The organism is Myxococcus llanfairpwllgwyngyllgogerychwyrndrobwllllantysiliogogogochensis (assembly GCF_006636215.1).
GTDB classification, from domain to species: domain Bacteria; phylum Myxococcota; class Myxococcia; order Myxococcales; family Myxococcaceae; genus Myxococcus; species Myxococcus llanfairpwllgwyngyllgogerychwyrndrobwllllantysiliogogogochensis.
In genome coordinates this window covers 1-57,064 of sequence record NZ_VIFM01000037.1, presented here as the reverse complement: position 1 = coordinate 57,064, position 57,064 = coordinate 1, and the positions used below count along the sequence as shown (strand labels likewise).

General features: G+C 70.2%; 50 protein-coding genes (1 of these 50 cut by a window edge). 19 read left to right on the top strand and 31 right to left on the bottom strand.

Annotated elements, in window-relative coordinates; genetic code table 11:
* Window positions 1–11, top strand: the final stretch of a protein-coding gene (locus FJV41_RS12180; RefSeq protein ID WP_181790583.1) for a P-loop NTPase fold protein. The gene continues 2,470 nt to the left of window position 1, outside the view; the window shows 11 of its 2,481 coding nt (coding positions 2,471–2,481); the start codon falls outside the window, past its left edge; its stop codon occupies window positions 9–11.
* 9 nt (window positions 12–20) lie between these two features.
* On the opposite strand, the gene FJV41_RS12175 is transcribed toward FJV41_RS12180, so the two are convergent.
* Window positions 21–605, bottom strand: coding sequence for a Crp/Fnr family transcriptional regulator (locus FJV41_RS12175; RefSeq protein ID WP_217439508.1), 585 nt, complete (start codon window positions 603–605; stop codon window positions 21–23).
* A gap of 87 nt (window positions 606–692) precedes the next feature.
* Between FJV41_RS12175 and FJV41_RS12170 the strand changes: the two genes are divergently transcribed.
* Entirely contained in the window at window positions 693–1,139 is a 447-nt protein-coding gene (locus tag FJV41_RS12170; protein WP_141642624.1) for a methyltransferase family protein, read from the top strand.
* Between the two features lie 223 nt (window positions 1,140–1,362).
* Window positions 1,363–1,887, top strand: a complete 525-nt coding sequence (locus tag FJV41_RS12165) for a hypothetical protein (protein WP_141642623.1) — start codon at window positions 1,363–1,365, stop codon at window positions 1,885–1,887.
* A 36-nt stretch (window positions 1,888–1,923) separates the two neighbouring features.
* Here the strand turns inward: FJV41_RS12165 and FJV41_RS54575 are convergent, their stop codons facing one another.
* From FJV41_RS54575 to FJV41_RS12115, 10 genes are all read right to left on the bottom strand, one after another.
* A complete protein-coding gene (locus tag FJV41_RS54575) occupies window positions 1,924–3,258 on the bottom strand; it encodes a sensor histidine kinase (RefSeq protein WP_438616739.1) in 1,335 nt (444 codons plus the stop codon).
* A 35-nt stretch (window positions 3,259–3,293) separates the two neighbouring features.
* Complete coding sequence (locus FJV41_RS12155; protein WP_141642621.1) at window positions 3,294–4,733, bottom strand: sigma-54-dependent transcriptional regulator; 1,440 nt, start codon at window positions 4,731–4,733, stop codon at window positions 3,294–3,296.
* A 32-nt stretch (window positions 4,734–4,765) separates the two neighbouring features.
* The gene (locus FJV41_RS12150; protein WP_141642620.1) at window positions 4,766–7,171 is read right to left on the bottom strand and encodes an ABC transporter permease; all 2,406 of its coding nucleotides are present in this window, start codon (window positions 7,169–7,171) and stop codon (window positions 4,766–4,768) included.
* An 18-nt stretch (window positions 7,172–7,189) separates the two neighbouring features.
* Window positions 7,190–7,867, bottom strand: coding sequence for an ABC transporter ATP-binding protein (locus tag FJV41_RS12145; RefSeq protein ID WP_141642619.1), 678 nt, complete (start codon window positions 7,865–7,867; stop codon window positions 7,190–7,192).
* A gap of 17 nt (window positions 7,868–7,884) precedes the next feature.
* On the bottom strand, window positions 7,885–10,236 hold the full coding sequence (locus FJV41_RS12140) for an ABC transporter permease (RefSeq protein ID WP_141642618.1): 2,352 nt from the start codon (window positions 10,234–10,236) through the stop codon (window positions 7,885–7,887).
* 12 nt (window positions 10,237–10,248) lie between these two features.
* A complete protein-coding gene (locus tag FJV41_RS12135) occupies window positions 10,249–12,669 on the bottom strand; it encodes an ABC transporter permease (RefSeq protein ID WP_141642617.1) in 2,421 nt (806 codons plus the stop codon).
* Window positions 12,670–12,681: 12 nt separating this feature from the next.
* Window positions 12,682–15,102 carry an ABC transporter permease gene (locus FJV41_RS12130; protein WP_141642616.1) on the bottom strand — a complete coding sequence of 807 codons (2,421 nt, stop codon included), beginning with the start codon at window positions 15,100–15,102 and terminating at the stop codon, window positions 12,682–12,684.
* A gap of 87 nt (window positions 15,103–15,189) precedes the next feature.
* Window positions 15,190–15,960, bottom strand: coding sequence for an ABC transporter ATP-binding protein (locus FJV41_RS12125; RefSeq protein ID WP_141642615.1), 771 nt, complete (start codon window positions 15,958–15,960; stop codon window positions 15,190–15,192).
* Window positions 15,957–17,201, bottom strand: a complete 1,245-nt coding sequence (locus FJV41_RS12120; RefSeq protein ID WP_141642614.1) for an HlyD family secretion protein — start codon at window positions 17,199–17,201, stop codon at window positions 15,957–15,959. Before FJV41_RS12120 ends, FJV41_RS12125 begins: the two co-directional genes overlap by 4 nt.
* Window positions 17,202–17,367: 166 nt before the next feature.
* A complete protein-coding gene (locus tag FJV41_RS12115; protein WP_246137164.1) occupies window positions 17,368–18,936 on the bottom strand; it encodes a DUF5722 domain-containing protein in 1,569 nt (522 codons plus the stop codon).
* Between the two features lie 168 nt (window positions 18,937–19,104).
* Here FJV41_RS12115 and FJV41_RS12110 point away from each other — a divergent pair, with 168 nt between their 5' ends.
* Both FJV41_RS12110 and FJV41_RS12105 read left to right on the top strand, forming a co-directional pair.
* Window positions 19,105–20,649 (top strand): AMP-binding protein, encoded by a 1,545-nt coding sequence (locus FJV41_RS12110; RefSeq protein WP_141642613.1) that lies wholly within the window; start codon window positions 19,105–19,107, stop codon window positions 20,647–20,649.
* A 157-nt stretch (window positions 20,650–20,806) separates the two neighbouring features.
* A complete protein-coding gene (locus tag FJV41_RS12105; protein ID WP_141642612.1) occupies window positions 20,807–21,199 on the top strand; it encodes a response regulator in 393 nt (130 codons plus the stop codon).
* Window positions 21,200–21,220: 21 nt separating this feature from the next.
* Here the strand turns inward: FJV41_RS12105 and orn are convergent, their stop codons facing one another.
* The 4 genes from orn to FJV41_RS12085 form a co-directional block, all read right to left on the bottom strand.
* Window positions 21,221–21,772, bottom strand: coding sequence for an oligoribonuclease (orn, locus tag FJV41_RS12100; protein WP_141642611.1), 552 nt, complete (start codon window positions 21,770–21,772; stop codon window positions 21,221–21,223).
* A gap of 51 nt (window positions 21,773–21,823) precedes the next feature.
* Window positions 21,824–22,276 carry an archease gene (locus FJV41_RS12095; protein ID WP_141642610.1) on the bottom strand — a complete coding sequence of 151 codons (453 nt, stop codon included), beginning with the start codon at window positions 22,274–22,276 and terminating at the stop codon, window positions 21,824–21,826.
* Window positions 22,273–22,965 carry a dienelactone hydrolase family protein gene (locus FJV41_RS12090; RefSeq protein WP_141642609.1) on the bottom strand — a complete coding sequence of 231 codons (693 nt, stop codon included), beginning with the start codon at window positions 22,963–22,965 and terminating at the stop codon, window positions 22,273–22,275. Before FJV41_RS12090 ends, FJV41_RS12095 begins: the two co-directional genes overlap by 4 nt.
* Before the next feature lie 71 nt (window positions 22,966–23,036).
* Window positions 23,037–23,726, bottom strand: a complete 690-nt coding sequence (locus FJV41_RS12085; RefSeq protein WP_246137163.1) for a phosphoribosyltransferase — start codon at window positions 23,724–23,726, stop codon at window positions 23,037–23,039.
* A gap of 139 nt (window positions 23,727–23,865) precedes the next feature.
* Here FJV41_RS12085 and FJV41_RS12080 point away from each other — a divergent pair, with 139 nt between their 5' ends.
* Window positions 23,866–24,762 carry a ribose-phosphate diphosphokinase gene (locus FJV41_RS12080; protein ID WP_141642608.1) on the top strand — a complete coding sequence of 299 codons (897 nt, stop codon included), beginning with the start codon at window positions 23,866–23,868 and terminating at the stop codon, window positions 24,760–24,762.
* Between the two features lie 119 nt (window positions 24,763–24,881).
* Window positions 24,882–25,637 carry an enoyl-CoA hydratase gene (locus FJV41_RS12075; protein WP_141642607.1) on the top strand — a complete coding sequence of 252 codons (756 nt, stop codon included), beginning with the start codon at window positions 24,882–24,884 and terminating at the stop codon, window positions 25,635–25,637.
* 65 nt (window positions 25,638–25,702) lie between these two features.
* Here the strand turns inward: FJV41_RS12075 and FJV41_RS12070 are convergent, their stop codons facing one another.
* The gene (locus tag FJV41_RS12070) at window positions 25,703–28,459 is read right to left on the bottom strand and encodes a M1 family metallopeptidase (protein WP_141642606.1); all 2,757 of its coding nucleotides are present in this window, start codon (window positions 28,457–28,459) and stop codon (window positions 25,703–25,705) included.
* A 92-nt stretch (window positions 28,460–28,551) separates the two neighbouring features.
* Here FJV41_RS12070 and FJV41_RS12065 point away from each other — a divergent pair, with 92 nt between their 5' ends.
* Window positions 28,552–29,550: a lysophospholipid acyltransferase family protein gene (locus FJV41_RS12065; protein WP_246137162.1), complete on the top strand. Its 999-nt coding sequence runs from the start codon at window positions 28,552–28,554 to the stop codon at window positions 29,548–29,550.
* A 6-nt stretch (window positions 29,551–29,556) separates the two neighbouring features.
* On the opposite strand, the gene alr is transcribed toward FJV41_RS12065, so the two are convergent.
* Window positions 29,557–30,777, bottom strand: a complete 1,221-nt coding sequence (gene alr / locus FJV41_RS12060; protein ID WP_141642604.1) for an alanine racemase — start codon at window positions 30,775–30,777, stop codon at window positions 29,557–29,559.
* Between the two features lie 226 nt (window positions 30,778–31,003).
* Here alr and FJV41_RS12055 point away from each other — a divergent pair, with 226 nt between their 5' ends.
* Window positions 31,004–31,903, top strand: coding sequence for a transcriptional regulator (locus FJV41_RS12055; RefSeq protein WP_246137161.1), 900 nt, complete (start codon window positions 31,004–31,006; stop codon window positions 31,901–31,903).
* 67 nt (window positions 31,904–31,970) lie between these two features.
* Window positions 31,971–32,639 carry a metallophosphoesterase gene (locus tag FJV41_RS12050; RefSeq protein WP_141642603.1) on the top strand — a complete coding sequence of 223 codons (669 nt, stop codon included), beginning with the start codon at window positions 31,971–31,973 and terminating at the stop codon, window positions 32,637–32,639.
* A 15-nt stretch (window positions 32,640–32,654) separates the two neighbouring features.
* Here the strand turns inward: FJV41_RS12050 and FJV41_RS12045 are convergent, their stop codons facing one another.
* The 6 genes from FJV41_RS12045 to FJV41_RS12020 all read right to left on the bottom strand — a co-directional run bounded on the left by FJV41_RS12045 (window position 32,655) and on the right by FJV41_RS12020 (window position 38,634).
* A complete protein-coding gene (locus tag FJV41_RS12045) occupies window positions 32,655–33,395 on the bottom strand; it encodes an SDR family oxidoreductase (protein WP_141642602.1) in 741 nt (246 codons plus the stop codon).
* A gap of 174 nt (window positions 33,396–33,569) precedes the next feature.
* Complete coding sequence (locus FJV41_RS12040) at window positions 33,570–34,643, bottom strand: hypothetical protein (protein ID WP_141642601.1); 1,074 nt, start codon at window positions 34,641–34,643, stop codon at window positions 33,570–33,572.
* Window positions 34,644–34,860: 217 nt separating this feature from the next.
* Window positions 34,861–36,462 carry an LVIVD repeat-containing protein gene (locus FJV41_RS12035; RefSeq protein ID WP_141642600.1) on the bottom strand — a complete coding sequence of 534 codons (1,602 nt, stop codon included), beginning with the start codon at window positions 36,460–36,462 and terminating at the stop codon, window positions 34,861–34,863.
* Window positions 36,463–36,498: 36 nt separating this feature from the next.
* On the bottom strand, window positions 36,499–36,972 hold the full coding sequence (locus tag FJV41_RS12030; protein ID WP_217439505.1) for a ribosomal maturation YjgA family protein: 474 nt from the start codon (window positions 36,970–36,972) through the stop codon (window positions 36,499–36,501).
* A gap of 33 nt (window positions 36,973–37,005) precedes the next feature.
* Window positions 37,006–37,641, bottom strand: a complete 636-nt coding sequence (locus FJV41_RS12025; protein ID WP_141642599.1) for a CHRD domain-containing protein — start codon at window positions 37,639–37,641, stop codon at window positions 37,006–37,008.
* A 108-nt stretch (window positions 37,642–37,749) separates the two neighbouring features.
* The gene (locus FJV41_RS12020) at window positions 37,750–38,634 is read right to left on the bottom strand and encodes a LysR family transcriptional regulator (protein ID WP_141642598.1); all 885 of its coding nucleotides are present in this window, start codon (window positions 38,632–38,634) and stop codon (window positions 37,750–37,752) included.
* Window positions 38,635–38,925: 291 nt separating this feature from the next.
* Here FJV41_RS12020 and FJV41_RS12015 point away from each other — a divergent pair, with 291 nt between their 5' ends.
* Both FJV41_RS12015 and FJV41_RS12010 read left to right on the top strand, forming a co-directional pair.
* Window positions 38,926–39,921, top strand: coding sequence for a hypothetical protein (locus FJV41_RS12015; RefSeq protein ID WP_141642597.1), 996 nt, complete (start codon window positions 38,926–38,928; stop codon window positions 39,919–39,921).
* 97 nt (window positions 39,922–40,018) lie between these two features.
* Window positions 40,019–40,408, top strand: a complete 390-nt coding sequence (locus FJV41_RS12010) for a hypothetical protein (RefSeq protein WP_141642596.1) — start codon at window positions 40,019–40,021, stop codon at window positions 40,406–40,408.
* Between the two features lie 66 nt (window positions 40,409–40,474).
* Here FJV41_RS12010 and FJV41_RS12005 read toward each other — a convergent pair whose 3' ends face one another.
* Window positions 40,475–41,074 carry a hypothetical protein gene (locus FJV41_RS12005; protein WP_141642595.1) on the bottom strand — a complete coding sequence of 200 codons (600 nt, stop codon included), beginning with the start codon at window positions 41,072–41,074 and terminating at the stop codon, window positions 40,475–40,477.
* Between the two features lie 461 nt (window positions 41,075–41,535).
* Here FJV41_RS12005 and FJV41_RS12000 point away from each other — a divergent pair, with 461 nt between their 5' ends.
* The 4 genes from FJV41_RS12000 (at window position 41,536) to FJV41_RS11985 (ending at window position 47,385) form a co-directional block, all read left to right on the top strand.
* Window positions 41,536–44,574: a sensor histidine kinase gene (locus FJV41_RS12000; RefSeq protein WP_141642594.1), complete on the top strand. Its 3,039-nt coding sequence runs from the start codon at window positions 41,536–41,538 to the stop codon at window positions 44,572–44,574.
* Window positions 44,575–44,691: 117 nt separating this feature from the next.
* Window positions 44,692–45,489: an alpha/beta hydrolase gene (locus tag FJV41_RS11995; protein WP_141642593.1), complete on the top strand. Its 798-nt coding sequence runs from the start codon at window positions 44,692–44,694 to the stop codon at window positions 45,487–45,489.
* 54 nt (window positions 45,490–45,543) lie between these two features.
* Window positions 45,544–46,599: an SMP-30/gluconolactonase/LRE family protein gene (locus tag FJV41_RS11990; RefSeq protein ID WP_141642592.1), complete on the top strand. Its 1,056-nt coding sequence runs from the start codon at window positions 45,544–45,546 to the stop codon at window positions 46,597–46,599.
* A gap of 129 nt (window positions 46,600–46,728) precedes the next feature.
* The gene (locus FJV41_RS11985) at window positions 46,729–47,385 is read left to right on the top strand and encodes a hypothetical protein (protein WP_141642591.1); all 657 of its coding nucleotides are present in this window, start codon (window positions 46,729–46,731) and stop codon (window positions 47,383–47,385) included.
* An 18-nt stretch (window positions 47,386–47,403) separates the two neighbouring features.
* On the opposite strand, the gene FJV41_RS11980 is transcribed toward FJV41_RS11985, so the two are convergent.
* The 5 genes from FJV41_RS11980 to FJV41_RS11960 all read right to left on the bottom strand — a co-directional run bounded on the left by FJV41_RS11980 (window position 47,404) and on the right by FJV41_RS11960 (window position 51,716).
* Entirely contained in the window at window positions 47,404–47,685 is a 282-nt protein-coding gene (locus FJV41_RS11980) for a hypothetical protein (RefSeq protein WP_141642590.1), read from the bottom strand.
* Window positions 47,686–47,786: 101 nt separating this feature from the next.
* A complete protein-coding gene (locus FJV41_RS11975; RefSeq protein WP_141642589.1) occupies window positions 47,787–48,371 on the bottom strand; it encodes a superoxide dismutase in 585 nt (194 codons plus the stop codon).
* Window positions 48,372–48,564: 193 nt separating this feature from the next.
* Window positions 48,565–49,134: an imm11 family protein gene (locus FJV41_RS11970; protein ID WP_141642588.1), complete on the bottom strand. Its 570-nt coding sequence runs from the start codon at window positions 49,132–49,134 to the stop codon at window positions 48,565–48,567.
* A 174-nt stretch (window positions 49,135–49,308) separates the two neighbouring features.
* Entirely contained in the window at window positions 49,309–50,598 is a 1,290-nt protein-coding gene (locus FJV41_RS11965) for a universal stress protein (protein WP_141642587.1), read from the bottom strand.
* Between the two features lie 104 nt (window positions 50,599–50,702).
* Window positions 50,703–51,716: a 2-hydroxyacid dehydrogenase gene (locus FJV41_RS11960; protein ID WP_141642586.1), complete on the bottom strand. Its 1,014-nt coding sequence runs from the start codon at window positions 51,714–51,716 to the stop codon at window positions 50,703–50,705.
* Window positions 51,717–51,973: 257 nt separating this feature from the next.
* On the opposite strand from FJV41_RS11960, the gene FJV41_RS11955 reads away from it, so the two are divergent.
* Window positions 51,974–52,426 carry a thioredoxin family protein gene (locus FJV41_RS11955; protein ID WP_141642585.1) on the top strand — a complete coding sequence of 151 codons (453 nt, stop codon included), beginning with the start codon at window positions 51,974–51,976 and terminating at the stop codon, window positions 52,424–52,426.
* A gap of 40 nt (window positions 52,427–52,466) precedes the next feature.
* A complete protein-coding gene (locus tag FJV41_RS11950; RefSeq protein ID WP_141642584.1) occupies window positions 52,467–53,807 on the top strand; it encodes a nicotinate phosphoribosyltransferase in 1,341 nt (446 codons plus the stop codon).
* Here FJV41_RS11950 and FJV41_RS11945 read toward each other — a convergent pair.
* Window positions 53,774–54,229 (bottom strand): DoxX family protein, encoded by a 456-nt coding sequence (locus tag FJV41_RS11945; protein ID WP_141642583.1) that lies wholly within the window; start codon window positions 54,227–54,229, stop codon window positions 53,774–53,776. The genes FJV41_RS11950 and FJV41_RS11945 overlap by 34 nt on opposite strands.
* A gap of 377 nt (window positions 54,230–54,606) precedes the next feature.
* Window positions 54,607–55,515, bottom strand: coding sequence for a LysR family transcriptional regulator (locus FJV41_RS11940; protein ID WP_141642582.1), 909 nt, complete (start codon window positions 55,513–55,515; stop codon window positions 54,607–54,609).
* Window positions 55,516–55,722: 207 nt separating this feature from the next.
* Between FJV41_RS11940 and FJV41_RS11935 the strand changes: the two genes are divergently transcribed.
* A complete protein-coding gene (locus FJV41_RS11935) occupies window positions 55,723–56,835 on the top strand; it encodes a Kelch repeat-containing protein (protein WP_181790579.1) in 1,113 nt (370 codons plus the stop codon).
* Window positions 56,836–57,064: the final 229 nt, after the last annotated feature.

The window sequence follows — 57,064 nt, the reverse complement described above, 5'->3', positions numbered from 1 at the left end:
GCTTCCGGTAGGCTCGCGCCTCACGACGCCCGTCGCCTTCGCAGCCGTGAACGGATGCGGCTCAGCGCCACGGGCGTGACGCGGATGTAGCTCGCGATATCCCGCTGCGACAGCAGCGGCGCCAGGTCCGGGTGCTCGTCCAGGAACCGCTGGTAGCGCTCCTCCGCGGACAGCGTGAGCAGCTCCATCTCCCGCTTCTCCTTGCGCAGCCCATAGACCTCGAAGGCCCGGCTCACCGCCCGCTGCCACTCCAGGTGGCGCGACGCCAGCCTCCGCACCTCGCCATAGTCGAGCTGCTCCACCCGCGACTCCACCACCGCCTGCGTGGAGAAGCTCGTGACTCCTCCCGGCGCCAGCGCCACCAGACTCGCGAAACACGTCCCCTCCCCCGCGAACGCCTTCACCCAGGCGCCACCCTCGCTCGTCTCGTAGACCATCTTCACCAGCCCGCGCGTGACGATGAAGATGCTCGGCCGCGCCTCGCCCACGTGGAAGAGGTACTCGCCCTTGCGCAGCGTCTTCGCGCGCAGCAGCGGCGCCACCGCGTCCCACCCTGGCAGCGCGCTCCCCGCCAGACCCCGCAGCACCTCCCTCGCCGTCGTCACGGACACCTCTCAACGTAAACCCGGGTTAACGACGCCGCTCCCCCGCACCGGAAGACTGCGCGCCACCAACGCACGGAGACATCCACGATGCGAGCCCTCTTCCTTCCCCCCGTGGTCCTGCTGGCGTCCATGGGCGTCATGGTCCTCCTGAACAAGACCGCCCCGCTGCACGAGCTTTGGGGGCGCCCCTGGAGCTGGCTCGGAGGCGCCTTGCTGCTCGCGGGAATCGCCGTCGCCCAATGGCACGCCCGACTCTTCAAGAAGCTGGGCACCAACATCAACACCTTCGGGGACCCCGGCACCCTCACGCGCGAGGGCCTGTTCCGCTTCACCCGCAACCCCATGTACCTGGGCTTCGTCGCGAGCCTCGTCGGCCTGGGCATCACCCTGGGGTCGGTCTCACCCTTCGTCGTGCCGCTCGCCTTCGGCCTGCTCACCCACTTCTGGTACATCCGCGTCGAGGAACAGGCCCTGCTCCAGAAATTCGGCGGCCAGTACGTCGAATATCAACGCGCCGTCCGCCGGTGGCTTTGACGCCCGGCGTCGCCCGCATCGAGAGGCATCAACTCCCGGAGTCTCCTCGGGTTTCCACCCCCGGCCCTTCGCCGACGGCTGAATCCGCGTTCAGCCCGGCGCAACCCCCGTGGCGTCAGGACACAAGCGGTTGTCGCCCACGATGTTTCAAGACATGGGACTCATCACGTTCTGTCAGATGAACAGCCCTCGGTCGCCCAGGCCGAAGCACGGGGGGGAACACATGGTTTCGCTCGACGGGTCCACGCTGAGACTCTGGAAGACGCTGAGTTGCTTCCTCCGAGTCCTCATGACGCAGGTGCTCTACGTCGCACCGCTCTTCTGGTTCATGGAGCTGTCCCAGAACGTGGCCTGGCGCTGGATGAACAAGGACTGGGGCTGGTACTACCCCGAGTCCCCGTACCACTGGTTCTCCTTCGGCAGCATGATGCTCTGGGCTGGATGCGTCGGCCTGCTGTGGACCCTGCACTACTTCTGGTTCTACCCGCAGCGCGTCAAGGTCTGGACGCGCGTCGCCATCGGAGCCCTGGTCTGCTGGATGGGCGAGTGGTTCGGCGGCTACATGGCGGCCAACGTCTTCAACCACCCGCTGCAAGTGTGGCCCGGCTCGCCGCTCGTCTACGTCCACTACGCCGCCATCTTCTTCTGGGTGAGCAACGTCATCGTCTACCACCTCGTCACGGTGAACGTGGTGGACCTCACGCCCACGTATGACGCGCCGCCAGACACCGGCGCCCAGGTGGCCTGAAGTCTCCAAGGCCCGGGAGCTCGAGGGCCCGACGTCTCAGCCCACGGCCTGCGCCGCGGTGCTCGCACCGTGAGCTTCCAGCGGCAACTTCAACCGCGCCCGGCACCCACGTCCCTCGGGACGGTTCTCCAGGCGCAGCGTTCCGCCGTGCGCCTCTGCAATCTGCCGACACAGCGCGAGGCCAATGCCGCTGCCCTGCGGCTTCGTGGTGAAGAAGGGCACGAAGAGGTTGCCCGTGTCCGCGAGGCCCGGGCCCTCGTCCTCCACCCAGACCTCCACCGCGCCCGGCGTCAGCACCGCCCATGACACCCAGACCTGTGCGCCCGGGGCCTCGCCCAGCACCGCGTCCACCGCGTTGCGCACCAGGTTGATGAGCAACTGCTCCAACTGGTCGGAGTCCCCGCGCACCGCCAACGTCGGCCCCGCCCGCACCGACACCGGCCGCCGCTTCTCCAGCGCCGCCACCCGCCGCACCCAGCCGTCCACCTCCACCCCCGCCAGCACCGGGGGCGGCAGCCGCGCCAGTCGCGCATACGCGGACATGAAGCGCGCCAGCGCCTCCGAGCGCCTCGCGACGATGCCCAGGCCGCTCTTCGCGTCGTCTTCCCAATCCGAGGGACGCGGCTCCATCAACAGCGTGTCGCGCAGCGCCTCGGCAATCGATTGGATGGGCGCCAGCGAGTTGTTGATTTCATGGCTCAGCACCCGCACCAGCCGCCGCCACGCCTCGCGCTCCTGCTCACGCAACGCCAGCCGCAGATCCGCCAGCACCACCAGGTGATGCGGCAGGCCGCCCTGGCGGAAACCACCGCGCCGCAGCTCGTATGGCCCGCCCTCCTCCACGAAGGAGCGCGACAGCCTCCGAGGCGCCGGGCCGTCCAACAGGTCCGCCAGCCCCAGCGAGCCGGCCCCCTTGCCCATCAACTGTGAGCGCGACTGGCCCAACAGCTTCTCACCCGCGCGATTCACCAGCCGCAGCGTGCCCGCGACATCGAAGGCGAGCACCGCGACGTCAATCTCCTCCATCACCTGCTCGAGCAGCGCTCCGGCCTCCAGCGCCCCCAACCGCTGCTCGCGCAAGGTGTCGCCCAGGGCGTTCACCTCCAGCAGCACCTCGCCCAGCGCATCACCCACCCGCGCGCCGCGACCGCGCGTCGAGTAGTCCCCCTCGCGCAGCGCCGCCAACAGGTTCGCCAGCGCGTGCAGGGGCCGCATCACCCGCTCGCGGACCAGGAGCCCCACGCCCAGGAAGACGCCCACGACCAGCGTGGACAGCGTCCAACGGACCTTGGATGAAAAGTCTCCCGTCCACACCAGCGCGAGCGAGACCACCCCTCCCGGCAGACCCGCCAGCCACGTCAGGGCGAGCATCTGCAGGTCATGTGGCCAGGGCTCGCGCTTGCGTCTCACCGGGCTCCCTTGATTCCGTAGTACTGGAGCCGACGGTACAGCGCGCTGCGCGACAGGCCCAGTCCCTTCGCCGCCTCGCTCACGTTGCCCTCATGCCGCGCCAACGCGCGCTCGATGAGGTAGCGCTCCACCTCTTCCAGCGTCATCTCCTCCAGCCGCGACAGGCCCTCGCGACCCGCCCGGCGCAAGAGCAGGTCCTCCGCGGACACATCGTCCCCCACCGCCATCAGCAGCGAGCGCTCCACCGCGTGCTCCAGCTCGCGCACGTTGCCCGGCCACGGGTAGGCCAGGAGCGCCTCCAGCGCCCCAGGCGTCAGCCGCGCCGCGTTGCGCCCGTAGCGCTTGCCGTGCTCGGCCAGGAAGTGCGACGCCAACAGCGGGATGTCCTCGCGGCGCTCACGCAGCGGCGGCAACGGCACCTCCACCGTGTTGAGGCGGTACAGCAGGTCCTCGCGGAAGCGGCCCTCGGCCACCGCCTTGGCCAGGTCCACGTTGGTGGCGCTCACCACCCGCACATCCACGCGCCGCGTCTTCGACGAGCCCACCGGGTGCAACTCCCCTGTCTGGAGCACGCGCAAGAGCTTCGCCTGCTGCGACAACGGCATGTTCCCAATCTCATCCAGGAACAGCGTGCCGCCATCCGCCAGCTCGAAGCAGCCGATGCGGTCCGCCTTCGCGTCGGTGAAGGCGCCCTTCACATGGCCGAAGAGCTCGCTCTCGAAGACACCCTCGGAGAGTCCTCCCGAGTTGACGGCCACGAAGGCCCGGTCCGCGCGCGTGGAGGACGCGTGCAGCAGCCTGGCCACCACTTCCTTGCCCGTGCCGTGCTCACCCGTCACCAGCACGTTGGCCCCAGACGGCGCCACGCGCTCAATCATCCGGCGCACCGGCAACATGGCGCGCGACTCGGACACCATGGTGGGCAGGCCGCCCTGGCCGCGCCGCAGGTGCTGGTTCTCCTCTTCCAGCCGGCGGCTGCGCTTGAGCGCCCGGCCCAGCTCCAACTGCGTGCGCAGCGTGGCGAGCAGGCGCGTGTTGTCCCACGGCTTCTGCACGTAGTCGCGCGCGCCACCACGCATCGCCTCCACCGCGCCCTCCACGCTGCTCCACGCCGTCATCACCACGACGGGCAACGCCGCGTCCTGCGCGCGGATGCGGCCAAGCAGGTCCATGCCCTCTCGCCCGGACGTGGTGTCCCGCGCGTAGTTCAGGTCCATCAGCACCAGGTCCACGTCCTCGGCTTCCAGCGTGGCGAGCGCTCCAGCGGGCGACTGCGCGGTGACGATGGTGTGCCCGTCCCGCTTCAACAGCAGGCGCAGGGCCTCCAGCACGTCGGCCTGGTCATCCGCGATGAGGATGCGCGAGGGACGCGTGGCGATGGGAGCGGAGACAGGGGTGACGACGGAGACAGGGAGGGGTTCGGACACGGGGAACATCCAGGAAGAAAGAGTGCCAGAAACAAAGAGGCTCAGCCGCGACGCAAGACGGCGGCGGGGTCCGCGTTGGCGGCCTTGCGCGCCGGCAGCCAGCTCGCCAGCCAGGCCGTGCCCAATAGCAGCAGCGAGACAGAAGCCAAGACCGAAACATCCAGCGCCCCCATCCCGTAGAGCAGACCTTCCATGATGCGGTGGGCCGCCAGCGCCCCGAGCAGGCCCAGCACCAACCCCAGCCCCACTCGCCGCAGCGCCTGTCCCACCACCAGTCTCAGGACATCCGCCGCGCGTGCGCCCAGCGCCATGCGCACGCTCATCTCGTGTTCGCGCTGTGACACCGAGTAGGACATCACGCCGTAGATGCCCACCGCGGCCAGCACCAGCGCCAGCAAACCAAAGGCCCCCAGCAACACCGCCCGGAAGCGCGGCTGCCCCAGGTCCGAGGACAGCCGGTCCTCCAGCGTGCCCACACGCGCGAGCGCCACCATGGAGTCCACCGCGCGCAGCTCCTCGCGCACCACCGACTCCAGCTTCCTCGGGTCCAGGCCCGGCGCCGCCCGCACCGCGAGCTGCCCGTCCGTCGTCGGCTCCTGCGCCATGGGGACGTACGCGGTGGGCTCGTGCCCCACTTCCACGCCCGCGTACGCCACGTCCGCCACCACGCCCACCACCGTCGTCCACAGCGGGTTGCCCTCCGCGTCGTCGCCACCGAAGGAGACGCGGCGGCCCAGCGCGTCCTCGCCGGCGAAGACCTCGCGCGCGAAGCGCTCGCTCACCACCATGACCCGTGGCGCGTTCGCTCCGTCCGACTCCGTGAGCAGGCGTCCCGCGAGCAGCGGCACGCGCAGCGCCTCCAGGAAGCCCGGCGTGGTGACGTTGATGAGCGCGTCGGGCCGCACCGGCGGGTCCTCGGTTCCCTCCTTCCAGTAGCCCGAGCGCGAGAGGGAACCGCCCGCCGGGAGGCTGCCGCCCACGCCCACGCCAGCGACCTCCGGACGCGCGGCGAGCCGCGCCGTCAGCTCCCGGTGGAAGGCTTCCGTCCGCTCCGGCGTGTCATAGCGGCTCTGCGGCAGCGCCAGTCGGGCCACGAAGACGCCCACGGGGTCCAGGCCCGGGTCGGCCTGGTACATCCGCCAGAAGCTCTTCAGCATCAGCCCCGCCCCGGTGACGAGCATCAGCGCGAGCGCCACCTCCGCCACCACCAGCACCGCGTGCGTGCGGCCTCGTGACTTCTCCGTCGCCCCGCGCCCCAGCACCGTCGCTGGCGAGAGCTGCGAGCGCTGGAGCGCCGGCACCAGCCCCACGCCCACCCCCGTCGTCAGCGTCACCGCCAACGCGAAGAGCAACACGCGGCCATGCACCACCACCTCGCCCGCCCGGGGCAGTGTGTTGGCCCCCAGCATCATCAACAAATCGGTGGCCCACAGCGCCAGCAGCACGCCGCCCACGCCGCCCAGCAGCGCCAGCAGCACGCTCTCCGTGAGGAGCTGGCGCACCAGCCGGCCGCGCCTGGCACCGAGCGCCACGCGAATGCCCAGCTCACGCTGCCGCGCCGCCGCCCGCGCGAGCTGCAGGTGCGCCACGTTGGCCGCCGCCAGCAGCAACACCAGGGACACCGCGCCCAGCAGCACCCACAGGAGCAGGCTGACGTCCTGGGTGAGGGAGTCGGCGTAGCGGGCCACCCCCAGCTTCAGGGTGGCGTCGTCCCGTGAGAGGAGCTCCTCGTTCAGGCTCTTCAGCTCGTGGCGGACCGACTCGAGCGTCGCGCCTGGAACAAGCCTCGCCGCGACGGCGAAGGAGCGGAAGCCCCGCTCGGTGCGCTCCTCCGACGTGGCCGCGCCGGGAAGGCTGTCGAAGGGCACCCAGACCTCGGTGGTGTGGGCGGGCACGTCGAAGGACGGCGGCATCACCCCAATCACCGTGTAGGGCTGACCGCCCAGGGTCAGCGTGCGGCCCAGCACGCCCTCGCCGCCGCCCTCCTTCATCCAGCGCGAGTGCGAGATGACGGCCAGCCGCGCGTCGCGCTCCTCGGGCGCGAAGGTCCTCCCCAGCATCGGCTTCATGCCGAACGCCCCGAAGAAGTCCCCCACCACCACCGCGCCGCGAAGCTGCTCGGCGTCCCCTTCGCCGGTGAGGTTCATCAACCGTTGGCCGTACGCGGTCATCGAGCGCAGCCGCGTGGAGAGCCGCGCGACGTCCTCGTAGTTGGGCAGGCTGTAGCGCGCCAGCAGCTTCCCGGGCTTATCGGTGGACATCACCACCAGCCGGTCCGGCTCCGGAAACGGCAGCGGACGCAGCAGCACCGCGTCCACCACGCTGAACAGCGCCGTCGTCACCCCGATGCCCAGCGTCAGCACCAGCACCGCCGCCAGGGTGAAGACAGGCGACTGGCGCATCGTCCGCAGGGTGTACCGCACATCCATCGACACATCGCTCAGCATGGTGGCCTCGTGCCCTGCTCAGGTCTTCTGGAGCCAGCCGTCCGCCAACTGGATGATGCGGTGGCCGAAGGCCGCGTTGGCCTCCGAGTGCGTCACCTGGATGATGGTGGTGCCCGCCTTGTTGAGCGTCTGGAACACCTCCATGATGTGCTTCGCCTGCTGCGAGTGGAGGTTGCCCGTCGGCTCGTCCGCCAGCAGGATTTTCGGCGTGGCGATGAGCGCCCGGGCGATTCCCACCAACTGCTGCTGTCCGCCGGAGAGCTGCGCGGGGAACAGGTCCTTCTTCCCCACCAGTTGGAAGCGGTCCAGCATGTCGCCCACCAGCGCCTCGCGCTCACCGCGCTTGAGGTTGCGGTAGGACAGCGGCACCTCCAGGTTCTCCGCCACCGTCAGGTTGTCCAGCAGGTGGTACTGCTGGAAGACGAAGCCGATGGTGCGCCGGGACAACTCGCCCCGCTCCTTCGGCTTCATCGCGTGCACGGCCTGCCCGTCCAGGACGTACTCGCCCTTCCACTCGGCATCGAGCATGCCGAGCACGGCCAGCAGCGTGGACTTGCCCGCGCCGGACGGGCCCATCAGGGTGACGAACTCGCCGGGCTGGATGTCCAGGTCGATGTTGCGCAGCACCCAGGTGCGGCCCCCCGCCAACGGGTAGGACTTTTCGACCTGACGCAGTGAGATGAGAGGTGAGGACATGAGAGGTGCTTTCGTGCTCACTCGGAGCGCAAGGAAACGATGGGGTCCACGCGAGAAGCCCGCCGCGCCGGCAGCCACGTCGCCAGGAGCGTCACGCCGCCCAGGAGCGCCGCCACCGCGGTGAAGGTCCACGGGTCATACGCCGTCACGCCGTACAGCATGCTGCCCAAGAGGTGGGCCAGGCCCAGCGACATCACCAACACGTCGGAGCTGGCCGCGCCCAGCGCCATGCGGATGCCCATCTCCCGCGTGCGCCGCGCCACCGAGTAGCCCACGACGCCAGCGATGCCCAGCGCCGCCAGCAACAGCGCCGTGCCGGCGAACAGTCCCATCAACAGGGCGGACAGGCTGCTGGAGCTGATGGACTCATCCACCAGTCGCGCCAGCGGCGCCACGCCGAACAGCGGCACGTCCGCGTCCACCGCGCGCAGCTCCGCCTCGATGGACGCGCGCAGCGCCTCCGGCTCCCCCGCCTTCACCCGGACCACGAGGCCCAGGTACGACGCGGGCGACGTCGGCAGCGACCAGTAGGCCGCGGGCCGCGCGGGCGAGGACAGCCCCCACTCGCGCAGGTCGTCCACGATGCCCACCACCGTCGCCCACTGCTTCCTCGGCTCGATTGACAGCCGCTGTCCCAGCGCGTTGCCCTGGGGCCAGTACACGTCCGCGAAGCGCTTGTTGATGACGACCTCCGGCACCGCGCCCACCTCGCCGATGCCCTGGTGCAGGCGGCCCTGAAGCAGCTTCACCCCCAGCGTGCTCAGGTATCCCGGGCTCGCCAGCCGGAAATCCACCGCGGGCAGCAGCTCGCCCTGCACCTCCGGCCGGCTCTCGAACTCGAGGCCGCTCGTGGAGATGCCACCCAGGGGCAGCATGTTGGTGAGCCCCACGGACTCCACGCCCGGCAAGGCCTCCAGGCGCTCCAGCAGCTCGCGCTGGAAGGCCAGCTTGCGGGCGGGCTCCGCGAAGCGCGCCTCAGGCAGCGCGAGCCTACCGGTGAGCACACCCTCGGGCTTGAAGCCCGCGTCGACGCCGCGCAACGCGAGCAGGCTCTTCACGAACAGGCCCGCCCCCACCAGCAGCACCAGCGCGAAGGCCACCTGCGCCACCACCAGCCCCGAGCGCAGCCGGCCCGAACGACCACTCTCCGAGCCTCGCGAGCCCTCGCGCATCGTCGCATTCAGGTCCGCGCGACTCGCCTGGAGCGCCGGCACCAGTCCGAACACCAGGCCCGTGAGGACGGAGACGCCCATCGTGAAGCACACCGACGTCACATCCAGCTTCACGTGCGCCATGCGCGGCAGTCCGTCTCCCATGAAGGCCAGGAGCGCATCCGTGCCCCACATCGCCAGGAGCAACCCCAGCGCGCCACCCGCCAGGGACAACACGAGGCTCTCCGTGAGGAACTGCGTCACCAGCCGGCCACGGCTCGCGCCCAGCGCCGCGCGGATGGACACCTCGCGCTCACGCGCCGCCGCACGAGCCAGGAGCAGATTCGCCACGCTGCTGCACGCCACCAGCAGCACGCAGCCCACCGCGCCCAGCAACAGCCACAGCGTGCCGCGCACGTCGCCCACCAGCTTGTCCTCCAACGAGGTGACGCGGATGGACCAGCCAATCCCCTGGTAGCGGGACTCCACCGCCTGCATGTCGAGGGCGACCCGAGCCATGTCCGCGCGCGCCTGCTCCAGCGTCACGCCCGGCTTCATCCGCGCCAGGCAGAAGAGGTAGCGCGTGGTGCGCTCCGAGACATGCTCCGGCAGCGGCACGAAGGGCACGTAGAGGTCGGCGCGCTCCGGGTGCACCACGCCGCGGGGCAGCACGCCCACCACCGTGTAGGGCTTGCCGTCGAGCTGCATCGTCTTGCCCAGCACGCCGGGGTCCTCCGCGAAGTGCGCGCGCCACACCTTGTGCGTCAACACCACGACCTTCTCCCCACCCAGAGAGGCTTCCGCCTCGGTGAAGTTCCGGCCGAGCATCGGCGTCACGCCGAGCGTGGGGAGCAACGTGGCGGTGCCCTGCACCACGGCGAAGCGCTGCGCGGCGCCGCCTCCGGTCAGCGTCATGTCCCGCCAGTTGTAGGCGGCCACCGAGCTGAAGACTCGCGGCAGCGTGCGGAAGTCCTGGTACTCGGGCGTCGAGATGGAGATGCCCTCCAGGCCCACCGCCTGGATGTCGTTGGACACGGTGACCAGGCGCTCCGGCTCCGCGAGGGGCGGTGGAGTGAGCAGCACGCCGTTCACCACGCTGAACACCGCGCTGTTGGCGCCGATGCCCAGCGCCAACGCCAGCACCGCCACCAACGTGAAGCCGGGGCTCTTGCCCAGCGTGCGCAGCGCGTACCGCAGGTCTTGAACGAGGGTCTCCATCGACGCGCGCTCCTACTCCGCCTTCAAGGCGATGATGGGGTCCACCCGCGTCGCGCGGTGCGCCGGCAGCCACGTCGCACCCAGGGCCACACCGCTCAACAACGCGGCCACACCGACGAAGGTCCACGGGTCATAAGCCGTCACACCGAACAGCAGCGTGCTCAAGAGCCGCGCCAGCACCAGCGACAACACCAGGCCCAGGCCCACGCCCAACCCCGCCAGCGTCAAGCCCTGGCGCAGCACCAGCGACAGCACATCCGACTTCGTCGCGCCCAGCGCCATGCGGATGCCCATCTCCCGCGTGCGCCGCGCCACCGCGTAGCCGATGACTCCCGAGATTCCGAGCGCCGCGAGCAACAGCGCCGTGCTCGCGAACAAGCCCATCAGCACCGCCGTCAGCCTGCGAGAGCTGATGGACTCATCCACCCGCTGCACCATGGACGCCACGTTGAACCAGGGCAACTGGCCATCGAGCGCGAGCACCTCCGCTTCGATGGCCGTGCGCAAGGACTCCGGGTGGCCCGACTTCGCCCGCACCGCCAGGTGGAGATTGGAGAGCGGAGTCTGCGCCACGGAGTAGTACGCCGTCGGACGCGCGGGCGTATCCAGTCCCCACTCGCGCAGGTCGTCGACGATGCCCACCACCGTGGCCCACTTCGCATCCGGCCGGTGCAACTTCAGTCGCTGGCCCAGCGCGTTGCCCCGCGGCCAGTAGAGGTTCGCGAAGGTCTGGTTGATGACCAGCGCCCCCGCCGCGTCCGGTCCATCCGTCTCCTGGAGCATGCGCCCGTCGCGCAGCCGCACCCGCAGCGTGCGCAGGTAGTCCGCGCTGGCGAAGCGCGTCTCCACCGCCGGCCATATCTCCCCCGGCGCCCGCATCCGCCCCTCGATGTCGAAGCTGGTGTCCGTCCTTCCACCCAAAGGCAGCCTGTTCGTCACCCCCGCGGACTCCACGCCGGGCAGCACCTGCACGCGGCGGAGCAGCTCCTGCTGGAAGGCCCGCTGGTCCTCCGGCCTCGCATACCGGGCGGCCGGCAGCGAGAGCTGACCGGTGAGCACCCCCTCGGGAGTGAAGCCCGCCTCCACCTGGGTCAGCGCCTGGAAGCTCCGGAGGAAGAGACCCGCGCCCACCAGCAACACCAACGCCAGGGCCACCTGCGTCACCACCAGCCCCGAGCGCAGCCAGCCCGCGTTGCGTCCCTCCGTTCCTCGTGAGCCCTCGCGCATCGTCGCGCTCAGGTCCGCACGGCTCGCATGGAGCGCCGGCGCCAACCCGAAGACCAGGCCCGTGAGCAGCGACACCCCCAAGGTGAAGAAGACGGAGGCCGCATCCAGCCCCACCTTCTCCGCCCGAGGCAGCCCGTCTCCCACCATCGCCACCAGCGCGTCCGTGCCCCACACGGCCAGCAGCAGGCCCAGCGCGCCGCCCAACGCGGACAGCGCGAAGCTCTCCGTGAGGAACTGCGCCAACAACCTGCCGCGCCCCGCGCCCAGCGCCGCGCGGATGGACACCTCGCGGCCCCTCGCCGCCGCCCGAGCCAGCAGGAGGTTGGCCACGCTGCCGCACGCCACCAGCAGCACGAAGCCCACCGCGCCCAGCAACAGCCAGAGCGTGCCGCGCACCCGGCCCACCACCTCGTCCTCCAGCGACTTCACGCTGATGGCCCAGCCGTAGCCCCCGTAGCTGCTCGCGTACAGGGTCTCCATCTCCTGGCCCACCCGCGCCATGTCCGCCCTCGCCGCCTCCAGCGTCACGCCGGGCTTCAGCCGTCCCACCATGCTGAGGTAGTGGTTGCCGCGCACGTCTTCGGCCGCCTGCGCGGGCGTGGGCGCGAAGGGCGCGTACATGTCCGTGCCCGCCGGGTACTCCACGCCGGGCGGCAGCACCCCCACCACCGTGTACGCGTTGCCATCCAGTTGCAGCACTCGGCCCAGCACCCGCGGGTCCCTGGCGAAATGCGTGCGCCACAGTTTGTCCGTCAGCACCAGCACGCGCTCCCGGCCTGGCGTCTCCTCATCATGCGAGAAGGTGCGGCCCAGCGCCGGAGCCACGCCCAGGGTGGGGAACAGCGAGGCCGTGGAGAACATCACGGTGAGCCGCTCCGGCACGTCCCCTCCGGTGAGCGTGATGTCGCTCTCCACATAGGCCCCCACCGACGAGAAGGACTTGGGCATCGTGAGGTAGTCCCGGTACTCGGGCACCGACACCCAGATGTCCTTCAGGTCGGACCTGGCGTAGTTGCCCCAGACGTGGACCAGGCGCTCCGGCTCCGCGAACGGTGGAGGCCTGAGCAGCACGCCGTTCACCACGCTGAACACCGCGCTGTTCGCGCCGATGCCCAGCGCGAGCGCCAGCACCGCCACCAGAGTGAAGCCGGGGCTCTTGCCCAACGTGCGCAGCGCATACCGCAGGTCCTGGATGAAGGTCTCCATCGACGCGCGCTCCTACTCCGCCTTCAAGGCAATGATGGGGTCCACCCGCGTCGCGCGGTGCGCTGGCAGCCACGTCGCGCCCAGGGCCACGCCGCTCAACAACGCCGCCACACCCGCGAAGGTCCACGGGTCATACGCCGTCACGCCATACAGCAGCGTGCTCAACAGTCGCGCCAGCACCAGCGACAACACCAGCCCCAGCAACACGCCCAGCCCCGCCAGCTTCATGCCCTGGCGCAACACCAGTGCCAGCACATCCGACTTCGCCGCGCCCAGCGCCATGCGGATGCCCATCTCCCGCGTGCGCTGCGCCACCGAGTAGCCGATGACGCCCGAGATTCCGAGCGCGGCCAGCAGCAGCGCGGTGCCCGCGAACAGGCCCATCAACAGCGCCGTCAGCCTCTGCGAGCCGATGGACTCGTCCACCAGCCGCACCATGGACGTCACCTTGAACAGGGGCAGGTTGCCATCGAGCGCGCGCACCTCTGACTCGAGCGCCGTGCGCAGTGACTCCGGGTCGCCCGCCTTCACGCGCGCCACCAGGTGGAGGCTGGAGAGGGGCGTCTGTACCGCGGAGTAATACGCCGTCGGACGCGCGGGCTTGTCCAGGCCCCACTCGCGCAGGTCGTCGACGATGCCCACCACCGTGGCCCACCGGGCGTCGGACCGGTGCAGCTTCAGTCGCTGGCCCAGCGCGTCCCCCTTCGGCCAGTAGAGGTCCGCGAAGGTCTGGTTGATGACCACCGCTCCCGCCGCGTCCGGTCCGTCCGTCTCCTGGAGCATGCGCCCGTCGCGCAGCCGCACCCGCAGCGTGCGCAGATAGTCCGCGCTGGCGAAGCGCGTCTCCACCGCCGGCCACATCTCTCCCGGCGCCCGCGTCCGCCCCTCCACGTCGAAGCTGGTGTTCGTCTTGCCGCCCAAAGGCAGCATGTTCGCCACCGCCGCGGACTCCACGCCGGGCAGCGCCTGCACGCGACGGAGCAACTCCCGCTGGAAGGCCCGCTGGTCCTCCGGCTTCGCGTAGCTCGTGGCCGGCAACACGAGTTGACCGGTGAGCACGCCCTCGGGAGTGAAGCCGGCCTCGACCTGGGTCAGCGCCTGGAAGCTCCGGAGGAAGAGGCCCGCGCCCACCAGCAACACCAGCGCGAACGCCACCTGCCCCACCACCAACCCCGCGCGCAGCCGGCCCGCCTTGCCACCCTCCGTCCCTCGCGAGCCCTCGCGCATCGTCGCGCTCAGGTCCACACGGCTCGCCTGGAGCGCGGGCACCAGCCCGAAGCCGACGCCCGTGAGCACCGAGATGCCCACGGTGAAGAGCACCGAGGAGACATCCAGCCCCACCTCCGCCGCGCGAGGCAGCCCGTCCCCCACCATCGCCACCAGCGCGTCCGTGCCCCACACGGCCAGCAGCAGCCCCAGTCCGCCGCCCACCGCCGACAGCACCAGGCTCTCGGTGAGGAACTGCGCCACCAGCCGCCCACGGCTCGCGCCCAGCGCCGCGCGGATGGACACCTCGCGTGCACGCGCCGTCGCCCGGGCCAGGAGCAGGTTCGCCACGCTGCTGCACGCCACCAGCAACACGAAGCCCACCGCGCCCAGCAGGAGCCACAGCGTCCCGCGCACCTGGCCCACCACCTCGTCCTCCAGCGACTTCACGGTGATGGTCCAGCCGTAGTCCTTGTAGCTCTGCTCGTACAGGGTCTCCATCTCCCGCCCCACCCGGTCCATGTCCGCCTTCGCCGCCTCCAGCGTCATGCCTGGCTTCAGCCGCCCCACCACGCTGAGGAAGTGGTAGCCACGCGAAACCTCCGCCGCCTGCTCCTGCGTGGGCGCCAGGGGCGCGTACAGGTCCGTGTCCGCCGGGTACTCCACGCCGGGCGGCAGCACGCCCACCACCGTGTACGTGTCCCCGTCGAGCCGGAGCTCGCGGCCCAGCACGCTCGAGTCCGCCGCGAAGCGCGTGCGCCACGTCTTGTGCGTCAAGACCACCACCTTGTCGCGCCCCAGCGCCTCCTCCTCTTCGGAGAAGGCGCGGCCCAGCACCGGAGACACGCCCAGCGTGGGGAACAGCGAGGCCGTGGAGCGCGTCAACTGGAGCCGCTCCGGCGCGTCGCCCCCGGTGAGCGTGACGTTGTTCGCATCGAACGCCGCCAGCGAGCCGAAGGCCTTGGGCATCGTGAGGTAGTCCCGGTACTCGGGCACCGACACGACGATGTCCTTGATGTTCGCCTTGGCGTAGTTGCCCCAGATGTGGACCAGGCGCTCGGGCTGCGTGAAGGGCGGCGGATTCAACAGCACGCCGTTCACCACGCTGAAGACCGCGCTGTTCGCGCCGATGCCCAGCGCCAGCGCCAGCACCGCTATCAACGTGAAGCCCGGGCTCTTGCGCAATGAGCGCACCGCGTAGCGGACATTCTGGAGGAAGGTTCCCACGACGACTCCGAGTGATTCAGGACGCGGTCCTCCCGAGAGCCGCCCCGCCAGGAGCGACCCGGGCGAGGCCCACGAGAGGAGAAAAGGTCAGCGGCGCTGCTCGTCCTGCACGATGCGACCGTCGAAGAGGCTCACCGTGCGCGTCGCGGTGCGCGCGTGCGCCGGGTCGTGCGTCACCATGCAGATGGTGGCGCCCGCCTTGTGCAGGTCCGACAGCAACTGCATCACCGCCTCGCCGTTCTTCGAATCGAGGTTACCGGTGGGCTCGTCGGCCAGCAGGATGAGCGGGTCTCCGGCCACCGCGCGCGCCACGGCGATGCGCTGTTGCTGACCGCCGGAGAGCTGGCCCGGCATGTGCCGCGCACGGTGCGCCATGCCCACCCGCTCCAGCGCCTTCTCCACCCGCTGCTTGCGCTCGGCGGCGGGCATGCCCCGGTACGTCAGCGGCAGCTCCACGTTCTCGAACACCGTCAGGTCGCCGATGAGGTTGAAGCTCTGGAAGATGAAGCCGATGTGCCGGTTGCGCACCAGCGCCCGGTCCGACGCCGACAAATCCAACACGCTCTTTCCATCCAGGAGATACGTGCCCCGCGTCGTCGTGTCGAGCAACCCCAGCACCGCCAGCAGCGTGGACTTGCCGGAGCCCGAGGGGCCGACAATCGCCACCCACTCACCCTGGCGGATGTTGAGGTGGATGTTGGAGAGCGCGTGTGTCTCCACTTCCTCCGTCTCGAAGACCTTCGTCAGCCCTTCCAGCGTGATGAGGGACTTGCCCGACTCCACCTTGGCCGCACCCGACAGCACCGCCGCGTCCTCGGAAGCAGGCGTCTCCGCATTGTTGTTCGTCGTCGTCATCATCGCAGCCTCACCCGCTCGACCGCATCCCACGCGGCCATGTCCGACAGCACCACCTGGTCACCTTCCGCGAGGCCCTGAAGCACCTCCACGGCATTCACCGAACCCCGGCCCAACTGCACCGGCACTCGAATCGCTTCGTCACTGCCCGGCATCAACCGGAACAGCGACATCGTCCCGTTGGGCTGAGCACCGGCCGGACGACCCACCGACAGCACGTTGCCCAGCCGCTCCAGCTCCACGGTGCCCTCCACCGTGAGGTCGGGCCGCGCGCCCTTGGGCAGCTCGTCCGGCAGCGACACCTCCACCCGCACCGTGCCCTGGCTCGCCGCCGGCGCCACGCGCGCCACCGTGCCCTCCACCACTCCGTTGCGCGTATCCACCAGCGCCTTCTGGCCCTGGACGATGTCGCGCGCCTGCGTCTCGGCGATTCTCAGCTCCGCCTTGAGCCGCTCCGGCTTGACGACCTTCGCCAGCAACACGCCCGGCGTCACCCACTGACCCAGCTCCAACGGCAGCTCCTGCAGCACTCCGTCCTCCCCGGCGAGCACCTTCATCGACTCCACCTGGGTACGACGGAAGCGGGCCACCGCTTTCAATCGTTCCACCTGTCCCTGCAGCGCGACCAACTGGTCCCTCATGCTGGAGGCGACGACGGACAGCTTCTTGCGCTCCAAATCCAGGCGGCGCGTCATCTCGCCCGCCTTCTCGCCCGCCTGCCGCGCGTCGAGCGCGGGGATGAGGTCCTTCTCGACGAGGATGGTGTTGGCGGTCGCGCGGCGCTCGGCGTCTGAGGACTCGGCGGTGAGGGTGGCCACCGCGGCCTCCTGCGCCAGCCGCTGCGTCTCCAGCGTCATGCGCATCTGGATGAACTCCGCCTCGGCGCTGGCGAGCTGCCGCTCCGCCTCCAGCATCTGGAGCTGCACGTCCGGGTTGGCCAGCTCCATCAGGAGCGTGTCCGCCTTCACCGTCGCGCCGGGCCGCACGTGGATGCGCTCCACGCGGCCCGCGGTGTCCGCCGTCAGCCAGCGGATGTACTCGGGCACCAGCGTGCCCGCGCCCTTCACCTGGCGCACCATGGGGCCGCGCTTCACCGTGTCCAGCCACACCGAGGCCCGGTCCACCGAGGGCGCCGCCGGCCGCAGCCGACCCAGACCCACCGTGACGAGGATGAGCGCGAACGCACCGCCGATGGCGAACAACCAGGGTTTACGGCGCGGCTTCTTGGCTTTGGGAATGTCCACGGGCCACCCCTAGAGCGAGCCGCGTGCCAACCGTTACACGCGACTCAACCCCAGGAAATTGCTCGGACCCCGCACGCCCTCTCCCGGGCCCGTGCCCGGTTCCGCGAAGTGCTGTCCCAGAAGCGAACAGCACCCCGCCCCGCCCGGCCTCCAGGCGGGTTCACCGTCAGGGGAAGGCGTAGCCCAGGAGCTGCTCGGTCACCTGCCCCTCGCAGTTCGACGCGGGGGAGATGAAGTGGTCCCTGCCCTGGCCCAGGTTGCAGCGGTAGAGCGGAACGGTGCCCGGCACCTGCTGCAGGTGGATGTAGCCCACCGGCCCCAGGGGCGGCAGGCCCTCGCAGCCCACGTCCGGGCTGAGCAGGTTGTGGTTGCCCACGCGGCACTCGTACAGCATCCGCATGCCCGGCATGCCGTCGCGCAGCAGCCGCCACGAGGACTCCTGCCGGAAGCCCGGAGGCAGGAGCCGCGACGACGCCCAGTGGCCGCGCGTGGCGTGGTAGCCCCGGCGCAGCCGCGTGTACGGCAGCTCCTCGAAGCCGCAGGAGAGCTGGGGCGGGTTCAAGTCACTGCGGTTGGCCAGCGCCCACGTGCTCCACGACGGCTTCGCGCTCCCGTCCACACGGCGCAGCCCGAGCGCCAATCCCCCCTCCGCCGCGTTGTCGTGCATGCGGTGGTAGATGTAGCTCTCGATGCCGGGCGTCCCCAGCACGTTGCGGAACGAGTCGCACACCGCCGTCTGCTGCGCGGCCTCCGACGACTGCGGCGAGCCGGAGTGGATGCCGCTCTCCGTGAGCTGGATTTCCCACGCGTGCTGCCGGGTGGGGAACGTCTTGCGCAGCCAGCCCGCCAGCACGCCCAGGTTGCCGTACGTCACGCGCGGGTAGTCATCCGCGGAGAACTGCGGACGGAACAGGTCCGGCGCGTACGGGTGATACGCCACGCGCCATGCCCGCGAGCCCACGCGCGCCGCGAAGCCATTCAAGAACGTCGTCGCGGACAGCAGCGGACTGCTCGCCCCTGGCGCATCCAGCTCCGGACCAAAGTGGTGCGTCAGCGAGATGAGCACCTTCGCCGCCGACTGCCACGTCATCACCTGGTCATAGGCGGCGTTGTAGCTGGCCGCGTACGTGTCCAGCCACGCCGTGGTGTTGCACGCGCCCGCGCCCTGACCGCAGCCGATGTCGAACCAGTCGTTGGAGTTGACCTCGTTGTGGATGACGAAGTCGGCGATGCGGCCGTGGCCGTTGAGCCCGTTGTAGCGCTGCGCGAGCAGGCCCACGAAGCGGCCGTAGTCCGCCGCGTTGTTGGGCGCGCAGAAGATGTCGAAGCCCGCCGCCGCGGGCGTACACGTGCGGCCCGCGCGCGCCCACGCGGGCACGCCGTACACCACCGCCGTCACCACCACGCCGCGCGCCGTCCACTCGCGGATGGCCGCGTCCACGTTGGCCGCCACCGCGAAGCAGTGCCCCGCGTACTCCACGCGCCCTCCGGTACACGGCGGCGCCTGCACCGACGGCTCCCACGAGGCCCACACCAGGTTCATCGCCACGCCGCCCGTGTTGTTGCCCGCGAGCTCGTCGTAGCCAGGCCAGAAGTCCGGCTGCACGCCCTTCAGGCGATACGCGGTGCGCGTCGGATACGGCAGGTTCGCCCCCGCCACCGCCGGCAGCAGACCCACCACGGCCAGAGCCAACGCCAGGCCCAGGGCCCGGCCTCCAAACAGTCCTCGACGCAAGTGACACCTCCCGTGCGCGTCGAGCCCGCCGAGGACCCACTCCCTGTCTCGCGTCCTCAGGCCAACTCAACGAGATAATCCGATTATGCAGTTAAAACCACTCTATGTCGTCAAAATTGACTCACAGCTTGTCTTGATTGGAAGTGAGGGAAGTAGGCTGCGCGGCTCATGCCTTCGTCCCTCCTCGAAGTCTTCTTGGAACACGCCCACGACGCGCCGGGCCGGCCGCTGCTCACGTTCGAGCGCGAGTCGACTTCCCACGGCGAGCTCGCCGCGCACGTCGCGGCCTTCGCGAAGGGGCTGCGTCAGCGCGGCCTGCGACCAGGCGAGCGTGTGGCGCTCTTCCTGGAGAACAGCCCTCGCTTCATCGTCGCCTACCTGGGTGTGCAGCACGCGGGCTGCGTGGTGGTGCTCGTCAACACGGCGTACCGCCAGGTGGAGCTGGCCCACATCCTCGCGGACGCGGAGGTGCACACCTGCGTCACCAGCGCCTCGGGAGTCGCCGAGCTCATCCCCCTGAGAGACCAGCTCCCGTCGCTGCAGTGGCTGGTCACCGTGGAGCCGACCACCGTCGCGCCTCCGGCCTCGCTGGAGGTCATCGACTTCGACACGCTGCTCGAGGAAGGCGCGACGTCACCAGTGGCGCTCGCGCTGCCGCGTCCGGAGGACCTGGCGGTGCTGGGCTACACGTCCGGCACCACCGGCCGCTCCAAGGGCGCCATGCTGCTGCACCGCAACCTGCTGGCCAACGTGAAGGCCGTCACCGAGGCGTGGCGCTGGACGGCGGCGGACCGGCTGCTGCTCGCCCTGCCGTTGTTCCACACGCACGGCCTCATGGTGGGCCTGCACGGCACGCTGTACACCGGAGCGAGCCTGGAGTTGCACCGGCGCTTCGTCGCCACGGAGGCGCTGGCCACGTTGCGCGATGACGCCTCGCTGACGATGTTCTTCGGCGTGCCCACCATGTACGGACGGCTGCTGGAGGAGTCACGGCGCACGGGCGTGAAGCCCCGCGAGCTGCGCCTGTGGGTCTCCGGCTCCGCGCCCTTGAGCCCCCAGCTCTTCCACGACATCGAGAAGGACTTCGGCGCGCGCATCCTGGAGCGCTACGGGATGACGGAAACCATCATGAACACCACCAACCCGTACGACGGCGAGCGCCGGCCGGGCACGGTGGGCTTCCCCTTCCCCGGCCAGCAGGCGCGCGTGGTGGACGTGCGCACGCGCCGGCACCTGCCCCCGGGGGAGATGGGGGAAATCGAAGTCCAGGGCCCCCACGTCTTCGCCGGCTACTGGCGCCGGCCGGATGCCACGTCGGAGTCCTTCGACTCGGAGGGCTGGTTCCGCACGGGCGATCTGGGCGAGCTGGACGCGGACGGCTACCTGCGCATCACCGGGCGGGCGCGGGAGCTCATCATCAGCGGCGGCTTCAACGTGTACCCGCGCGAGGTGGAGGAGGTGCTCGCCACGCACCCGGGCGTGGCCGAGGTCGCCGTGCTGGGCCTGCCGGACGCGGACTATGGCGAGCAGGTGGTGGCCGTCGTGGTTCCCCCCGCCGGCGTCCACGCCCCCGAGGCCCAGGCGCTGGTGGACTGGTGCAAGGACAGGCTGGCCAGCTTCAAGAAGCCCCGTCGCGTCGTCTTCATGGACTCGCTGCCTCGCAACGCGCTGGGCAAGGTCCAGAAACACCTGTTGCGAGCCCGACTGCGGTGAGACCCCTGGTCCGCAGCATTCCGAACACACCGCGCTCAAAACCATGGCTTGCGCCGCGCCGTGTCCTACCGTCCCGCCCTGGGGTGGCCGGAGCCGGGGTGGTTCCGCTGAACGAGGCCCCATGTGGTGACCGCGCGCGAAGGGAGGGTGTGCGTCGATGAAGCGGCTGCTCATCGTGGATGACGAGCTGGCCATCGTCGAGGCACTCCAGGACATCCTCTCCGTGGAGGGCTACGGCATCCTCACCGCCTTCAACGGCGCGGAGGGCCTGCAGCGGATGGCGGAGGTGCGTCCGGACCTGGTGCTGCTGGACTTGATGATGCCGGTGATGGACGGCCGGGAGATGCTCCGTCGCATGCGCGACGACGCCTCGCTGCGCACCATTCCCGTGGTGGTGATGAGCGCGGGCCGCATCTCCGAGGAGGAGCGCCGCTCCAGCGCCCGCTTCCTGGCCAAGCCCTTCGAGCTCGACCTGCTGCTGGAGACCATCACCGAGCTGCTCGGCGGGCCCGACGGGCCCACACCCGGCACTCCGGGGACGGCGGGCTGAGACACGCCGTCCCGTCGTCGCTCAGCCCGGCGTCGCGCGGAACAGGATGTCGCGGTAGTACTGCAGCTCGTTGATGCTGGAGCGCAGGTCCGCGAGCGCGGTGTGGCCGCTGGGCGGCTTTCGCGGCTCCACCAGGTTCGGGTACCACGCGCGCACGAGGACCTTGAGGCTCGTCACGTCCACCATGCGGTAGTGCAGGTAGCGCTCCAGGAGCGGCATGTACTGGAACAGGAAGCGGCGGTCGGTGTGGATGGAGTTGCCGGCCAGCACGCCCTCGCCCAGCGGGCAGTGTTCCGCCACCAGCGCCGTCACTTCCCGCTCCGCCACCCGCAGCGACGTGCTGGAGGCGCGCACCTTCTCGAGCAGGCCGTTGCGCGTGTGCATCTCACGCACCACGGGCTCCATGCGCAGGAGCACTTCCTCCGGCTGCCAGATGACGCGTTCGAACTCCGCGATGGGGCGCAAATCCGGCCCGGTGATGATGACGCCAATCTCGATGATGGCGCACGACTCGGGGTCCAACCCGGTCATCTCCAGGTCCAGCCAGACAAAGCGGGGTTCACGCGAGCGCATTCCGATGCCTATACCAGCCCCCGCGCCCATGCGGGGCCTCAATACTCCGCTTCAGACTTCCACCTCGCATTCGGCGGTCCACCGACCGTCCGCGCTCCGGCGCACGGTGGGTCCGCTCAGGGTGACGCCTCTCACGTCCCGAGAGGGACGGTGCCTCACCGGGTCCAGGTGCTCACCGTAGCCACGGCCGAACAGGCGCGGTCCATCCAGGCGCACCGCGAAGCAGCGGAAGCGCAGTCGCCGCGAGCCCATGAGCTGGACGACGGAGCGCAGCCAGTCCATCAGCAGGCCCTCCCGGTCGACGGCGTCGCACACCACGTCCACCTCCTCGCGCACCTCCACGGTGGACGGGTCCGTCACGCGCGTGCACAGCGCGAGCGCGACCTGCTCGAAGGCCACCTCGGGCGTGCGGCCCTCGCCTCGCACCGCGACTTCGCCGCCCCGGGAGAAGACCTCCCAGCGAGGGGGCGGGGACTCGTCTCCGGTCCATGGCTCCGTGCTCATTCACGCGCCTCCAGTCGAGGTGCATCCAGGTGTCGCGTGAACCAGTCCGCCGCGCGGCGCGCCACCTCCTCCAGCGTGCCGGGCTCCTCGAACAGGTGGGTGGCGCCGGGGATGACGATGAGGGACTTGGCGGCGGACAGCTCGTCGAACGCGTCCTGGTTCAGCTCCAGCACGTCCACGTCCAGGCTGCCCACCAGGAGCAGCGTGGGCGCGCGGACCCGGGCCAGCGCGGGCCCGGCCAGGTCCGGCCTGCCACCGCGAGACACCACCGACTGGACGAGCTCCGGGTGCAGCGCGGCCGCCACCAGCGCCGCGGCGGCGCCGGTGCTGGAGCCGAAGTAGCCCAGGCCCATCCCGGACAGCTCCGGCTGGGCCTGCGCCCACCGCGTCACGGCGATGAGCCGCCGCGCGAGGAAGGGGATGTCGAAGCGCAGCTCGCCGGTGCCCGCGTCCATCGCCTCCTCGTCCGCGCCGAGCAAATCGAACAGCAGCGTGGCCAGCCCCGCGTCGCGCAGGCTCCGCGCGACGGCGCGGTTGCGGGGGCTGAAGCGACTGCTACCGCTGCCGTGCGCGAAGACCACCAGCCCGCGCGCACCCGGAGGAAGCCCCAGACTGCCGCCCAGCTCCACCCGCCCGGAGCGCACCGCCACCTCGTGGACCTCTGGGTCCTTCGGGTCGTCCTGCCACATGGAGCCGCCCTCCTCGCGTCACGGGTTCACATCGTCACAAGCCCAAGGCTTCACGACTCACGACTCACGGCTCACATCCAGGACCCACCCGGGTCCGTGGACTCCAGCACCGCCTGGGAGCGCCACGGCGGCTGGCGCGAGCGCTCGACCAGGTTCTGCAGCTCCACGTCCGGGAACGCGCGGAAGTCGTCGTACGCCTCGGCCACGGAGCGCATCCCCGCCTCCGTCGAAACGCACGCCACCGCGTCCGCCTCCCTTCGCAGCACCTCCAGCCCCTGGGGCGAGGCCACCGGGGTGCCCATCACCAGCCGGGCCGGATGCAGGAGCCGCAGGGCCCTCAGCGCGGCAGCGGCGGTGGCGCCCGTCAGCACGCCGTCATCCACCAGCAGCACCGTGCGGCCGCCCAGCTCCGGCGGAGGACGTCCGCGCAGCCGCCGCACCTGCTCCTCCACCACGCTGGCCTCTTCGCTCACCAGCGAGTCCACCTCGCTCCTGGGCAGGGGCGCCAGCCGCAGCGAATCCGAGAGCAGGTACTGGCCGCCTCCCTCGGACACCGCGCCCAGGGTCAGCGCCCGTCCGGGGATGCTCAGCCGCCTCGACACCCAGACGTCCAGCGGGACTTCCAGCGCGCGGGCCACCTCGTACGCCACCCGAAGCCCCCCGCGAGCCACCCCCAGCACGCGCGCGTCCGAGCCCCGGTAGGGCAGGAGCATCGTTGCCAGCCGTCGCCCGGCGTCCGCTCTGTCGCGAAAGCGCATCATCACTCTCCTTGTCCCTAGGAAAAGCACGCCCGGGCTCGCTGGCGGCGAAGGGGCGGACAACGGCTCTCCCGGAGGCACGTCGCCAGGGGAGGCAGCGAGCGCCGAGCCCCCGGGCCACCGGGCGCGCTAGGGTTGGGCCATGGACCCCATCCTCCTCATCGGCACCGCCAGTCCCCACCTGGGACGTGAGCTCGCCCTGGCCCTGGGCGTGGCGCCCGCTGACTGTCACTTCGAGCGGTTTCCCGATGGAGAGATGCACCTGGAGGTCCCCGCCGCCGTGCGAGGGCGCACCGTGGTGCTGGTGCAATCGCTGACGCCTCCGGCGGGAGAGCACCTGCTGGAGCTGCTGCTGATGGCGGACGCGTGCTGGCGGGCCGGCGCGGCGCGGCTGGAGGCGGTGGTGCCGTACCTCGGTTACGCGCGGCAGGACCGACGCGCACGGCCGGGCGAGCCCCTGGGCGGTCGCCTGGTGGCGGACATGCTGTCCCAGGGCCGCTTCGCGCGAGTGCTGGTGGTGGACTTGCACAGCCCCGCGCTGGAGGGGTGCTTCGGCGCGCCGCTGGAGCACCTCACCGCGCTGCCGGTGCTGGCGGAGGCGCTGCGACCCCACGTCACGGACACGTCGGTCGTGGTGGCGCCGGACCTGGGCGCGGTGAAGCGCGCGGAGGCGCTGGCGCGGCTCCTGGGCCGTCCGTGGGCGGTGATTCACAAGGTCCGGCTGAGCGGCGACGAGGTGCACGCCAGCGGCCTCATGGGCGAGGTGCGCGGCAAGCGGCCCATCCTGGTGGACGACATGGTGTCCACGGGCGGCACCCTGGTCGCGGCGGCGGGCACGCTGCGCGCCGCGGGCTGCGCGGATGACCTGACGGTGGTGACGACCCACGCGCTGCTGGTGGGCCCGGCGGTGGAGCGGCTGAGCGCGCTGCCGGTGACTCAGCTCGTGAGCACCGACAGCGTGGAGCCACCCTCGGGGCTGCCGTTCGGGCACCGGGTGGTGACGCTCGCTCCGCTGGTCGCCCGCGCGCTGCGGCCGTGAGCAGGTGGGAGCACGCGTGGGAGAAGTGGGCACACGAGGGCCCGGCGCCTCCAGGCCGGGCATGGCGAGGGATGCAAGTTGAGCCCGCGCCGGGGATGGACTCGGTCTAGGCTTGCCCCATGTCCGACACGTTGCTGACGAAGCGGGAAGCGGGGGTCCTCACCCTCACCTTCAACCGACCCGAGAAGAAGAACGCCTTCACGCATGCGATGTACGAGGCGGCCACCGCCGCGCTCAAGCAGGCGGCGACGGACGACGAAGTCCGCGTGGTGCTGCTCACCGGCGCGGGCAGCGTCTTCACCGCGGGCAATGACATCGGCGACTTCATGGAGCACCCGCCCGCGGGCGAGGACAGCGCGGTGTTCCTCTTCCTCAAGGCGCTGGTGGACGCGCCCAAGCCCGTGCTGGCGGCCGTGGACGGCCCCGCGGTGGGCATCGGCACGACGATGCTGCTGCACTGTGACTACGTCGTCGCGAGCGAGCGCGTGCGCTTCCACATGCCCTTCGTCCAGCTCGGCCTGTGCGCGGAAGGCGCCAGCAGCCTGCTGATTCCGCGCATGGCCGGCTACGCGCTGGCCAGCGAGCTGCTGCTGTTCGGCGAGCCCTTCGACGCGGCGACCGCGCTGCGCGCCGGCATCATCAACAAGGTGGTGCCCGCCGAGAGCCTCCAGGAAGTGGCCGCCGAGCGCGCCCGCACCCTGGCCTCCCGTCCCGCCGAGGCCGTGCGCGTGACGAAGGAGCTGATTCGCGGGCCGCGCCGCGAGGAGACGCACGCCACGCTGGCGCGCGAGGGCGCGAAGTTCATCGAGCGCCTGGGCTCCACGGAGGCGCAGGAGGCCTTCATGGCCTTCATGTCGCGCGGCAGCAAGAAGTAGCCGCCCTCGGGGACCTCATGAGCCCGGAGCCAGCGCTGGCCCCGGGCTCGAACTCCCAACGTGGGTCAGCGCGTCGTCGGAGCCTGCGGCGGACGCGGCGTGCCGCGCCCGGTGAGGAAGGACTCGATGCTGGCCGCCTGCGCCGACTTCAGCGCGACGCACTGGTCCACCGACTCCAGAATCTGCGCCAGCATGCGAGGCCCGCCCGGCGCGTTCGCGTTGCGCGTCGTGAAGAAGTCCGAAATCTCCTGCCGCCGCTCCGGACTGCAGAAGCCGCCGGCCACGAAGACCATCCGGCCAGCGGCGTCCTTCGGCAGGAGCGCGTCGGGCGAGTCCCCCACCAGCCGGTCGTAGTTCTCCTTCACGAAGTCGAGCGCCACGCCCTGCGTGCCCGCGTGCTGCGTGGCCCCGAACACCATCCACATCGTCTCACGCGGGTCCAACGCCTTGTCGAACACCAGCGACAGGCCCTGCTTCACCAGCACCGGGTCCCTGAAGCCGCTCAGCGCCCCCAGCAGGTGCTGACGCGTGGAGCGGTCCTTCTCCGCGCGCACCGCCGTGAGGAGCTTCTGCTGGAAGGCCGCGTCCCCGTGCGCCGCGGCGACCGCGAGCACCGCGTCCACCATCTCCGGTTCAATCGCGCGCTTGTCGGTGAGCCACTTGTCCGAGAGCGCCCGAGCCTCCGCGACAATCTTCGGGTCCGCGCCGTCGCGGCCCGCCACCCGCACCAGGCGCGGACGCAACAGGCGCGTGTCCTCGCTCTCGCCCTTGCGCGAGACGAAGCCCAGCTGCCGGGCCCGGGGGCCGTACGTCTCACGCAGGAAGCGCGCACGGTCCGGAAGGCGCGCCTCCGGCAACAGCCGCGCGCTCGACAGGTCCAGCATGTCCATCGTGCTCTCGACGATGACGCGGTCCGGGTCCTGGGCCATGCGGGCCGCCAGCGCCAGCGCCTCGGAGGCCGGCAGCGCCCCGGACAGGGCCAGCGCCTTCACGTCCCCCAGCAGCGCCACGCGCTCCGAGCGCGACAGCTTCGCCACGCCCGTCTTCAGGAGCTTCGTCGCCGCGTCCCCCGCGAGCTGCATGCGGAAGAAGCCCGCGCCCTCCGCGTTGGGGAACACCCAGGCCGGGCACGTCTTCGCCTCCGGCAGGGCGACCTCGGCGCGCTCCCCTTCCAGCACCGTGCAGGCGCGCGCGTCCTTGTTGCCCGCCGCGTACTCCACGCACACGGGCACCTTCCACGTCTGCGGCCCCGGCGCCTGCGAGCCCAGCCGCAGGTAGCGCTGCTGGGTGAGGACCACCTTCGGCTGCCCCGCGCCACACTCCAGCGACGCGGTGACGAGCGGCGCGCCGCCCTGGTCCAGGAACGTCCCCAGCACGCCCGTCACGTCCTTGCCCGCCTCGGCGGACAGCGCGTCCAGGAAGTCCTTCGCCGTGGCGTTGTCGTGCGCGTGCTTGCGCAGATAGCGCTGGATGCCCTTGCGGAACACCTCACGCCCCAGCCACTCCTCCGTCATGGTGAGGACCGCGGAGCCCTTGCCATAGGTGATGCCGTCGAACGCGTTGTGGATGTCATTGGCCGTGTCGATGGGCTGACGGATGCGGCGCGCGGACAGGAGGCTGTCGGAGTCCAGCGAGCGGCTGCGGTCCTGCACACGCTCCACCGGCGCATCCCACGACGGCTGCCACGTCTCGATGATGCGCGGGGTCACCCAGGTCGCGAAGGATTCGTTGAGCCACAGGTCGTCCCACCACGCCAGCGTGACGAGGTTGCCGAACCACTGGTGCCCCAGCTCGTGCACCTGCGTGTCCGAGAAACCGCGCTGCCGGCTGAGCGAGTCCTCTTCCGGCTTCGCCAGCATCATCCGCGAGTTGAACGTCACCAGGCCCGGGTGCTCCATGGCGCCACCGAGCAGCGGCACCGCGATGACGTCCAGCTTCTCGTACGCGTAGGGGATGCCGAAGTAGTCCTCCAGCGCGGCGAGGATTTCGGGCGTCACCTTGGCGGCGTAGGTGCCTTCGACGGCGCGGCCCTTCGGGGTGATGATGCGCGTCTTCACCTTCTTCTGGCCGGAGTCCGCGGCGGCGAGGAAGTCGAACGGGCCCACGCCGAAGGCGATGAGGTAGGAGGGCAGGGGCTGGGTGCGCGCGAAGCGGTAGGTGCGGCCACCGTCCGGACGGGCCTCCTCGGCGAGCTGCGGCGTGTTGGTGACGGCCACGTTGCCCGCGGGCACATGGAACGTCAGCTGCCAGGGCACCTTGAACTCGGGCTCGTCGAAGCACGGGAACACGCGCCGCGCGTCGATGGGCTCGAACTGCGTATAGACGTACCAGTCGCCGCCCTCGTTGACGCGGAAGGCACCGTCCGTCTCCTTCTCGGAGGCTGCGCCCTCGTACACCACGCGCAGCTTCGCGGTGCCGACGGCCAGCGGCTTCGCCAGCGAGAAGCCGAGGAAGTCACCCTTCTCGCTCTTCAGCGGCGTCACGTCGATGGTGGCGCCCGCCTGCATCAGCGAGGCCTCCTTCACCGTGAGGTTCTTTCCGTGCAGCCACACGATGGAGGTGGGCTGGGCCACGTCGAGCCCGATGCTCGCCGTGCCCTGGAAGGCGGAGACCTTCGGGTCCAGCGTGAGCTCCACCGCATAGCCATTGGGACGCACGTCCTTGGGCAGACGCAGCGTGGGCGGCGTGGGAGCGGCCGAGGCCGCGGAGGATGAAGCGGGAGCAGTCGCTGCGGGCTCGGCGGCCGGAGGGTTCTGCCGGGCACCGCACGCGCACAACAGGGCAACGGTGGACAGAACCACCGCTCGGAGCAGGTTGGGCATGGCGCGCATAGTGGCCCATGCCGGGCAGCCAGGGTAGCGCCGCGCATGAGTGTGTTCTTGCCGTAATCTTCACTTCGGGGTGGAGTGCCTCCGTGTCCTCGCCCGCTCCCATTTCCGACCAGACAGTCCCGCCAGCGAACGCCGCGAAGGTGCCCTCCGAGCATCTGCGCCGTGTCATCGGCACGCCTCCGGGCCCGGTGGTGAAGTTCGTGACGCGCTTCGTCTTCGCGTTCCTCACGTGGCTGTCGTTCGCGTCACGCGACGCAATCGCCCGCTTCGTGGGCAACCTGGCGTACACGCTGGGCATCCGTCGCCGCGTCGCGCTGGACAACCTGGCGCACGCGCTGCCGGAGAAGACCGACGCGGAGCGACGGGACATCGCGCGGGGCGCGTACATCAACATGTCGCGCGTGGTGCTGGAGTCGGTGCCCTCGGGAGACCGGCTGACGTCGGACTGGGCCGAGCAGGGCGTCGAGGGCACGGAGGCCTGGGAGGCGCTGAAGGCGCGCGTGGCCACGGGCAAGGGCGCGCTGATGGTGACGGCGCACTTCGGCAACTGGGAGCTTTTGGGAGACATGCTGGTGCGCCTGGGCGTGCCCCTGGTTGCGCTGGTGCGTCCGCTGAAGGGCGCGCTCAACACGCGCATCGCGGAGAACCGGGTGCGCCTTCCCGCGGGGCTCATCTATCCGCGCGGCGCCATCCAGGAGCTTTCGGAAGCGGTGGAGCGCGGCGAGTCGCCCTTCATGCTGCTGGACCAGGCGCTGCCGGCGAAGGCGGCGGTGTTCGTTCCGTTCTTCGGAAGGCTCGCCTCCACGACGCCCGCCATGGCGGTGGCCGCGCAGCGCACGGGCGCGCCGGTGTTCGTGGTGATGGGCGTGCGCAACGGCAAGCTCGGCCCCAGGCTGCGGCTGGAAGTGGAAGGGCCCATCCTCCCGCCCGCGCCTGGCGAGTGCGAGGACCCGATTGCGGAGCACACCGCGCGCGTCACCGCGGCGCTGGAGCGCTGCATCCGCAAGTACCCGCACCAGTGGATGTGGCTGCACCGCCGCTGGAAGGTGCAGCCTCCCAGCGCGACGGACGCGAAGCGCTGAGCGGCGCTACTCCACCACCACGCGCCGCAGGTGCGCGCCCAGGCGCGCGACAATCTCGTAGTGCAGCGTCTGCGCCCAGCCGGCGAGCGACTCGGCGCTGATGGACTCGTCGCCTTCGCGCCCCATCAACGTGGCCGTCACGGGGCGCTCGTCATGCGTGGCGCGCGTCACGTCGACGATGAGGTGGTTCATCATCACCCGGCCCAGCACCGCGCACCGCCGCCCGTTCACCAGCACGTGCGCCTTGCCCGAGGCCAGCCGTGGATAGCCGTCGTAGTAGCCCACGGGCAGCACCGCGATGCGCGTGGGCTCCGATGTCCGGTATGTACAGCCGTAGCCCACATAGCTGTCCGCGGGCAGCCACTTCACCACCTGGCTTCGGCACCGCCACGACAACACCGGCTTGAGCACCGGCACCTCGCCCAACACCAGCCGCGCCGACAGCCGCGTCTCCGCCGAAGGCCACAGCCCATACAGCGAAATTCCCACCCGCTGCGCCTCGTAGCGCGCCCGGGGCAACACCAGCGCCGCGGCGCTCGCGGCGATGTGCCGCTGCAGCACCCGCCCCTCGCCCAGCTGTCCCGACAAGAGCCGAAGCCCCGTCTCGAACGCGTCCACCTGCGCCAGCGCGTAGCCCTGCTCCGTCACGTCCTCCGTGTTGGCGAAGTGGCTCAGCCCGCCCACGACCTCCAGCACGTCCCGCGCGTCGACCAGGAACTGTGTCTCGCGCGGAATCTGCTCCAGCGTGAAGCCCTCGCGCCCCAGGCCCGTGTCGATGTGGACGTGGACCCGCAGCGGCCGCTCCAGCTTCGCCGCGCGCAGCACCGGCACCGCGTCTTCCCAGCCACGGTCCGCCACCACCACCTCCACCCCCTCGCGCGCCAGCACCACCGCCTCGTGCGGACCCACCGCGCCCAGCACCACCACCTGCCGGGGAGACAGGCCCTGGGCCCGCTCGTACTCACGCACCTTCAGCGCGTCCTGCGGCGCGATGAAATACAGGAGGTCCACCAGCCCGTGGACCAGCGGCAGCACCTGCGCCAGCCCGTGCCCGTAGGCGTTGCCCTTGAGCACCACGCCCAGCGACCGCGACGTCCCTCCCCGCCCCTCCAGCGCCCGGAACACCTCCACGTTGTGCTTGAGCGCCCCCGCGCTCAGCTCCAACCACGAGGTATGGGCCGCATCCCCGGGCCCGCCGCCAATTGACTCCACGTTCACCTCCACCACGTCGACTCCCGCCCCATACCAGCAATGGACGGGCCATGGGCTTCGCGGCCCCTGGGACCCAGGCGCCCGCGTATGGAGCAGGCGCACCGGGGGACCGTCCGGGCCCACCCCTTGTCATACCTGTTGTCCCGGAGCCCTCCTCCATCAGCGAACCCAGGCAAACAAGAGTTCACTTCGGAAATGGTTGAATCCGGATTACGCGAGGGGGGTGCTATCGTCCCACGGCGTGTCCCCCCCGGACGTTTCCCTGGCCCAGGCCTTCATCGCCGCGCGTGGTGTTTCCTCCGCGCCGGAGTCGTCGCTGCCCCTGCTGCAGGAGCGGCTGACGCGTGCATTGACCACCGCGCGCGCGGCCTGGCCCGGGGTGGAGCTGGAGGGCGTGCGCTTCGTCAGTCATCTGGCGCGGCTGCTCCCCACACAGGCCCCCTCCGAGGACGTGGAGAAGTTCCACCTCCCGGACGTGTACCTGGCTCGCGCCGCCGCGGACCGGCTGCCCTCCGCGCTGAACGCCTTCGAGTCGAGCTTCCTGCCCGAGGTGAACGCGGCCGTCGCGCGGCTGAAGCTGCCGCCCACGGGGCTCGACGAGGTCCGCCAGTTGCTGCGCCAGCGCATGCTCGTGGGCAGCGCCGACTCTCCCGCACGGCTGGCCGCCTACCCGGGGACGGGCCCGCTCAGCGGGTGGGTGCGGGCCGCGGCGCTGTGGCTCGCGCTCGACTGGCAGCGCCAGCGCAGCGGACATCCCCAGGCGGATGATGGTGACTTGTCGCTGCTCGTGGCGCCGGGGGACGACCCGGAGCTGCTCTATCTCAAGAACACGTACCGCGCGGAGTTCAGCACCTCGTTCTCCGCGGCGCTCGGAGTCCTGGAGCCCCGTCAGCGCAACTTCCTGCGCCTGAAGTACCTGGACGGGCTGAGCATCGACCAGCTCGGCGCGCTCTACGGCGTGCATCGCTCCACCGCGGCGCGGTGGGTGGTGGCCGCGCAGGACGCGCTGCTCCAGGAGACCCGACGGTTGCTCACCGAGCGGCTGCGCCTCACCGGCTCCCAGCTCGACAGCGTGTTGCGCCTCATCTCCAGCCAGCTCGACGTGAATCTCAGCCGCCTGCTGCGCTCGAAAGCGGACTGACGCCGCGGACCCCGCACCTCCCGGGAGGGTTCCCCGGGGCGTCGAAGCGAATTAAAGAAGAGGCGGGATGCGAACGCTCTTCATCGGAGACGTCCATGGCTGCGCGGAGGAGCTGAACGCGCTGCTGGCCGCGTGTGGCTGGCGGCCGGACGACCGCGTGGTGCTGGTGGGCGACCTGGTGGCGAAGGGGCCGGACTCCGCGGGCGTGGTGCGGTGCGCTCGCGAGCGCGGGCTGCTCGCGGTGCGAGGCAACCACGACGCGCACGTGCTGCGCTGGCACACGGGACGCGCCCCCGAGGGCAAGAAGCTGGGCAAGGAGCACCGCCAGGTCCTGGAGACGCTGACGGCGGACGACTGGACGTACCTGGAGGCCCAGCCGCTGTACCGCCGCTTCCCGGACCTGAATGTCCTCGCGGTGCACGGAGGGCTGGTGCCAGGAGTCCCGCTGGAAGCGCAGCGCGCGGATGAGCTGCTCAACCTGCGCAGCATCGCCCCGGACGGGACGCCGTCGAAGCGCGTGGATGGCGGCGTGCCCTGGGCCAGCTGCTGGAAGGGCCCGGAGCTGGTCATCTTCGGCCACGACGCCATGCGCGGCGTGCAGCAGCACTCGCATGCGGTGGGCCTGGACTCGGGCTGCGTGTACGGCGGGCGCCTCACGGCCTACGTGATGCCGGAAGGACGCCTCGTCTCCGTGCCAGCCCGCCGCGCCTACGTGGACGTGAACGGCTCGCCGTGAGCCCGCGCCCCGCGCTCAGATGATTCCGCCGTTGGCGCGCAGCACCTGCCCGTTGACCCAGCCGGCGTCGGGGCCGGCGAGGAAGGCGACGGTGGCGGCGATGTCCGTGGGCTGGCCCAGTCGCTCCAGCGGCGCGAGCTTCGCCATGCGGTCGACGAGGTCCTGGGGCTTGCCCTTGAGGAACAGGTCCGTGGCGGTGGGCCCCGGGGCCACGGCGTTGACGGTGATGTTCCGTCCGCGCAGCTCCTTGGCCAGCACGCTCGTCATCGCCTCCACCGCCGCCTTGGTGCCCGCGTACACGCCGTAGGTCGGCTGCAGCAGGCCCACCACGCTGGAGGAGAAGTTGATGATGCGCCCGCCGTCGCGCAGCCGCCGGGCCGCCTCCCGCAGGGTGTTGAAGGTGCCCTGGAGGTTGACCGCGATTTGCCGCTCGAACACGGCGTCGTCGGTGTCCGCCAGCGTGGAGAGGCTCATGATGCCCGCGTTGTTGACGAGCACGTCCACGCCGCCGAAGGCCGTCTGGGCCGCGTCGAACAGGCGCCGCACGTCCGCGCTCTTGCTGACATCCGCCTGGGCGGCCAGGGCCTTGCCGCCCGCCTGCTCAATCTCGCGGACCAACGCCTCGGCAGGCGCGGCGGACTCCGCGTAGTTGACGATGACGGTGAAGCCATCCTGGGCCAGCCGCCTCGCGACGGCGGCGCCGATACCTCGGGAAGCACCGGTGACGAGGGCCACCTTCGGGGTCTGTGCATTCATGTCGTTTCTCCCGTCCGGCGTTTCGTCGCCGGCATGGAGAAACAATGGGCCTTCGTCCCCGCGAAATAATGCCCTGGGAACCAGCATCACAGTTCCGCCGGGGCGAACAATCGAGCCGGACGGAGGCCCTGCGGTGCCCCTCTCAGTCCAGACGAGGGGCACCTGGGGGCGCGGCTAGAAGTCCCGGGCTCTGGAGCGACGCTGCTGCCTCTGGAGGCGCTCCAGCCCATCGCGAATCGCCTCCGCGTACTCGGGGCTCTCGTAGTGGAGCGTGAGCAGCCGCTCCCGGGAGAACTGGTAGCCCACGAGGCGCACGGTCGTCTCCCACGCCTTCCAGTTGGCGACGACCACGAAGCCACGGCGGGAGATGCTCACCTCGGGCTCCGAGATGGGACCGAACAACTCGGGCGCCTCCGACTCGGAGGCGGCGCTCTCTTCAGGCGCCGAGGCCACGGCCGTGTCCCGCGAGTCCTCCTCGTCCAGCGAGTCCCCCGCCGTCGTCGCCTCGACCAGCGGAGGCTGTCCCTCGGACACCCGCGCTCCCGACTCCGTGGGCGCGGGGAAGTTCGTGGGTGCGCCGTCGGGCGGAGCTCCCGCGACCTGCGCTCCGGACTCCGTGGGCGCGGGGAAGTTCGCGAGCGCCCCGTCGGGCGGAGCTCCCGCGACCTGCGCTCCCGACTCCGTGGGCGCGGGGAAGTTGATGGGTGCGCCATCAGGCGGAGCCCCCTCGACCTGCGCTCCCGACTCCGTGGCGGCGGGGAAGTTCGAGGGTACGGGCGGAGCACTCTGGGAGAGCAGCCACGCGAGGTCGAGCGACTCGCGGTACCTCTGCACGCGTCGCGATGAGCCGCGCTTGGCGGCGCGGCCGTACTTGGAGGTCAGCAACTCCACCACCTCCTGGTGGTCATTGCGCACGTCCGAGGGGGTCGCGAAGCGCACGAAGACGGAGCCCAGGCGCCCGTCCGCGAAGAGGAAGAACACCTGGGCGGGGTGCTCCGCCAATGCCGTGGTGAGGACCAGGTCTCCGCGCGAGGTCTCCTGCGTGCCCGGGTACATCGCCCGGACCTGGTCGCGCGTCATGCCCCAGGACGTGGACTGGAAGCCGTCACTCGAACCGTACTTCTGCGCATGCACGGCGCGAATGGCGGCACGGCGCTCATGCACCGTCGGACCGTGGTGTCGTGAGCCGCAGCCGACGAGCACGAACAACAACAACGACAAACACCCATTGCGAAGCATCGAGGCCATCTTTCCGTTTCCCCGAAAGGACGGCGTCCGGAGCATCAGCCCGCGACCCTCCCCCCGAGGAATCCATGTTCGACCACCGGCACCCTGGGCGAAGCGTATGGCAGATGGCCCACCAAGGGCTACGTGCCCGAGCAGTCTGGTACCCGCGCCCGGTCCATTCGTTCAACACCGGAGGCCCGCCGTCGCCAGCCTCCGGTGAAGGACTTCCGCCTACCGGCTACAGCTCGTCGAAGATGAGCAGGCCGCGCGAGGTGTCGATGACATAGACATGGCCATCGCCCGGGATGCGCATGCCGATGGCGCCGTCATAGAACAGGGTGCCGCGAGCCCGGTCAGTCCCCCGCCAGGTATTGAAGTAGGCGACCTCCCGCATCTCCGAGGGACGCGACACGTCCAGCACCCGCACCCCGTGCTGATAGTGGGCGAGATAGAGCAGGTTGCCCTTCAGCTCCATGTTGTGGATGGAGACGCCCGGAGAGAGGCGGTACTCACCAATGAGCACGGGCTTGTCCAGGTCGGTCATGTCGAGCGCCCGGACATGCGCGCCCCAGTCCTCACCGCCCTCGAAGACGATGAGCCGGTTGTTCACGTAGTGCCAGCGGTTCGTGTGGCTGGTGGCGCGCGGATAGACATACTCCCCCCGCTTCACCACGTTCGTCGGGTCGCTCACGTCGAGCACCAGCAACCCCGCGGACCAGTGATTGACGAAGAGGCGATCTCCCCACGACGTGGCGTCATGGGGGAACGAAGCAACCAGGGGGTTCACGCTCGGGTCCGCGTAGCGGCCGAGCAGCACGGGCTCTCTCGCGTTCTTCACGTCGAAGATGAGCGTCTCCGGCGTGGGCGATGCGGACATGACATAGAGCCGGTTGAGGTCGCCATGAATGGTGTGCGCATCGATGGGGCGACCGTCGGGCAGCGAGCGCAGCAGCTTCGGGTTCGCCGGCTCGGCGATGTCGAAGACGAGCAGGCCCCGGGCCGCGCTGGCGACGTAGAGCGCATCGTCCTTGGCCCAGACGGCGTTCCAGTAGCTGTCGCCCGGGTACGTGATGGTGCTCACGAGCCGGGGCGCGGAGCGGTCACTCAAATCGTAGACGAAGAGCCCGCCGGGCCCCGCGAGGGCGCTCTCCAACGAGACGACATACGCGTGCCCCTTGGTGACGAAGACGTCCGCGACGATGCCCTGATTCACCACGCCCTCACCCACCAGGGTGAGCTTCGAGGCCTCCGCCTCGCCCGCGCGCCACCGGACCTTCTCCGCCTCGAAGGTGGCCTGGAAGGAGGGAACGCCGGCGAGGCAGACCGCGTAGCACCCCGTCACCCGGCTCGGGTTCGGCGCCTTGCAGCCCACGAAGGAGGACCGGAAGGCCCTGCCGTCCGGGAGCGTGCCGTGGTTGGAGAGGAAGAACGCGTTCCCGTCCACCCGGGCTTCGCGCATGGGATATCCGCCGTAGCTCACCACGCCCCCCGGCCGGAAGTTCATCGACCCGGTGAACTGGCTGTTGGCGTTCTCTCGGATGTCGTTGCCAATGCCATGCACGGTGAAGTGGCCGTTGGCCTCCAACCTTGTTAGCGAGTCTCGCTCACACGCGGACAGGTCGAAGGACTCCAGCGTGCCGCACTCGGCGGCGGCGCCGTCGCGAGGCAGCAATGGACAGACGGCCAGGGGCTCCGGGGCCCAGTCCCCGTGGTCCTCGAGGACCTGCGAGGGGCCCAGATTGACAGGCACTCCCTCGACGGGGACGACCTCCTGCGCACAACCCCCACCGACGCTCAGGCACAGCGCGGCCACGAGCGCACCTCTCACGACATTCGTCATGATTCTCCATCCATGATGTCGGCCCCGGCCCTGACATCAACGCGATGAAGGTCTGCCCATATCGACGGAAGGTGCGGCTTTCTCCGGCGCCCTGCGGGTCAGCAGCGCCACGTCGAGCCCCACGCCCAGCAGCACGCCGACCGAATAACAGACGAGGTCGCTCCAGAGGAACCCCGCCCCCAACACCAGTCGCCCCGGCAGCGTGCGGCGCGCGGCATCCAGCCAGGGCGCGTGATAGCCCTGGCTGAACTCGATGCCGAAGGAGAACGCGAGCGCGACGGCGGCCACGGTGAGCGCGGCGCGGCGTGGGGCGAGGAAGCGCAGCAGCAGGAACACCAGGAGCGCCCACAGCGTGTCGCCCGCATAGGTGGCGAAGAAAGAGGGCCACGGCAGCGACTTCCTACGCGACGCCAGCCCCAGCGGAATCACCAGCACCGCCAGCCCCAGCGAGAGCAGGCGGGTGCGCGACGGGGAGGACGGGACAGGCGAAGGGCTCGGAGCGGACGTCACCCGTCCAAGACTACCCGAGCCGCGCCGCGCGCCTCAGGGTTCGGCGGGATAGAGCTGCCCGCGCATCTCGCCGTAGTAGGTATGCGCCTTGGTGTGCAGGTTGAAGTAGAGCACGCCCTTGCGCGCGAGCGACTCCAGGCTGGCCAGCGTCTTCGTCTGCGCCAGGAAGCCCAGCTCGGCGGGACAGCTCTCCGGCAGCCCGGGCTTCATGCCCTTCATGTCCTTGATGAAGACGACATTCGCGTGGGTGAGCTCCACCGTCAGGCGTCCCTCCGCGAGCGTCTTCGACAGGTTGCCCAGCTCCCCGAAGTCCACCACCACCGGCCCGAGCACGCCGGGCGGACCGCAGTGGATGTGGAACATGAGGATGTCGGCGGGGTTGACGCCCTTCATCTCGAACTCGACGTAGGCGCGCGTCAGGTCCTTGGAGAACTTCAGCACGCCATGGCCTCGGGACTTGCGAGCCTCGCGAGGCGTCGAGGGCGCCGTGGCTCCCAGGCTCTTCTCCAGGAGCTTCGGCGTCTCGGACTCCTCGCCGGGCTCCTGCGCGGGGCTGAGGAAGGCCTCGTAGACGGTGAAGGTCGTCGCGCCGAGCGCCGGGTCCTTCGCGTGCGCGGACAGCGTCAGCAACGTGGTGGTGGCGAGGGTGAAGAGCAGTGGCGTTCGCATGGCGGGCTCCGGCACGAAAGGACGCCTTCATCCGTAGCGTGGATGTCCGAAGCCGGGGATGGCCGAAGATGGACACCCGATGGCCGGATTCGCCCCACGAGCCTCACCTCACAGGGGTTCGAGGAAGCGACGGATGTGTGAGAGCACCTGCTTGATTTTGGGAATCTCGCAGAGCGCCTCCGGGACACTGAGGCGCAGGGGCCGCTCGCGGCCCACCACGTCCGCGAGCACGGGCACCAGCGTGCCCTCCCCTTCGCCCGGGTCCGCGAACGCCACGCTGGGAATCAGGCCAATGCCCTGCCCGGCCAGACAACACACCCGGATGAAGTGGATGTCCGACGAGACGAGGGCGGGCTCCACCTGGAACGAAGGCCCTCGGAGCTGGGGCCACAGGCACGCGTCGTCGCCCGGCGCCTGCCAGGACAACAGCTCATGACCCTCCAGGTCCTCCACCGTGCCGGGGATACCGCGCCGACGCAGGTAGTCCTCGCTGGCCAGGAGCCCCTCGCGCACCCGCAACACCACCTGGGACATCCAGGGCCCCCGGGGCAGCTCCTCTCCGAAGTGCGCCGCCAGGTCCACGTTGTCGAGCGGCTCCGCCAGCGGATCATCACTGAAGCTCGCATGCACGCGCAGCAGCGGATACGTGGCCCGCAGCAGCGCGAAGAGGGGCGCGAGCAGGTGCGGCGGCAAGCCCACCGGCAACACCACCCGCAGAACGCCGGAGGGCGCCTGGCCCACCTCGCGCAGCGAGGCCACCAGCGCGCTCGTCTCCTGCATCATCAGCCGGCCACGACGGGCGAGCATCTCCCCCGCCTCCGTCAGGACGATGCCCGTCCGGGTGCTCTTCAGCAGCGGCACCCCGGCGCGCGCCTCCAGCGCCTCCACGCGCCGCCGCAAGGTCGTCCGCGACACCGCGAGGGAGTCCGCCGCGGCCAGGAACGAACCCGTCTCCGCGACACCGACAAAGGCACGCAACTCTTCCAGGTCCATGCTCTCGCCCCGCCGGTGCGGGCTCGCCGGCCCCCACCATGACGCCTCCCGGGGACGAGCATCCTCGGGCCCCTCCAGGACCGCAAGGCGGGGAGTGATGCCTGGAGGACACTCCCACCACCCTCCGGGGCAGCCCCGCAATGACATCCACGACATACCGCTGAAGCCACGCAACCTGGAACCGATGTGGGCCGATAACCCAGACAAGCGCAGTTCTCACACCCCTTCCATTCCGGGCCTTCACAAGCCAACGCCACGCGCGCGGGATGGACTCCGTCGAGGTCTCGTCACATGGGCACTCCTCCCATCTCCGGAAGCACCCCGAAGAAGGTCTACCTCCCGCCTCCCGAGGAGAAGCCCACGCCGAAGCCCGTCGTGGACAAGAAGGCCCAGGTCAACGCACCCAAGGACGAGTTCGAGACGGCGGACGCCGCGGCCAAGAGCAAGCCCGTGGAGCTCCTGGCCGGCTCGCCTCCCGCGGGCGGAACCAACCCGGTGGTGCCCACCAACGGCACCACCTCCGCGAAGTACCAGGTGGGTCCGGCCACGCGCCCGCCCATCCACCACGACAATGGCTTCCTGCAGAACCCCGCGGACCCGAAGGACACCAAGCCCATCGCCACGAAGGACCCGTCCTTCTCCGACTACGCCGCCAAGGCGAAGTGGGAGCTGAAGCTGGAGGCCGCGAAGACCTTCCGGCCGGACCTTCGGGACGGCACCGCCGCCTATGACCACTTCCTGCACGGCAACGGGAAGGACCGGACGTTCAACTACGAGCGCTTCGTCACCCAGGATGAGTCCGGCAAGCAGGTCCTGAAGAGCGCCACCCAGGACACCCAGAAGGCCGCCGAGGCCCAATACGCGGCCATGGTCGCCAAGGACCCCTCCCTGGCTGGCAAGCCCGTGACGTTCCAGCTCACCGGCGGCCCCATCGGCGTGGGTGGCAACGACGGCAAGTTCCCGTATCCCCAGTCGGAGAACTGGCAGAAGGCCATCGGCGGGCACAGCATCTGGAACAGCGCCACCGTCACCGTCACGCCGCCGGCCAAGCCGGGTGACAAGCCCTCGTTCTCCATGGACATGACGGTCCACGCCGAGGACCGGTATAACTTCAATCCCAATCAGAAGGACATCGCCACCGGCATCCCGGACTCGGACAACGGGCGCTTCGAGCAGACCGGACTGGCGCACCAGTACACCCAGACAGGCACCGTGCAGCGCAAGGTGACCTGGGGACAGGGCGACATCGAGAATGCCACGTCGACTCCCATCGAGACCGGCCGCTGAACCCACGACGTTCCGACATATCCTCGGGGGAGTCCTGGTCCTGGCGTGTGCCGCCTCGGGCTGCAAGGACTCGGACTCCCCACCCACGAGCGTCCCCATGAGCCAAGTTGCGACCTCACCCGCCAAGACGGGCACCGACCTCGCTTCACTCGAGCAGGTGGTGAACCTTCCCCGGCGCCCCGTGTCCGTCCAATGGCGCAAGGCCATCCGAGGCAAGGTGGGCATGGGCCCCACCGACTGGGAAGTGATTGCCGTGCTGGAGTACTCGGAGGCGGATGCCCAGGCGCTCCTGGCCACGCTGACGCCCACGGAGCTCGCCCCGCCCACGCTGAACGACGGGGGCTGGCTGTCGGCCACCACGCGCAAGTCCCTGGAGCGCGCCCGGGCCTACGACGCCTCCGCCTTCTACCGGCCCCCGCTGCAGAACGGGACGGTGCTCCACGTGCCGAGCACGAACACCTTCGTGCTCTCGCTCTTCACGCTGTAGTCCGAAGGCCCGCGCGGCGGCGGCGCTCGTCGAGCCGCGCGGTGCCTTCCAGCGTCGGATGGCGGCTCAGTACGCCGCGTCCGTGGCCGAAGCGCCGTCGCTGGCCTTCTTGTCGCTGCCGCCCTTGTCCTGCTCGGTGAAGAAGTCGGCGCTGATCTGCTCGTACAGGGACTCCACCGCGTTCGCCGCCAGGACCGTGGCCGCGCGGTGTAACCCCGCCGAGCGCTTGGACATCACCGTCCCGCTCGAACGCTTGAGCACCTGGCCCTGGGCGTCCACCAGCCGCGCCTTGTAACGAATCTGCGCCTGGACGGCCGCCACGCTGGCGTCCGTGACGGCGAAACTCAGCTCCGCCTCGAGCACCTGGAGCTTCAAGTCCGCCGGCGTGGCATCCAGCCGGAAGGCCGAGCCGAACCCGACGCGAAAGCCATCCTCGAGCGTGCCGCGCCACTGGTCCACGTCCAGCTTGTTAGCCGCCTCATTGGAGACGACGAAGTGGTCCCGCACCGCCGACTCCAGCACCAGCCCCAGGGTCGCCTGCTGCTCCGCGAGGTCGATGTTGGGACGAGGGGCTCCGCGTTTGACATACACGGTGCAACCACTGACGAACAGCAGCGCCGCGAGGGCAACCACGATACGGAACCCGGATACGGAACAGGCTGACATGCGACGACCCCCACGAGCACAGGAGGCGTCTGCCTAACAGCCCCCGCCCGCGCATGGCAAGCCGCCCATCCTCCATCCGCATTTGCAACATTATTACTAAGGTATTTAACTGGCGTTTTCACCGGACAGATTCGCGCCCGTGGGACGCTTCAATTCGATGTTCGGTGGCGGCACCGGTACCGGGTTGGCAATCTCGCGGACGGGAGACACCGTGATGGGCGGCCAGACGCTGGCCCCCTGAGCCCTCCCCGGGAGCGGCCGGGCCATACCCGGCGGCGCTGCTCGCCGCTGGTGCGCGGGTGCTAGCATCCCGGCACTCCCCTGTCGGGAATCGCCATGGCCCCCGCTCCTGCTGGAAGAACTTCGTCGAACGGGCGCGGACGCTTGAAGACGTCCACTCCGCCGAAGTAGCGATGCGCGCGACGATGCCAGGGCTGTCCACACATCGCGGGAGCACGGGGATGCGCGCCGCCGGGGGCATGCTGGCCCTGCTCGTGCTCTTGCTTGGCACGGTCGCCGTCGCGCAGGTGAACGGGCGCGAGCGCCGCATCGGGCAGTTCTACCACTCGCGCTGGACGGTGAAGGACGGCGCGCCGGGACAGGTCTCCGCCCTGGCGCAGACGCCGGACGGCTTCCTGTGGATGGCCTCCGCGGCGGCGCTGTACAGCTTCGACGGCGTCCACTTCCGGCGCTTCGAGCCGCCCGATGGCCAGCCCTTCAGCAGCATCCAGACGCTCTATGTCGCCCCCGACGGCGCGCTGTGGATTGGCTTCATCCATGGCACCGTGGCGCGCCTGAGGGAAGGCCAGGTCACCCGGCATGGCGAAGCCCAGGGCCTGCCCTTGTCCCAGGTGATTTCGTTCGCCACCGATGCCCAGGGAGCGCTCTGGGCCTCCACCAGCCTTCGCGGCGTGTACCGCCTGAACGGGAGTCAGTGGGAGCGCATCGCCGAGCCCTGGGGCCTGCCCGCGGCGGAGCACCTGGGCCGCGCGATGTTCGTCGACCGGGACGGCGCGCTCTGGCTCGCGCTCGCCGACAAGGTCTACCACCTGGAGAAACACGGCCGCGCGTTCCGCGACACGGGCATCACCGTGAAGTGGGTGAGCCTGATGTCCCAGGCACCCGACGGCACGCTCTGGGTCGCCGAGCCCACCGGCGCGGTGCGCCCCGTCGGACTGCCGGGCGGCAAGCCCTACCCTGGCGCGGGGAGGCTGGAGGTCCAGTCCGCGGGCGTGCTGTTCGACCGCGAGGGGAGCCTGTGGGCCACGTCGCTCGGTGACGGCGTGCGCCGCATCGCGCATCCCGAGCAGTGGGGTGAGCGGCGCATCACCCGGCTCGACGAGGCCGGAGAGCCCTTCACCGAGAGGGACGGCCTCAGCTCCGACTACACGTGGCCCATCATCGAGGACCGGGAGGGCAACCTCTGGGTGGGCACCAGCGGCGGGCTGGACCGCTTCCGTCACAGCACCCTGGTGCTGGCCGAGTTCCCTCGCGGCTCGCATGACTTCGCCATCGCGGCGGGAAACGACGGCGCCCTTTGGGCGGGCACCACCAACCGGCCGCTGATGCGGCTGCGCGACAGGACGGTGGACACCTTCGACATCGGCGCCCCCATCCTCGCCACCCACAGGGACCGGGATGGCCAGGTGTGGCTGGCCGCGGAGAACGGCCTCTGGCGCATCCAGGACGACAAGCCCCTGCGCGTCGCGGACCTCCCGGCACCTCCTCCCGCGTACATCCACGCGATGACGAAGGACGCGCAAGGCACGCTCTGGGCCGCGCTCGTCGGAGGGGGCCTGTACCAGTTGCGGGATGGGACCTGGACGTCGCTGGAGGCGCGCACGGAGCTGAGGGCCCGGGAGCGCATCATGGCCGCGGCCACCGACCCCCAGGGCCGTGTCTGGCTGGGGCAGACGCAGGAGCTCCTCCGCGTCGAGGGGACGGACGTCCGTCGCTTTGGCCGCGCGGACGGCCTGGAGCTGGGCATCGTCACCTCGCTGAGCGCGGGCCAGCGGCTGTGGGTGGGTGGGCAGTTCGGACTGGCGCACTTCGACGGGCAGCGCTTCCACACGCTCGACGTGGAGGACGAGGAGCCCCTGCGCGGCGTCTCCGCCATCGTCGAGCTGCCAGACGGAGGCCTGTGGGTCCACGCGATTCCCGGCATCCTGCACCTGCGCGCGGACGAACTGGCGCGCGTCGTCGCCGAGCCCGGCCGTGCGGCGCGGTGCGAGCGCTTCGACTTCCTGGACGGCCTTCCGGCGCGGCCCACCCTGCTGCGCCCGCTGCCCACGGCGGTGCGCGGAACGGATGGACGACTGTGGTTCGCCACCAGCAACGGCGTGGTGTGGATAGACCCGACGCGCATCTTCCGCAATCCGTTGCCGCCGCCCGTGGCCATCCATGCGGTGCGCGTGGACGGACAGTGGCTCACCCCGGGCCCTGGCGCGCTCAGCCTGCATGAGCAGGCGACGAACATCGAAATCGACTACACGGCGCTGAGCCTCTCCATCCCCGAGCGCGTGCGGTTCCGCTACCGGCTGGAAGGCGTGGACACGGCGTGGCAGGACGTGGGCGGCCGGCGCGAGGCGTACTATTCGCACCTGCCCCCGGGGCGCTACCGCTTCCAGGTGCTCGCCACGAACAACGACGGCGTCTGGAACGAGACGGGGGCGACGCTCGAGTTCGTCCTCCCGCCCGCCTTCTTCCAGACGTGGTGGTTCCGCGCGGTGTGTGGCGCCGCCGTCGCGGTGGGGCTGTGGCTCTTGTACCTGCTGCGGCTCCGGCAGGTGCGGGCCCGCCTGCGACGACTGCTGGAGGAGCGCCATCTGGAGCGGGAGCGCATCGCGCGCGAGCTGCACGACACGCTGTTGCAGGGCATCCACGGGCTGGTGCTGCGCTTCCAGGCGGCGGCGGAGATGGTGCCCATGGGACACCCGGCTCGCGTGGCCATGGAGAAGTCCCTGGAGCGCGCCGACCAGGTGCTCGTCGAGGGGCGCGACAGGGTGATGGACCTGCGCGCCACGACGGTGGACGCAGGGGAGCTGTCCACGGCCTTCACCCAGTTGGGAGAGGAATGGGGGCACGAGCGGCGCTCCGCGCTCCACGTGGTGGTGGAAGGCACGCCCGTCGCGTTGGACCCCGTGGTGCGTGACGAGGTCTTCCGCATCGGTCGCGAAGCCCTGGCGAACGCGTTCCAGCACGCCGGCGCCCGGCGCATCGAGGTGGTGTTGACGTATGACTTCGCCCAGCTGCGCCTGCGCGTGCGCGACGACGGGCGCGGAGTCGAGGAGGCCTTCCTCCAGGCGGGCGGCAAGCCCGGACACTGGGGCCTGTCGGGCATGCGCGAGCGGGCCGTGAAGCTGGGCGCGCGGTTGGACATCCGGGGCCGGGAGAACGCGGGGACGGAGGTCGAGCTGCGCGTCCCCGCGGCGACGGCGTATCAGGACTTCCCGAAAGGCACCTGGCAGCGGCTGCGGCGGCTCGTGGGCGGCCTGCGCTGAGGACCTGCCTCGTCGCGAAGGCCCGGTGAGCGCGGCCTCCCTCCATCAGGGGAGGTGCGCGAGGTGGCGCGGGAGCACAGTGGAAGCGAGCTTCCCTCCTCCTGACTCGAGAGCGCGATGAGCACGACGTCCCCCGATACGATTGTCTTGATTCACGGCCTCTGGATGACGCCCCGGAGCTGGGAGCACTGGGTGGAGCGCTACAAGGCGCGGGGCTACAAGGTGCTCGCGCCCGCCTATCCAGGCCTGGAAGTGGAGGTCGAGGCGCTGCGCGAGGACCCGTCACCCATCGAGAAGCTCACGATTGAAGAGACGGCCCACCACCTGGAGACGGTCATCCGGGGGCTTCCGCGTCCGCCCATCCTCATCGGCCACTCGTTCGGTGGCGCCATGGTGCAAATCCTGTTGGACCGGGGGCTCGGGGCCGCGGGCGTGGCCATCGACTCCGTGCAGGTGAAGGGCGTGCTGAGGCTGCCGTTCACCACGCTCAGGGCCACCTTCCCCATCCTCGCCAATCCCGCCAACCGTCACCGCGCGGTGCCCTTCACCCACGAGCAGTTCCGCTACGCCTTCACCAACACGCTCACGGAGGCGCAGTCCCAGGCCGTCTACGAGCGCTACCACGTCCCCGCGCCGGGCCGCTTCCTGTTCGACGGAGCGCTGGCCAACTTCAACCCGCATGCGGCGACGAAGGTGGACTTCGACAAGGAGGACCGCGCGCCGCTGCTGTTCATCGCGGGGAGCGAGGACAACATCATGCCGGCGTCGCTCAACAAGTCGAACGCGCGGCACTACAACAGCGGAGTCGTGGCCTACAAGGAGTTCCCCGGCCGCTCGCACTACATCTGCGGCCAGGAGGGCTGGGAGGAGGTCGCCGACCACGCGCTCTCCTGGGCCCTGAATCCCACGGTGTGACGCCACACGCGCCCTGCTAGCCTCGCCGCGTCTATTTCTTCCCGGCGAGGCACCATGAAGAAGCTCCTCATCATCGCGGGTGTGCTGTTCGTGGCGGTTGGCGGACTCGTCCTCAAGACGTTCTCGGACGCCGGGCAGTTCAAGAGCCTCTCTCCCCACGCCCCCGGAAAGTGCAAGCCCGTGTCGGGCATGCCGGGCGCGGAGGACATCACGTTCCATCCGAGCCTGGGCTACGCCTACGTCTCCTCGGACGACCGGCGCGCGACGATGGCGGGAAGCCCCGTGACGGGCGGCATCTACCGCTACGAGCTTTCGGGCACCGCGCCCCCGGTGCTGCTGACGGGCGGCTTCTCCCCCGACTTCCATCCGCACGGCATCAGCCTGCACGTGGACCCGTCCGGCGCGCAGACGCTGTTCGTGGTGAACCACACCCAGGCCGAAGGCAACCGCATCGAGCGCTTCGAGGTCGGCGAGGACGGCCTGCTGGTCCACCGGGCCACGTTTCGCGACGCGCTGCTCGTGTCGCCCAACGATGTGGTCGCCATGGACGCCCAGCGCTTCTACGTGACGAACGACCACGGCAACCCGCCGGGCATGAAGCAGCGGGTGGAGGACTACCTCCAGCTCGCCCAGGGCAACGTCCTCTACTTCGACGGCCAGCGCTTCCAGGAGGTCATCCAGGGCACGAAGTACGCCAACGGCATCAACCGCTCCCTGGACGGGAGCACGGTGTACGTGGCGCAGTCCGTGGGCCGCTCGCTGAGCAGCTACGCGCGCGACCCGAAGACGGGCGCGCTGACGCTGCTCAAGACGCTCGACCTGGACTCCGGCCCGGACAACATCGAGCTGGATGCCGAGGGCAACCTCTGGATTGCCTCCCATCCCAAGCTGCTCGACTTCGCCTCCCATGCGGGCGACCCGACGGGAAAGACCCGGTCACCCGCGCAGGTGCTGCGCCTGACGGGCAAGGGCGCGGACCTGAAGGCCTCGGAGGTGTTCCTGGACAATGGAACCCAGACGTCCGGAACGGCCACCGCCGCTGTCTTCGGCAAGCGGATGCTCCTGGGCCCCGTGTTCGAGAAGGACTTCCTCGACTGCGAGCTGCCCTGAGCCGCGCGTCAGAATCCAACGAGCCATCACCCCCGAGTCCCAGCCGGCTTGTCCTGACTTGAGAGCCTCCCCACCCTCCTGGCTGCCAGGACAGGGGGCGGAGGCTTTCGCCCGGGGGAGAACGGCGACATGGGCGGTGGGCTGAGTTGGAAGGGGAAGGTCGGAGTGGGTGGGCTCTTCGCGGCGCTCGCGGCGTTCGCTCCTGGGAGCGCGGAGGCGGACGCGGGCGACCTGGCCCTGGGCCATCACCACAAGGAGAAGCACGACAAGAAGAAGAAGGGGGAGGCGGCTGGCACCGGTGGCTCGGGTGCGGCGGCGATGATGGGGCCTCGCGTGGGCGGGCACGTCGCCGCGGTGATTCCCTTCCTGAGCGTCACCGACGAGGACACCTCCGTCATCTTCGGGGACTTCTTCGACCTGGGTCTGGCGCCGGGCATCACCCTGCACCTGAACGAGCGCTGGGCGCTCGACTTCGAGTTCATCGCCTACAGTCGCTGGCGGTTCGAGGATGGCGGCAGGCCCGCGAGCGTCAGCACCAGCATCGTGCTGGACCCGGGCGTCATCTACGACTTCGGGCAGTTCAAGGGCGGCCTGCGGCTCGCCATGCAGGTGGGCGCGGGCGTGCCGTTCAACATGGGCGTGGTGCCCATCATCATCAAGGGCTTCCCCATCACCGAGCACCTGAAGTGGTTCGTGGAGCTGGACCTGCCCTTCTTCGTCACCGGAGCACCGGGCGACGGGGGCTTCAGCTTCTCACCGCAAATCCAGACGGGCATCGCCTTCTGACGGCGCCCGGAGCGCGGCTCACGGGCCCACGCTCTTGAGGTCGCCCCAGAGTCGCTTCACGGTGCTCGTCGTGAGTTCGATGAAGCGGCGCTGGTTATAGGGGCTCTGCTCTGGCGGCGGCCCCAGGTCCTCGAGGCCGATGCACATTATCTTCGGGAGGACAGCGCCGGTCCGCGGGGGCTCGAGTTTCATGGCCTCCACCCTGGACTGGTGGGCCTGGGCCTCGCGATGGAGCAAGGCGACCGCCGTTCCGGCTCCCACCAGCAGTGAGAGCACGGCGACGGTCAGGTTCTTCCTCACGGCCCGGCGCCGACGGGCATGCGACGAAAGCGAGGGGACGGGGACCATGGGCCCATTCAACCCAATGAACGGGCCCCTTGGGAAGTCGTCCCCCGAGGCCTTCAGCGCGCCTTGAGGTTCTGGGCGACGAAGTCCCAGTTGACCAGGTGCGTGAGGAAGGTCTCGATGTACTTGGGCCGCTGGTTGCGGAAGTCGATGTAGTACGCGTGCTCCCACACGTCGATGGTGAGCAGCGCCTTCTGGCCGTGCTTCATCGGCAGGTCCGCGTTGCCCGTCTTGGTGATGGCGAGCTTGTCCTTGTCCAGCACCAGCCACGCCCAGCCGGAGCCGAACTGCGTCGCGGCGGCCTGGGAGAACTCCTCCTTGAACTTCTCGAAGGAGCCGAAGTCGCGGGTGATGGCCGCGGCGAGGTCACCCGTCGGCAGGCCTCCACCGCTCGGCTTCATGCAGTGCCAGTAGAACGTGTGGTTCCAGACCTGGGCCGCGTTGTTGAACACGCCGCCATCGCTGGAGAGGATGACCTCCTCCAGGGACTTGCTCTCCTCGGGCTTGCCGGCGAGCAGCTTGTTCAGGTTCGTCACGTACGCCTGGTGGTGCTTGCCGTAGTGGTACTCCAGCGTCTCCTCGCTGATGTGAGGGGCGAGCGCGTCCTTGCGGTACGGAAGTTCAGGCAGCGTGAAGGCCATGAGTCGGGTCCTTTCCAGGGTAAAGGGATGCGGAGAACTATCACCCTCCTACCCGCGAAAGGGGCACGACTCCAATGCATTGGCGGCCCGCCAAAGCACTGGACGCCCGGGATACCGACGGGTCAACACTCCGCGCGGGCACCCGGGGCGGCGCTGTTTCAGGTGACCCGGGCACATTACGGAACTGGACACCTTAGACTTCCTCGAAGTCCGCTCCCGTCACCCTGGCGCGCTCCAGGACCAACTTGATGTGCTCCGAGACGATGAGCGCCTCGGACCAACCCCAGGTGCGAAACACCTGGAAGCCTCCGACCTTCATCGGGTCAATCCGCATCCCGATGACGCCGCGGTAGTGGTCAGCCTTGTCCGGTCGCGCGTCCTCTGGCTTCCAGACCTGTATCTCCTTCGAGGCCTTGTCATCGATGCACCGGATGAGCCTCGTGGCCACGAGGACATGGTACTCACCTGAGCCGCCCTTGACGTTCACGGGCAGCAGCTGAACTTCCTGGGGGGCATACTCCGCGAAGAGACTCGACATCCTGAGGTGGACCACGGGAGTCCTGCCGGCGCCCACCACGTTGAAGTCGCGCCGACGCCCCTGCTCTCGAACACGAAGCTTCAGGGTGGCAGGGGCACTGACGGGCCGGCCCGCGGTGAACTCCGTCACGTCCTCCAGTTCCTGGCCCTGTCCGTCCAGCAGGGCTCCCAGGGACCAATGACCGGCCTGCACGGCTTCGTTGAGCCTGAAGTATCGAGTCGGCATCGTGGACACCCCTACGACCTCATTCGCCTTGAGTCAGAAGCTTCTGGAGCTGCGTCGCCGGAGTCTGGGTTCCTCGGGCGCGTCTGTGAAGCGCTCGTGATGACACCGGGGCCCTTCATGCCCTCCAGCGCCGCTATCGTGACATGTGTTTGAGGCTGTCACACGCGCGGCCCCTCACACCGTGGGTGGACGCACCAGCAGCACGGGCCGCTCGGTGCGAGCGAGGACGGCCTGCGTCACCGAGCCGAGCACCGCGCGCTTCAGCCCCGTGCGCCCATGCGTCCCGAGCACGAGCGCGTCCACGCAGAGCCGCTCCGCCGCCTGGGCCAGCGCCGTCACCACGTCCTTGCTCCCGGTGACGACCTCCACCCGCGCGTGACGTCCCGTGGCCTCGGCCTCGCGAGGCACCAGCGCCTCCAGTCGCCGTCGCTCGGTCTCCACCGACTGTCCCGCCTCCGCGACGTGGAGCAGATGCACCGTGCCGCCCGGAGCCACCAGGCCGAAGGCGTGCGCCACCGCGCGGTTGCCCGTCTCCGAGAAGTCGGTGGCCACCAACACGTCGCGGAACGAGGGCAGCGGCGCGTCCACGCCCGTCGGCACCGCGCGCGAGGACACACACGCCACGGAGATTCGCGCCAGCCGAAGCGCGTGATGCGACACGCTCCACATCTTCCCGAGCGCACGCCGGTGATGTGTCCCCACCACCAGCAGGTCCGCGCGCTCCCGCTCGGCCAGCTCCACCAGGTGGTCCGCGATGCGCCCCAGCGAGGGCTCCAGCACGGTGCGCGGCGGCGCGCCTCCCGAGGCCAGCGGCGCCATCAACGCCTCGGTCTCCCTGTCCAGCACCGCGCGCAGCTCCGGCGTCATCTCCGCGAGCTCCAGCGGGCGCGACAACCCCAGGCGCCGGTACTCCTCATCCGGCCACACCACGCGCGCGCCCACCACCTCCACCGGTCCCCACGCACGCAGCCCGCGCACCCACTCCCGCGCGGCCTCGAAGGGAATCGAGCGGTCCACGCCGAGCACCACGCGCAGGGCGCGCCTGCCCTGAACCCACGCCTCCATCACCTCCGCGTCGCGGACCGCCAGCAGCGGCACCTCCAGCGACTGCGCCAGCCGGTCCACCGTCCCGCCGACGCCCAGGAACGGCGCTTCCTGCGTCGGGGGCGCCGTCACCACCAGCGTGGCCGCGCGCTGGCGAGCCACCTCCGCCACCTCCGCCGACGCCTCGCCGGTGCGCAGCTCCTGCTCCACCCGGGCGCCTGACTTCGTCAGTCGGCGGACCTCATCTCCCAGCGCGGCCTCGGCCGCCTGGAGCAGCGCCTTGCCGAAGGCACGCGCGGAGTTGGGATTGAGCACGTGCACCAGGTACAACGGCACGTCCGCCTTCCGAGCCAGCTCGGCGGCGAGGTCACTGGCGCGGCGCGCGGCGTCGGAGAAGTTGGTGGCGCAGACGATGGACATGCGTGGTTCCTCCCCGAGTCGGACACGGCTCGGCGGCTCCCTTGGGAGCCCTGTCGGACGGGCGTCATGCCCATCCGCCCTGCTCATGCGCTCCGCCTTCATCCTCAGGCGGGCCGCACCTGCTCGACGCGCACCTCGTGCACCAGGGGCTCGCCATGCTCGAAGGCCCGGACGCTCGAAAGCGTGGTGCGGGCAATGCTCACCAGCGCCTCCCGCGTGAGGAAGGCCTGGTGCGACGTCACGAGGACATTGGGAAAGGTAAGCAGGCGCGCCAGCACGTCGTCCTGGAGCACCTGGCCGGAGAGGTCCTGGAAGAAGATGCCTTCCTCCTCCTCGTACACGTCCAGGCCCGCCGCGCCGATGTGGCCGGACTTGAGCGCGTCGATGAGCGCTCGGCTGTCGATGAGCGCGCCCCGGCCCGTGTTGACGAGCACCACGCCGCGCTTCATCCGCGTCAGCGCCTTCGCGTCGACCATGTGCCGCGTGCCCGGCGTGAGCGGCACGTGGAGCGAGATGACATCGGAGGCCGAGTACAGCTCCTCCAGCGACACGTAGCGCGCGCCCACGTCCCGGGCGAACTCCTCATCGGGCGCGGCGTCGAAACAGACGATGTCGCAGCCGAAGCCCCGGAAGATGCGCGCGGCCACGCGGCCGATACGGCCCGTGCCCACCACGCCCACCGTCTTGCCCGCGAGGTCGAAGCCCACCAGCCCATCCAGCGAGAAGTTCCAGTCGCGCACGCGCGCGAAGGCCCGGGGGATGTGGCGGTTGAGGGAGAGCACCAGCGTCACGGCATGTTCGGCCACCGCGTGCGGCGAGTACTCCGGCACGCGAGTCACCCGCACGTCCAGCCGCCGCGCGGCTTCCAGGTCGATGTGGTTGTAGCCCGCGGAGCGCGTGGCCACGAGGCGCACGCCGCCCGCTCGCAGCACCTCCAGCGTGGGCGCATCCAGGCGGTCGTTGACGAACGAGCACACCGCATGGAAGCCCTCCGCCAGGCGCGCCGTCTGGAGCGTCAGCCGAGGCTCCAGGAACGTCAGCGAATGGCCGAACTCCGCGTTGGCGTCCTCCAACGCGCTCCGGTCATAGCGATGGGTGTCGAAGACGGCCAGCCGCATGCCTGCTCTCCCGCCGACAGGCCGTGTGCCCGCCGCGTCCGGTCGGTTGCCATTGCAACGCTCACACCACGCACGCCCTCGGGTGAGCGAGGCGAGGGACCGCGCAAAAGCTGCACACGTCCTGGGGTGGGCGCAAAAGCCACGGATGCCCCAGGGGCTGGCGACCGGGCGGGTGCGCCGTTAGAAGCACGTCGCGCGAGCCGCGTCCGGAGCCGACACGGCCTACCTTTTCGAACGAGAGGCTCCGAGGAGGCGTCATGTTCCGTTGTGCAGCCTGTGGTGCGTTCAATCGCGTACGAGAGCCCCGTCCTTCAGGGGCACCGGAGTGTGGCCGCTGCCACCGAGCGCTGGACCTGTCGGGCGCGCCGCAGGAGGTGGATGGCGAGGGCCTGGACCGCGCCGTGCTCGGCTCTCCCGTGCCCATCCTCCTGGACCTGTGGGCGCCGTGGTGCGCGCCCTGTCGCGTGGCGGGCCCCATCCTGGATGAGGTGGGCCGCGCGAAGGCGGGACAGCTGCTGGTGCTCAAGCTGAACACGGAGCAGCACCCGCGTCCCGCGAGCGCCCTCGGCGTGCAAGGCATCCCGACCTTCATCGTCTTCTCCGGTGGGCGCGAGGTGGCGCGGCGCAGTGGCGTGTTGCCCAGGCCGGAGATGGAGCGGTGGGTATCGAGCGCCACGGTGGGCCCGCCGGGCACGGGGGCCACGGCCTGAGTCCCGCGCACAGCGCGCTCGCGGAAGGAGGAGACCAGCCATGGAGCCCGAGGCCGCGCTGCTGACGGACCTCTACCAGCTCACGATGACGGAGGCGTATCTCGCCGAGGGCCAGTGGGACGAGGCGGTCTTCAGCCTCTTCGTGCGTGGGCTTCCGGCGAGGCGCAACTACCTGCTGGCGGCGGGCCTGGAGGACGTGCTCGACACGTTGGAGCACCTGCGCTTCCGCGCGGAGGACCTGGAGTGGTTGGCGTCACAGGGGCGCTTCTCGGACCGGCTGCTCGGGTGGCTGGAGCGCTTCCGTTTCAGTGGCGATGTGGACGCGATGCCTGAAGGCACTCCGGTCTTCGGCCAGGAGCCGTTGCTGGAAGTGCGCGCGCCGCTGCCGGAGGCCCAGTTGGTGGAGACGTACCTGCTCAACCAGGTGCACCTCCAGACGCTCGCGGCCTCCAAGGCGTCGCGCGTGGTGACGGCGGCGGCGGGACGCCCGGTGATGGAGTTCGGGCTGCGGCGCATCCACGGAACGGATGCGGGGATGAAGGTCGCTCGCGCGACGTACCTGGCGGGTGTGGACTCCACGTCCAACGTGCTCGCGGGAAAGCGGTATGGGATTCCGCTGTCGGGCACGATGGCGCACAGCTACGTGCAATCGCATGAGGACGAGCTGGAGGCCTTCCGAGCCTTCACCCGCGTCTATCCCGACGCGACCCTGTTGGTGGACACCTACGACACGCTGCGCGGCGTGCAGCACGCGATTCGACTGGCGAGGGAGCTGGGCGAGGACTTCCGCGTGCGGGCGTTGCGCCTGGACTCGGGCGACCTGCTGGCGTTGTCGCTGGCGGCGCGCGAGCTGTTGGATGAAGCGGGTCTGGAGCGCGTGCGGCTGATTGGAAGTGGTGGGCTGGATGAGGACGCTGTGGCGGGACTGCTCGCGCGGGGTGCGCCGCTGGATGGGTTTGGCGTGGGCACGGCGATGGGGGTGTCCGCGGACGCGCCCTCATTGGACATGGCCTACAAGCTGGTGGAGTACGCGGGCAAGGGCCGCGTGAAGCTGTCCGCGGGCAAGGTGCTGCTGCCCGGGGCGAAGCAGGTGTATCGCCAGGAGGAGGACGGCGTGGCGAGAAGGGACCTGCTCGTGCGGCGCGGAGACGTCGCGCGTGGACATCCCCTGCTGCGTCCGGTGATGCGAGCGGGGCAGCGCCTGCCCGGAGCCACACCGTCGCTGGAGGAGGTCCGCCAGCACGCGCGGCGGGAGCTGGCCCGACTCCCCGCCGAGGTACGCGCCCTGGAGCCCGCGAGACCGCCCTACTCCGTCGTCATCGGCGACGGGCTCGCGAGGGCACGGGCTCACGAAGTCGAGGTCTGGGCGGCCGAGCCCTGAGCGGCGCTCTTGCGCGACAGGAGGCCGTCCACCGCGAACGCACCATTGCCCAGCAGGGCCTGGGCGATGAGTGACAGGATGAGGAACGCGACGTACTCCCAGCCTCCGCCCTCGTTGGTGAACATCCAACCCAGGGAGAGGTGAGACTTGAGCGCGCCGAGCATCACCGGGAGCAGCGCGAGCGCCACCCATCGGACGCGAAACCCCGCGAGCAACGCGAGGCCGCCGAGCAGCTCCGCCGCGAACACGGGCCCGGCCGTCCAGCCAGGGAAGCCATGGGCCTCGAAGAAGCGGGCGGTGCCGTCGAGCGTGAAGATGAACGCCTTGGCTCCCGCGTGCGCGAGGAAGACGGCGCCCAGTGCTACACGGAGCACGGTGGCGGCCAGTTCGGAAGAGGAAGGAAGCGAATCGCTGCGACGCATGAAGGCGGCTCCTGGAGTGGTGGAGGTACGCCGCATGAAATGCGCGCCTCGCGGGCGCGGCGGAAGGTCAGCCTCGCGAACGAATTGTTCTGGTGGCAGGACAATCCGCGCGGAGGCGAGTTCCGATTCAACGAGCGGAGCGGAACTCGGAGGCCAGCGCGTCGAGGTCCACGCGCGGGTCGCGCTCAATCCTTGCGGGCGGAGCGGGACTCGGAGGCCAGCGCGTCGAGGTCCGCGCGCGGGTCGAGCCCAGGCCCGGCGGGCGGAGCGGAACTCGGAGGCCAGCGCGTCGAGGTCCACGCGCGGGTCGAGTTCACTCCAACCGAGCAGAGCGGAACTCAGAGGCTACCGTGTCGAGGGCCACGCGCGCGTCGAGTTCAGTCCCAACGAGCGGAGCGGAACTCGGAGGCCAGCACGTCGAGCAGGGCCCGGACGAGCGGTGGCGGGGAGCGGCCCGCCGCGTGGACTGCGTGGATGCCGACGGGCCTGGGAGCGAAGCGGTCCAGGACGGTGACGAGCCGGCCGGAGCGCAGGTCCTCGTCCACCATGAAGCGAGGCAGCACGGCGAGACCGATGCCGTGAGCCACGGCCTCGCGCAGCAGCGTCCCGTTGGCGGCGGACAGCGGGCCCGACACGGGGACGGGCACGGGGATGCGTCCCTTGGGGCCGTAGAAGCGCCACTCGACCTCCGCGCGCAGGTGCAGGTAGCGCAGACAGTCGTGGCGCAGCAGGTCCTCGGGATGCTCGGGGGTGCCCCGGCGCTTCAGGTAGGCAGGTGAAGCGCAGACGCACAGCGCGGTGGTGGCGAGCTTCCGCGCCACGAGACTGGAGTCGCGCAACCGAGTGATTCGCAGGGCGACATCCACCCGGTCCTCGACAAGGTCGACGAGCCTGTCGCTCAGCATGACCTCCACCGACGTGCCCGGATGCGCGGCGAGGAAACGGGCCAGCGGGCCAGCGAGGTACATCTGCGCGAAGCTGATGGGCGCATTGATGCGCAGCGTGCCTCGGCCCGCGTCCGAGGCCCCGCGCGTGGCGGCACTCGCCTCCTGGAGCAGTCGCGCGCAATGGGCGTACACACCCAGGCCCGCGTCGGTGACGGAGAGCTTGCGGGTGGTGCGGATGAGCAACCGCTGCCCCACCCGGGACTCCAGCCGTGAGACGCGCGCGCTCACCACGGACTTCGACACACCGAGCACGGCCGCCGCCCGGGTGAACGAGCGGTGCTCCACCACGCGCGCGAAGCACGCGAGGCCCAGCAGGTCATCAAACAGAGGCTCCGTCACCCGCCGCAGGCTGCCATGGGGGCCCGTGTAGGACCAGCGGGGAGAGAAGGAGCACGCAGTCCCAGGACTGGGACCAGAGACTGTATTTCCAGTGCAATCCAGTGGCTGTTAAGTCGCGTCGTCACGCGATGTTGACGAGGAAGGTCGGGCAGAGCGTCGGCCCCTCTCGTCACAATGCGGACCTCACCCCATCACCACGAGGAACGGATGACACGAGTAACCACAGCGAAGACGTGGATCAGCCTGGGACTGTGTGGAGCACTGGCGACGGTGGCCGGAGCCTCCACGGCGTTCGCGGAAGCGCCGCGCGCCGAGACGCGCACGGCATTGGTTTCACCCTGGTCTCAAGCGGCGTCGATGAGTCAGATTCGCGCGTTTCACACGGCGACGCGACTGCCGTCGGGCAAGGTGCTCGTCACGGGCGGCAATGGCTGGGGCACTGTGTCGGCGTCGACCGAGACGTATGACACGGCCACCAACACGTGGAGCGCGGCGGCTGCGATGAGCCAGACGCGAGCACACCACACGGCGACGTTGCTGGCGTCGGGCCAGGTGCTCGTCGTCGGTGGACTGGGCGCGGGAACGTTGGCGAGCGCGGAGCTGTACAACCCCACCGCGAACACGTGGAGCGCCACGGGCAGCCTGGGCACGGCGCGCAGGGCCCATCAGGCGGTGCTGCTGGCGTCGGGCAAGGTGCTGGTGTTCGGCGGCTTCGGGCCGGCGGCGCTGAAGAGCGCGGAGCTGTACGACCCGGCGACGGGGACGTGGACGGCGACGGGCTCCACGTCGGTCGTCGCGGGGAAGGTCAGCGCCACGCTGCTGCCTTCGGGCGACGTGCTGGTCATCAATGACGACGGCGTCACTGGCGCGGCGGAGGTGTACGACATGAGCACGGGTGCATGGAGCCGCGTGTCGGACCCGCCGGCTTTCTATGGGCACGCGGCGCTCCTGTTGAATCAGGGCGCGGTGCTGGCCACGGGACAGGAGACGGGGCAGTACGCGAGCGGCGCGTGGCTGTTCTGGCCGGAGGACAACGAGTGGGAGTACGTCTCGTACGCCACCGAGGAGCGGCGGCGGAACCACTCGATGACGCTGCTTCCGTCGGGCAAGGTGCTCGTCGCGCGCGGGACGCGCAACCAGATTGGCGGCACCACGGAGCTGTTCAACCCGGCCACATGGCAGTTGTCCGTCGTGGGCAATGACACGCCCACGCAGGGACATACGGCCACGCTGTTGACCAACGGCAAGGTGCTCGTCGTGGGAGGCTCCAGCCAGGAGGAGCCGGAGCTGTACTCGTCCGGCGAGCTGTTCACCGAGTAGCTCGCGGTCCATGCTTTCAGGCCCGCCTGTCTCCCAAGTCGAGACAGGCGGAGCCTGGGACTGTTCACCGAATCGCGCGCGACTCATGCTTCCCGGCCCGCCCGCCTCCCAAGCCGAGACAGGCGGAGCCTGGGGCTGTTCACCGAATCGCGCGCGACTCACGCTTCCCGGCCCGCCCACCTCCCGAGTCGAGGCAGGCGGCGCCAGGGTGGGCTGTGCTACGCAGGGC

Coding starts and splice junctions, on each gene's coding strand:
- FJV41_RS12170 (WP_141642624.1), top strand. CDS start 693: ATGCGAGCCCTCTTCCTTCCCCCCGTGGTCCTGCTGGCGTCCATGGGC.
- FJV41_RS12165 (WP_141642623.1), top strand. CDS start 1,363: ATGGTTTCGCTCGACGGGTCCACGCTGAGACTCTGGAAGACGCTGAGT.
- FJV41_RS54575 (WP_438616739.1), bottom strand. CDS start 3,258: ATGCTCGCCCTGACGTGGCTGGCGGGTCTGCCGGGAGGGGTGGTCTCG.
- FJV41_RS12155 (WP_141642621.1), bottom strand. CDS start 4,733: ATGTTCCCCGTGTCCGAACCCCTCCCTGTCTCCGTCGTCACCCCTGTC.
- FJV41_RS12150 (WP_141642620.1), bottom strand. CDS start 7,171: ATGCTGAGCGATGTGTCGATGGATGTGCGGTACACCCTGCGGACGATG.
- FJV41_RS12145 (WP_141642619.1), bottom strand. CDS start 7,867: ATGTCCTCACCTCTCATCTCACTGCGTCAGGTCGAAAAGTCCTACCCG.
- FJV41_RS12140 (WP_141642618.1), bottom strand. CDS start 10,236: ATGGAGACCCTCGTTCAAGACCTGCGGTACGCGCTGCGCACGCTGGGC.
- FJV41_RS12135 (WP_141642617.1), bottom strand. CDS start 12,669: ATGGAGACCTTCATCCAGGACCTGCGGTATGCGCTGCGCACGTTGGGC.
- FJV41_RS12125 (WP_141642615.1), bottom strand. CDS start 15,960: ATGATGACGACGACGAACAACAATGCGGAGACGCCTGCTTCCGAGGAC.
- FJV41_RS12110 (WP_141642613.1), top strand. CDS start 19,105: ATGCCTTCGTCCCTCCTCGAAGTCTTCTTGGAACACGCCCACGACGCG.
- FJV41_RS12105 (WP_141642612.1), top strand. CDS start 20,807: ATGAAGCGGCTGCTCATCGTGGATGACGAGCTGGCCATCGTCGAGGCA.
- orn (WP_141642611.1), bottom strand. CDS start 21,772: ATGCGCTCGCGTGAACCCCGCTTTGTCTGGCTGGACCTGGAGATGACC.
- FJV41_RS12095 (WP_141642610.1), bottom strand. CDS start 22,276: ATGAGCACGGAGCCATGGACCGGAGACGAGTCCCCGCCCCCTCGCTGG.
- FJV41_RS12090 (WP_141642609.1), bottom strand. CDS start 22,965: ATGTGGCAGGACGACCCGAAGGACCCAGAGGTCCACGAGGTGGCGGTG.
- FJV41_RS12085 (WP_246137163.1), bottom strand. CDS start 23,726: ATGATGCGCTTTCGCGACAGAGCGGACGCCGGGCGACGGCTGGCAACG.
- FJV41_RS12080 (WP_141642608.1), top strand. CDS start 23,866: ATGGACCCCATCCTCCTCATCGGCACCGCCAGTCCCCACCTGGGACGT.
- FJV41_RS12075 (WP_141642607.1), top strand. CDS start 24,882: ATGTCCGACACGTTGCTGACGAAGCGGGAAGCGGGGGTCCTCACCCTC.
- FJV41_RS12070 (WP_141642606.1), bottom strand. CDS start 28,459: ATGCCCAACCTGCTCCGAGCGGTGGTTCTGTCCACCGTTGCCCTGTTG.
- FJV41_RS12050 (WP_141642603.1), top strand. CDS start 31,971: ATGCGAACGCTCTTCATCGGAGACGTCCATGGCTGCGCGGAGGAGCTG.
- FJV41_RS12045 (WP_141642602.1), bottom strand. CDS start 33,395: ATGAATGCACAGACCCCGAAGGTGGCCCTCGTCACCGGTGCTTCCCGA.
- FJV41_RS12040 (WP_141642601.1), bottom strand. CDS start 34,643: ATGGCCTCGATGCTTCGCAATGGGTGTTTGTCGTTGTTGTTGTTCGTG.
- FJV41_RS12035 (WP_141642600.1), bottom strand. CDS start 36,462: ATGACGAATGTCGTGAGAGGTGCGCTCGTGGCCGCGCTGTGCCTGAGC.
- FJV41_RS12025 (WP_141642599.1), bottom strand. CDS start 37,641: ATGCGAACGCCACTGCTCTTCACCCTCGCCACCACCACGTTGCTGACG.
- FJV41_RS12020 (WP_141642598.1), bottom strand. CDS start 38,634: ATGGACCTGGAAGAGTTGCGTGCCTTTGTCGGTGTCGCGGAGACGGGT.
- FJV41_RS12015 (WP_141642597.1), top strand. CDS start 38,926: ATGGGCACTCCTCCCATCTCCGGAAGCACCCCGAAGAAGGTCTACCTC.
- FJV41_RS12010 (WP_141642596.1), top strand. CDS start 40,019: ATGAGCCAAGTTGCGACCTCACCCGCCAAGACGGGCACCGACCTCGCT.
- FJV41_RS12005 (WP_141642595.1), bottom strand. CDS start 41,074: ATGTCAGCCTGTTCCGTATCCGGGTTCCGTATCGTGGTTGCCCTCGCG.
- FJV41_RS12000 (WP_141642594.1), top strand. CDS start 41,536: ATGCGCGCCGCCGGGGGCATGCTGGCCCTGCTCGTGCTCTTGCTTGGC.
- FJV41_RS11995 (WP_141642593.1), top strand. CDS start 44,692: ATGAGCACGACGTCCCCCGATACGATTGTCTTGATTCACGGCCTCTGG.
- FJV41_RS11990 (WP_141642592.1), top strand. CDS start 45,544: ATGAAGAAGCTCCTCATCATCGCGGGTGTGCTGTTCGTGGCGGTTGGC.
- FJV41_RS11985 (WP_141642591.1), top strand. CDS start 46,729: ATGGGCGGTGGGCTGAGTTGGAAGGGGAAGGTCGGAGTGGGTGGGCTC.
- FJV41_RS11975 (WP_141642589.1), bottom strand. CDS start 48,371: ATGGCCTTCACGCTGCCTGAACTTCCGTACCGCAAGGACGCGCTCGCC.
- FJV41_RS11970 (WP_141642588.1), bottom strand. CDS start 49,134: ATGCCGACTCGATACTTCAGGCTCAACGAAGCCGTGCAGGCCGGTCAT.
- FJV41_RS11965 (WP_141642587.1), bottom strand. CDS start 50,598: ATGTCCATCGTCTGCGCCACCAACTTCTCCGACGCCGCGCGCCGCGCC.
- FJV41_RS11960 (WP_141642586.1), bottom strand. CDS start 51,716: ATGCGGCTGGCCGTCTTCGACACCCATCGCTATGACCGGAGCGCGTTG.
- FJV41_RS11955 (WP_141642585.1), top strand. CDS start 51,974: ATGTTCCGTTGTGCAGCCTGTGGTGCGTTCAATCGCGTACGAGAGCCC.
- FJV41_RS11950 (WP_141642584.1), top strand. CDS start 52,467: ATGGAGCCCGAGGCCGCGCTGCTGACGGACCTCTACCAGCTCACGATG.
- FJV41_RS11945 (WP_141642583.1), bottom strand. CDS start 54,229: ATGCGTCGCAGCGATTCGCTTCCTTCCTCTTCCGAACTGGCCGCCACC.
- FJV41_RS11935 (WP_181790579.1), top strand. CDS start 55,723: ATGACACGAGTAACCACAGCGAAGACGTGGATCAGCCTGGGACTGTGT.